Raw genomic sequence first — 56866 nt, 5'->3', positions numbered from 1 at the left:
GCGGCGACCAGCGCGGCGGCACCCCCGCTGGAACCGCCCACGCCGCGCGTGAGGTCCCAGGGGTTGCGCGTCGGCCCGTACCGGAGTGACTCGGTGGAGAAGCTGATCACCAGCTCCGGCACGGTCGTGAGGCCGAGGGTGACCAGGCCGGCGGCACGGAAGCGGGTCATCAGGTCGGTGTCGAAGGGCGAGACGGCGTTCTGGACGGCGCGGCTGCCGATGAAGAACGGCACGCCCTCGGCCATCGGCCCGCTGTCCTTGATCAGAAAGGGCACTCCGGCGAACGGCCCGTCCGGCGCGTGGTCGAGCGCGGGCTCGAACAGCGGCAGCGCGAGCCCGTTGACGTGCGCGTTCACGGCTTCGAGCGCGCGTCGCGCGGCGGTCTCCACCTCGGCGGCGGTGACCTCGCCCGCCCGGATCAGGTCACGCAGTCCGACGGCGTCGTGGCTCGCGTACTCGTGCAGGTCCACCGGACGTCCTCGTCATCGGTTCCGACCGCGACGGGCTCCGCGCGATCTGACCGGATGCTCGCAGCGGGCCTTGGCCGATGTCGACCGATTTTTCCCGCTCCGGCGGACCCATCCGTCCCACCGGACACATCAATGACAGTTTCAGTGACCACAATTGACAATTAGCGTCCGTGCTGAACGGAAATCTGTCTTGCCGGGCCGAGTCACGATTATTAGCCTAATCGATAGAGAGGGCGGCACGAACGAGGGGCTCGGCGTGCCGCCGTACGGGGGCAGCACGGCAAGGGGGGCCATTAAATGGACATTCATCGCACCGGTTAGTTCTCTCCAGCTCGGACCGCGCCGACATCGCCGATCAATGGCGACGGCCAATTCACCACGTCCTGATCTGGAGAAGACCATGAACGCACTACACGGTTCGACGTCCCGCCGGTTCGCCGGCCGGGCGATCGCCGGAGCGCCGGGGGGCGACTTCGGGCGCATGTTCCCCGGCCTGGCCGCACGCCGGCCCACCGGCCTGAAGATGGCCAGAGAGCTCGGGCTCCCAGGCGGCACGATGGACGGCGGGCAGACCACCGCGGAGCAGGAGAGCACGCACCTCCACGCCGGGTTCACCTTCTTCGGCCAGTTCGTCGACCACGACCTGACGCTGGAGCCCACCTCGGCCCTCGACCGCGTGAGCGAGACGAACGTCCTGCCCGACGTCCGCCCGCCGCGAATGGACATGGACAACCTCTACGGCGGCGGACCGACGGTCAATCCCCACCTGTACGACCGGACGTCCTTCGACACGAAACTCCTGACCTCACCGGACGGCGTCGACCTGAACCGGACCGCAGGCGGCATGGCGCTCATCGGAGATCCGCGCAACGACGAAAATCTCCTGCTCGCCCAGCTTCATCTCGCATTCGTCAAATTCCACAACCGCGTCGTCGACGGGCTTCGTACCGATGCCATCACCGACGCCCTGGGGCAGCGTGTTCCCGCCAAGCCGCCCGACGAGCCCGACACGGAACAGGACGGCGCGACGCTGGAGCAGTTACTCGACGTCGACAATTACCACAGAGAGGTGTTCGCCGCCGCGCGGCAGCTCGTCCGCTGGCACTACCAGTGGATCATCGTGCACGAGTTCCTGCCCATGGTCGCCGATCCGGCCGTCGTGGAAGACGTGCTGGCCTACGGTGCGCGCTTCTTCCGCCCGGGCGTCCGGCCGTTCATCCCCATCGAGTTCGCCGCCGCGGCGTTCCGCTTCGGCCATCCCACCGTCCGGTCCGCCTATCGGGTCAACAGAGGGTTCAGCGGCCGGATCTTCCCCGACGACCCGGAGGCGCCGGCCACTCCGCGTACCGACCTGCGGGGTGGCCCGGTCGACGCCGAACACGCCGTGGACTGGTCCTTCCTGTTCCCCACCGACCCGGGCCGGCCGGCGCAGTTCGCCCGGAAGATCGTGGCCACGCTGAACACCCAGCTTCTCGACCTGCCGGTCAGCGCGGTGCCCGGGGCCAAGGACGGCGCGCTCGCCCGGCCGGTCGCCTCGCTCGCGGTCTGCAACCTCCTGCGCAGCGAGGCCCTGGGCCTGCCCTCGGGGCAGGACGTGGCCCGCACGATCGGCGAGGTCCCGCTGACCGACGAGGATCTGGAGACGGTCGGGCCGATCTACCTCTGGTACTACATCCTCAAGGAGGCCGAGGTCGTCGCCGGCGGCTCGCGTCTCGGACCGGTCGGCAGCCGTGTCGTCGCCGAGGTGCTCGTCGGCCTGCTCGACGCCGACTCCACGTCCTTCCGCGCCACCTACTCACGCTGGCAGCCGACGCTCGGCCCCCGGCCGGGGCGGTTCGGCATCGTCGACCTGCTCCGCTTCGCCGGCATCGCGCCGCCGACCGGCGGACTCAGCCGGTGAGGGTCTCCACGGCCCGTACGACGTGATCGGTCTCGGCCAGCGTGGGCAGCACGATGTCCGCGCCCGAGCTCCGGAGTTCGGCCTCGGTGGCGTTGCCGGTGGCGACGGCGATCGTGCGTGCGCTGGCGATCTGCGCGGCGCGGACGTCGTTCGGTGAGTCGGCGATGAGCACCGTGGCCGCCTCGGCGATCTTGGTGCCGTACTTCTTGCCCGTACGGGTGCGCGCGAGCTCGACCAGCGCCGCCTTCGGATAGGTCTCCGAGCCGTAGCCGCCGACGGTGAGGTCGACGTACTTGTCCAGGCCGAGGGCGGTCAGTTTGGCGACCGCGTTGCGTTCGATCGAGCCGGTCAGCACCGACTGGACGACCTCGCGCAGCCGGCCGACCGCGGCGAGCGCCTCACGCGCCCCCGGAAGCACCCGGCCGTCCTTGCGGATCGACTTGCGGCGTGCGGCGAACGCGTCTCCCAGCGCCGTTATGAACTCCGCCAGATGGTCCTCGGTCGTCACGACGTCGTTGAACGCGAGGGTCTCGAAGATGATCTCTGACTCGGTACGGCCCGCGGTCGGGGCGAGGCGGACCAGCGGCCGCCCGGTCACGCGCTGGAACGCCTCGGCGTACGCCTCCCGCGTCACCCGGCCGACGTCGACCAGGGTGTGATCGACGTTCCAGAGCACGAGACGGGGCATAGCAGGCTCCTGCCGGGCGATTGGGGTTCGACGGTCAATCGTCGGGCTTGCCCCCCATTGCGCGCAAATTAGCTGTTCAACGGCAGGGTGGCTCTCGCCGGGCCATGGTCGGCGAGAGCCACCCTGGTCGGATGAGGCTCAGGAGCCCATGTGGGGATAGCGGTGGTCGGTCGGCGGGACGAGGGTCTCCTTGATCGAGCGGGCGCTGACCCAGCGGGTCAGGTTGAGGACCGAGCCCGCCTTGTCGTTCGTGCCGCTGGCCCGCGCGCCGCCGAAGGGTTGCTGGCCGACGACCGCCCCGGTCGGCTTGTCGTTGACGTAGAAGTTCCCCGCGGCGAACCTCAGCTTGTCCGAGGCCGCGGCGATCGCCTGCCGGTCGCGGGCCACGATCGAGCCGGTCAGGCCGTACGGCGCCGCGCTCTCCATCTGGGTGAGCATCGCGTCGTAGTCGCCGTCGTCGTAGACGTGCACGCCGAGGATCGGGCCGAAGTACTCCTTGGTGAAGATCTCATCCGTCGGGTCCGCGCTCTCCAGGATGGTCGGCTGGACGAAGTAGCCCTCGGAGTCGTCCACACCGCCGCCCACGTGCACCGTGACGCCGTCGTAGGACGCGGCCCGCTCCAGGGCCTCCTTGTGCTTGGCGAACGCCCGGTCATCGATCACCGCGCCCATGAACGCCGACAGGTCCTCCGCGACGTTGCCCATGGTCAGGGACTCGACCGTGCCGAGCAGCTCGTCGCGCATGCCGGTCCACAGCGAACGCGGGACGTAGGCCCGCGAGGCCGCCGAGCACTTCTGGCCCTGGTACTCGAACGCGCCGCGTACGAGGATCGTGGCGAGCGCCTTCGGGTCGGCCGACGGGTGGGCGACGACGAAGTCCTTGCCGCCGGTCTCGCCGACCAGCCGCGGGTAGCCGTGGTAGCCGGCGATGTTCTCGCCGACCGTACGCCACAGGTGCTGGAAGGTGGCGGTCGAGCCGGTGAAGTGGATGCCCGCCAGGTCCGGCTGGTGGAGCGCGACGTCCGAGACGGCCCGCCCGTTGCCGGTCACCAGGTTGATCACGCCCGGCGGGAGGCCGGCCTCCTCCAGCAGCCGCATCGTGAAGTGCGCGGCGAACGTCTGCGTCGGCGACGGCTTCCACACGACGACGTTGCCCATCAGCGCGGCCGCGGTCGGCAGGTTCGCGGCGATCGCCGTGAAGTTGAACGGCGTGATCGCGACGACGAAGCCCTCCAGCGGGCGGTACTCCATCCGGTTCCACACGCCCGGGGACGAGGCCGGCTGCAGGTGGACCAGCTCGCGGGCGAAGGAGACGTTGAACCGCCAGAAGTCGATCAGCTCGCAGGCGGCGTCGATCTCGGCCTGCTGCACCGACTTGGACTGGCCGAGAATGGTGGCGGCGTTGAGGGTGTTCCGCCAGGGCCCGGCGAGCAGCTCGGCGGCCCGCAGGAAGATCGCGGCGCGGTCGTCGAAGGACATCGCCCGCCAGCCGGGGGCCGCCGCGCGCGCCGCCTCGATCGCCGCGCCGACGTCGTCGCCGGTGGCGTCGTGCATCACGCCGAGGACATGGCGGTGGTTGTGGGGCTCGACGGCGTCGATCGGCTCTCCGCCGCCGAGCCGCTGCTCGCCGCCGATGGTCATCGTCAGGTCGATCCGCTCGCCGGCGAGCTCCTTGATCTTCGCCTCGAGCGAAGTCCGGTCCTGACTACCGGGGGCGTACGCCCTGACCGGCTCGTTCACCGGTGCCGGTACGTTCGTCACAGCGTCCATGAAAAAACTCCCCAGCGGTGTTCATTGACGTCGTCGTCATCAGCATGGTCGCACGTGATGCCTTACCCGACAAAACACCCATTGATCCAGGTCAGATGTGAACTGTGACCTCGGAGAGGCGTTCGACCACGGGGACGCCGAACCGGTCGAGGTCGGCGCGTGACTGCAGGCCACCGGTGTAAAGGACCGCACGCGCGCCGACGTGACGCGCGGCCGCCGCGTCGTCGACGCTGTCGCCGACCATGACGACGTCCATCGCCTTGACGCCGAGCGCCGCCAGGTGCCGTACGAGGAACTCCGCCTTCTCGCCGCCCGCCTCTTCGGGCAGCAGCCCGTCGACCCGGCGGAAGACCGGATGCAGGCCGAGCTCGCGTACGGCGACGGAGAGGCGGTCGTGGCGCCACATCGACAGCACGGACTGCGTGTGCCCCTCTTCGGCGATCACGTCGATCGCGGCCCGCGCGCCGGCGGCGAGCCCGCAGCGCGCCATGAGCCGGTGGTAGGAGTCGTGGAACGCGACGTCGAGCCGCTCCCACTCCCCCTCGACGAGCGCCCGGCCGAGGATCCGCTCGTAGGAGGCCCAGATCGGGCGGCTGTAGACCGAGCGGTAGTGGTCGAGCTCCATCGGCGGCAAGCCGTAGGAACGGAAGACGTCGTTCGTTGCCTCGAGGATGGCATCGCGGTCGTCGAACAGCGTGCCGTTCCAGTCCCAGACGATATGCATGACGCCAAAGAGCATAGGCCGTGTCGTGTCACGGGACCCGGAACGCCCGCCGGTACGCGCCCGGCGTCGTCCCCACCTGGGCGCGGAAGTGACGGCGCAGGTTGACCGCGGAGGTGAGGCCGACGCGCGCGGCGACCGCCTCCACGGGCAGGTCGGTCTCCTCCAGCAGCGTGCGCGCCTCGGTGATCCGCAGGGCCAGCAGCCACGCGCCCGGGCTCGTGCCGAGCCGGTCCGCGAAGCGGCGGGCGAGCGTACGGGGCGAGACGCTGAGGTAGGCGGCGAGGTCGCTCACCGACAACGGCGTCCCGAGGCGCGCGCCGGCCCATTCGAGGAGGCCGTCCAGCGGGCCGGGGGGCGGCGGGGCCTCGCGGTGCGGCGGCATCACCATGTGCCGCGCGAGGAGGCCCGCGTACGCGGCGCCGTGGTCCCGCCGGACGAGGTGCAGGCAGAGGTCGATGCCCGCGCCCGCGCCGGCGCTGGTGGCGACGTCGCCGTGGTCCACGTACGGCCGCTCCGGCTCGACGCGCACTCGGGGGAACTCTCGGCGCAGCTGCGCGGCGCGACCCCAGTGGGTGGTGGCCGACCGGCCGTCCAGCAGGCCCGTACGGGCCAGTGCGAACACTCCTGAGCAGATGGTGACGAGCCGCGCCCCCCGGGAGTGCGCCCGCAGCAGCGCGCGGTGCACGCGGGCTGAGAGCGGCGCCTCCACCGGCGCCCAGCCGGGGATGAGGACCGTGTCGGCGGACGCGAGCGCCGAAAGGCCCAGCGGCACCGACATCGTGTACCCCGCCGACGTCTCCACCGGGCCGGGCGTCTCGGTGCAGACCCGCAGCTCGTAGTGCTGCGGCACCCCGGCCCGTACGGTGCCGAAGACCTCGGCGGCACAGCCGAGCTCGAACGTCGACTGCACCGGCCGTACGAGGGCCACCACACGATGCATGGCAGGAAAATACCCCTCGGTGTCGCGGTCGCCGCTGTCGGCCCGCGGCCCGTACGCGGCACCGTGGGTGGCGTGCATCCCGAGATCCTCGCCCAGGAGGGCTACGCGTCCGCCTCCGTCGCCGAAGCCCCGGTACGGGAGGTGTTCCCCGGCATCCGGCTGCGCCCGCTGTGGACCGGCCCGTACGGCGCGAGCGCCAACGTGCTGGAGATGGACCCCGGCACCTCCTGGCCACGCCGCGACGTCCACGAGCCCGGCCCGGAGGAGGTCTACGTGGTCCAGGGCACCTTCAATGACGGCGCCCGCGACTATCCGGCGGGGACGTTCCTGCACGCCCCGGCCGGCTCGTGGCACGTCCCCGCGACCACCACCGGCTGCACCCTGTTCCTCTTCTACCCAGACGGCTAGGGCCGCTCCAGCGCCACGCTCAGCACCGTCAGGAAGGCCGCGCCGACCAGGGCGAGCATCGTCCAGGCCAGGCGCCGGAGCGTCCGCTGGTGGCCCGGCAGCTCTTCGGGCAGCGCGAACACCCGCGCCGGCCAGTGCCGCCAGGACACGTGCGTGAACAGGGCGCCGGCGAGGAGATACAGCACGAGGGCGATGCCGTCGCCGAGCCGGGGCCGCGAGACCAGGAGCGCGAGGTCGGTCACGACCAGCGCCCCGATCAACGCCACCACGGGCCGGCGGTTTCCGTTCGCCAGCGTCAGGAGGAACTCCTCGCGCCGCTCAGGATCTGGGAAGAAGCGCTCGACCCTGGGCTGGACCACCACGAGGCTGTAGACCATCGACCCCAGCCAGACGGCCGCGATCGTCAGGTGGGCGACGACGAGCACGTCCTCCGAAGACACGGCGGCCTAGCCGAACAGGTGAGGTAGCTCCTGGGTGGCGTACCACATGAGTTCGTGGCCGGCCGCGCCGTCGACGGTGAAGCGGGCGTCGTCGTCGCCCGCGTCGGCGGCCGTGATGGCGGCTCGCGCCGCGCGTACGTCGGTCTCGGCCTCCGCGTCGTCCACGTGGCCGGACACGATGCGTTCGAAGGAGATCGCGCGGGTGACGCGCACCAGGGCGCGGTCCTCGCCGTCCACCACGTCACCGCTCTCGTAGGCGATCGCGTCGTCCGGGACCTCGGCGACGATCACGACCCGGCGCGACGCGGCGTCCGGATCGGACGACAGCAGGCGCAGGGAGTCTTTGGCCGCGTCCGCCATCGCGGCGTACTCCAGCTCCTCCAGGTCGGCCGAGGCGTACCACTCGCGGAGCGCCGGAGTGACGGCATAGCCGGTCAGCGGAGCCGGCTCGAGCTTGCGGTCGCGCAGGATCTCGGCGAGTCCGCTGAGCGTGGACGGAAGGTAGACGCGCATATCGTTGATGAGTCTGCCAGGACGCGGTGAGGAATGCGCGGACTACCGGAGCGACACCCCGGTGAGCTCCTCCAGACGCGAGACCGTGACGTCGACGTCGGTGTGGTGCACCCCGACGATGCCGAGCCGCTCCGCCGCGTTGGTGTTGTGCTCGATGTCGTCGATGAACGCGCACTCCTCCGACGGCAGTCCGAGCAGGTCCAGCGCGTGCCGGAAGATCGCCGGGTCGGGCTTGCGCAGCCCCACCTCACCGGAGATCACCACCTGGTCGAAGAGCTCGGCGAACAGCTCGCGCGGGTAGGTGTTGCCCCAGGAGTTGGACAGCAGGCAGGTGCGCACGCCCGCCGCCCGCGCCTTGCGCAGGACCTCATACATCGGCTCGACCGGCTCGAAGGCGGCGAACATGCGGGTCAGCAGGCCCTCGGCCACCACCTGCTCGCCGGTACGGGTGCGCAGGCGCTCGGCGAGCGTCCGCTCGAACTCCGCCGCCGGAAGGCTGCCGTCCTCCAGGCCGTGCACCGGGCTGACGGGGCCGTCGCCGGCGTACGCGTCGATGAACCACTCGCGCATGACGACCTTGTAGCCGTCGACGTCGATGTCCTCGGCCACGATCCAGGCCCCGACGGCCTCGCGGAGCGGCGTGGTCAGCACGCCGCCCCAGTCAATGATCAGTCCGCGTACGGTCACGGGCTCGATGGTAGGCGTAGCACCGAAACCGGGCATAGCGGGTCCTCAGAGACCGTGGCGCTCGGCGCGTCGACGGCGCTGCTCCACCGGGTCGGGCACCGGCGCCGACGTCACGAGGCGGCGCGTGTACTCCTCTTGCGAGGAGAACAGCACCTCGTCGCGCGGGCCCACCTCGACGAGCCGTCCCTCGTTCATCACCGCCACCCGGTCGGAGACCTTGCCCACGACGGCCAGGTCGTGGGTGATGAACAGGCAGGCGAAACCGAGGCGTTCCTGCAGCTCCAGGAACATGTCCAGCACGGCCGCCTGCACTGAGACGTCCAGCGCGCTGGTGGGTTCGTCGGCGATGACGAGCTGCGGGTCGAGCGCGAGGGCGCGGGCGATGCCGACGCGCTGGCGCTGACCACCGGACAGTTCGTGCGGGTGCCGCCGCCGTACCGCCGGGTCCAGTTCGACGCTCTCCAGCAGGGCCACGACCCGGTCCGTACGGTCGCCGGCGCCGCTGATGACCAGGGGCTCGGCCACGCAGTCGCCGACGGTCATCCGGGGATCGAGTGACGACGCGGGGTCCTGGAAGACGATGCCGCACCGGCGCCGCAGCCGCCGCAGGGCGCGACCCTTCGCGCCGGACAGCGGCTCGCCCAGCAGGCGTACGGTCCCGGAGGTGGGCTTCAGGAGGCCGATCGCGGCCCGGCCCACGGTGGATTTGCCGGACCCGGACTCGCCGACCAGCCCCAGGACCTCGCCCTGGGCGATGGTGAGCGACAGGTCCTCGACCGCGCGTACGCCTCCGCGGAACTCCACGGTGACGTGCTCCAGTGACAGCGCCTCCGGTGCCGACGCGTCGCGTGCGCGCTGCTCGCCGGGGGCCAGGCGCGGGACGGCGGCCAGCAGGCGCTTGGTGTAGTCGGCCTCCGGCCGGGCGAACAGGTCCTCGACCAGGGCCTGCTCGACGACCTTCCCCTCGTACATCACGACCACGCGGTCGGCGATGTCGGCGACGACGCCCATGTTGTGGGTGATCACGAGCATCGCCATGCCGAACCGTTCGCGCAGGTCACGCAGCAGGTCCAGGATCTCCGCCTGTACGGTCACGTCGAGCGCGGTCGTGGCCTCGTCGGCGATGAGGATCTTCGGCTCGCAGGCGATGGCCATCGCGATCACGACGCGCTGCCGGAGTCCGCCGGACAGCTCGTGCGGGAACTGCCCGAGCCGCCGCCGCGCGTCCCGTATGCCCACCATCTCCAGGAGTTCGGCGGCGCGGTCGAGCGCCTGTTTCCTGGACAGGTCGGCGATGTGCAGGCGCAGCGCCTCGGCGACCTGCCAGCCGACGGTGAACGCCGGGTTCAGGGCGGTCATCGGCTCCTGGAAGACCATGGCGACCTCGGCGCCGCGCACCGCCCGCAGCCGGGGTCCGTCGAGCGTGGTGACGTCGAGACCGCCGACCCGCACCTTTCCGCTGACGTTCGCGGTCGGCGGCAGCAGGCCGAGCGTGGACAGGGACGTGACGCTCTTGCCCGAGCCGGACTCGCCGACGACGGCGACGATCTCCCCGGGGTTCACCGTGATGCTGACGCCGTCGACGGCGCGTACGGTCTCGTGGCGGCTGGTGAACGAGACGCTCAGGTCCTCGATCGCGAGCGTGGGTCCCGGCTCGGTCATCGGCCCTCCAGACGCACTTCGAAGGAGTCGCGCAGGCCGTCGCCGATCGCGTTGAACGCGCACACGACCAGGACGATCGCGACGCCGGCCGGGAAGATCAGCCACCAGTAGCCGTCGTAGGTGTAGGAGATGCCCTTGCTGAGCATCCCGCCCCAGTCGGTCTTGGGCGGCGGCACGCCGAGGCCGAGGAAGCTCACGTAGGCGATCAGCAGGATGGCGTCGGCCACCTGGAAGGTCGCGTTCACCACGACGGTCCCGATGGCGTTCGGGATGATGTGCCGGAACACCGCGCGGCGGTGGCCGCCGCCCATCGCCTTCATCGCCTGGACGTAGTCGCGGCTGCGCAGCGACAGCGCCTCGGCGCGTACGAGCCGGGCGGGCACGAGCCACGAGACGCACCCGATGATCAGGATCTGCACCGTCACCGTGGGCCGCAGGATCGTCGCGGTCACCAGCAGCAGGAACAGCGCGGGGATCGCGATGCCCGCATCCACCACGCGCATCATGATCGCGTCCAGCCAGCCGCCGGCGTAGCCCGAGATCGCGCCCCAGACCGTGCCGATCAGCGTGGCGAGGAGGCCGGCCGCCACCCCGATCTCCAGGGACGTCTGGCCCCCGACCATCAGACGTCCCAGGACGTCGTGGCCGACGTCGTCGGTGCCCAGCAGGTGTCCCCCACTGCCGGGCGAAAGGTTGGCGGCCGGCAGGTTCGTGTGCGTCTGGTCCGTGTGGTGGATCAGCGGGCCGAGGAAGCAGAACAGCAGCAGCGCGGCGAGGATCACCAGCCCGGTCACGGCGAGTCGGTTGGCCAAGAACAGGGACGCCATGCGCCGGTAGGACCCGGCGACCCGTACGGGAGGCGGCTCCGCGACGACCGGTGCGGACAGACTCATGAGTCCTCCTTCGCCGGGGAGGTGGCCTGGAACGCTGTGTTGCCGATTCGCTCGCTCATGTGATCGTTCCTCTCACCCGCGGGTCGATGAGCGCCTGCACGATGTCGGCGAGCAGCGACCCGATGACGGTGGCCAGCGCGATGACGAGCACCGCGCCGAGCAGGATCGGATAGTCCGAGGTCTGGGCGGCGTTCCAGAACAGCAGCCCCATGCCGGGGTAGTTGAACACCGACTCGATCACCAGCGCCCCGGAGAACAGCACCGGCAGGTAGTAGCCGAGCATCGCGACGATCGGCGTCAGGGAGTTGCGCATGATGTGCAGCCACACCACGCGCCGCTCCGAGGCGCCCTTGGCGCGTGCGGTCCGTACGTAGTCCTCGGCGAGGTTGTCCAGCACGGCCGAGCGCATGTAGCGGCTGAACGCCGCCACCGTGGCGATCGCCCCGGCGAGCACGGGCAGGATGAGCGCGCGCGAGTCGGCGAACAGCCCGGCGATCGACTGGGTCTGCGGCGCCTGGGGCGGCAGCAGCTGCGTCTTCTGGGTGAAGACGATGACCAGGATGAGCGCCAGGAAGAAGACCGGGGTGGCGTACCCGACGAACACCACGGTCGTGACGGCGTAGTCGGCCAGGCCCTTGCGCCGCCGGGCCTGCCAGACGCCCAGCGGGATCGCGACCACGAGCGCCACCAGCGTCGACAACCCGGTCAGCACCAGCGTCTTGGGGATCCGCTGGCCGATCAGCGAGGCGACCGACTGGTTGAGCGTGTACGACCGGCCGAGGTCGCCGTGGAACAGCTCGTCGATGTAGGCCCAGTACTGCTGGACCAGCGACTTGTCGAAGCCGTGCTCTCGGTTGAACTCCGCGATCGCCTGCGGGCTGGCCTTCGGCCCGAGGATGCCGTGCGCCGGCCCGCCCGGCGCGGAGTGCAGCAGCAGGAAGACGATCACGGTCACGAAGAAGACGACCACGACCGCCTGGCCGATCCGCTTGAGCAGGAAGCGCGTCAACGGGATGCCTCCGACCGGTGGGTGGAGGCCCGGGACGGCGGTCCGCCGTCCCGGGCCGGTCTCATTTCGCCAGGTACCAGCGCTGGGGCTGGATGTTGGCGAGGGGGTCCTGGATCACGCCGCGCAGGCTGTTCCTGATCGCGGAGACCTGGTACGCCGGGTTCGGCATCCAGATCACCGGCAGGTTCTTGGTGACGTACGCGTCGTAGTCCTGCATCGCGGCCGTGTCCGTCGAGCTGGTCGACTTCTTGATCAGGTCGTCGGCCGCCGGGTCCACGTAGCTGCCCAGGTTGGTGCTGCCGGTGCTGCTGAAGATCTGCTCACCGCTCGGGTACGCCGGGAAGTACCAGCTTCCCGCCGTGCCGAAGAAGGAGAGCTGCCAGGAGCAGGACGACTGGCTCGGCTTGCACTGCGCCGTGTGGTCGAGCACCGAGTTCAGCGGCTCCGCCTTGATCGACAGGCCGATACCGATCTTGGACAGGGAGGACTGGACCTCCTGCATCATGTTGTCGGTCTCGGTGCTGCCGCTCTGGCTGTTGATCGTGAGCTTCAGCTGCGTGCCCGCCTTGATGCCCGCGCCGCACTGGGTCGCGCCGCTGCCCGCCTGGGCGCACGAGGCGACGCCGTTCACGATGGTCCAGCCGTGCGAGGTCAGCAGGGTCTTGGCCTTGTTGAGGTCGAATGGGTACGGGTTGGTCTGCTGCGCCGGCGAGAGGTATTTCGAGACCGGCGTCTGCGGGACGGGGCCGTAGCCGGGCGCCGCCTCGTTGTGCCAGAGGACGCGGGAGATGGTCGTCTGGTCGATCGACATCTGCACGGCCTGCCGTACGTAGAGCTGCTTGAAGACCGCGCCCATGGCCGGGTTGTTGAAGTTGTACGGGACGTAGGGGATCGCCCAGCCGTTCCAGGGCTTCACCTGGTAGCCGGCGTTCTCGATCGACTTGCTCTGCGAGACCGCCAGGGCCGGCAGGTAGCCGTAGTCGACGCCGCCGGAGCGCAGGACGTTCAGCTCGGCGTCGGATGAGGTGAACGGCTTGAAGGTGACCGTGTCCAGATGGGCGGTGTCGGTCCCGGTGTACTTCGGGTTCTTGGCGAGCGTCACCTGGCCGGTCGTGGTGAACTCCTTGACCGTGAACGGGCCGTCGGCGGCCTTCCACAGCGGGCTGCTCGCGTACTCCGACAGCTTGCCGGCCTCACCGGTGAGGTACTTGAAGACCTTCTTGGCGCCGTCGGTCGTGCGGTCGTAGTCGCCGGGCTTGCCGCCCGCGCTCTCGACGTCCCAGACCGCCTGCGGGATCGGCGTGACGTAGGTCAGCTGGTTCGCGGTGAACCAGTCCGGGTTGTAGGCCTTGGTGAGGTCGAGCTTGAACTCCGTGTCGCTGACCGCCCGGAACTTGGCGACGTTGTCCGGCAGGTCACCGGCGTTGTAGTTGCCCCACTGCGCCTTGTTGGCCTTGGCCAGGTTGAACCAGAACTCCACGTCGCGGCTGGTGACCTTCTGGCCGCTCGCCCAGCTGAGGTCGTTCAGCTTGATGTCGACCGTCTTGCCGCCGTTGGAGTAGACCGGCGGCTTGGCGGCGCTCGCCTTCTGGTCCAGCGCGACCGTGCCGCTCGAACCGTCGTAGGAGTAGAGCGGGACGAAGACCTCCTGCCGGATCGCGCCGTTGAAGGAGGCCAGGTGGCCCGGCGTGCCGATCGGGAAGATCCAGTTCGGCGTGGCGTTGGGCGGCATCGCGAAGGTGACGGAGCCTCCCTGCTGGGGAGTGCCGCCCTTCGCCGCCGAGCCTTGGTCGCCGGAGGAACAGCCGGCGGCCAGCAGCGTCACGGCCGCGCCGCACACCGCCAGTGCCAGAGATCTCTTCATCGGTGCTCCAGGTGGGGGACAACGTTTCGGCAGGATGTTGGCGGCGACGATACATGCCTAAATCAAACGAAGACAAGGCATTCCCGAATCAAGTCCTTGGTTTCGGTCGCGGCAAAGTAGCTGATTACGGGCGTGTTACGCGCCCTACCTGTGGACGACGCCCCATCTGCTTGCTATCGTCCAGCCAAGTTCGCGGCTTAACGTTCGTATCCGAAGTAAGTATGGTGACTTCGTTCGGCCGACCGTGATCCGCTAGATCGCTAGGGTTTGTCCGCCCACCAGCCAGTGAAGGAGCCACCATGTCGGCCGCGCAGATCATGGGGCTCGTGGCCTCCGGACAGGCGACCTCACGCGCCGACCTGTCGCGGCTGCTCGGCTGGGCGCCCTCGACCGTCTCCTCCCACGTCCAGGAGCTGCTCGACGCGGGCCTGCTGGAGGAGTCCGGCGAAGGCCGGTCGCGTGGCGGCCGGCGGCCCCGTCTGCTGAGCGTCCGCGCCGGTGACGGTGTGCTCCTGGGCGCCGACCTCGGCGGCCACCACGCCAGGATCGCCGTCATGGACCGGTCCGGACGGCCGGAGACGGCCCAAGACCTGGACATCGACGTCACGGCCGGCCCCGAGCCGATCCTGGGCCAGATCAGCGAGGCCCTCCTCTCCCTCAGCGCCGGACGGCCGGTGCTCGGCATGGGCATCGGACTGCCCGGCCCGGTGGACCTGAGCGGCGTGGTGGTCGGCTCGTCCCGGATGCTCGGCTGGAACGGCTTCTCCGTACGGCGCTGGCTGGCCGGGCGGTTCGAGGCCCCGCTCGTCGTGGACAACGACGCCAACCTGATGGCGATGGGCGAGGCGGTCGTACGGGGCCCCTCGATGCGCGACTTCGTCTTCGTCAAGGCCGGCACCGGGCTCGGCGCGGCCCTCGTCAACGACGGCCGCCTGCACCGCGGCGCCCGCGGCATCGCCGGCGACGTCAGCCACAACCCCGTACCGGCCGGCGGCGACCGGGCCTGCAACTGCGGCAACTTCGGCTGCCTGGAGACCATCGCCAGCGGCGCGGCCCTGGTCGCCGCCGTACGGGCCGAGGGCGTCGACGTCACGACCACCGCGGACCTCGTACGCCTCGCGGGCGACGGCGACCCGACCGTCAACACGACCGTGCGCTTCGCCGGACGCCAGCTCGGCGAGGTGCTCGTCACCATCGTCAACTTCTTCAATCCGCAGGCGGTGATCCTCAGCGGCGCGCTCGCGACGTGCGACCTCTTCGTGGCCGCCGCGCGTGGTGCGCTGTACGAGCGCTGCCTGCCGCTCACCACCCAGGCACTCCAGATCGGCGAAAGCGTCGCCGGACCCGACGCCGGGCTGCTCGGCATCGGCCGTCTCCTCATCGACCAGGGCCTGGCCGCACCCGCGAGGAACCCGTGAAACCGCTCCGCATCGGCATCGCCGGAATCGCCATCGAGTCGAGCACGTTCTCACCGCACCGCACCCGGCTGCCGGACTTCACCGTGACCCGGGGCGACGCGCTGCTCGCCCGCTACTCCTGGATCGGCGCGCCGTGGTGCGCCGATGTGGAGTGGGTACCGCTGCTGCACGCCGTGTCGCTGCCCGGCGGCGCGGTCGAGCCCTCGGTGTACGACGCGCTCGAGGCCGAGATCGTGGAACGTGCCAAGGCGGCCGGGCCGCTCGACGGCCTGTTCTTCGACATCCACGGCGCGATGAGCGTCGTCGGCCGTACGGACGCCGAGGCGGGCCTGGCCCTGGCCGTACGCTCCGCGGTCGGCCCGGACACCCTGATCTCCACCTCGATGGACCTGCACGGCAACGTCTCGCGCTCGCTCGCCGAGACCGTCGACCTGATCACCTGCTACCGGATGGCGCCGCACGAGGACGCCTGGGAGTCGCGGGAGCGGGCGGCGTACAACCTGGTGGAGCGGCTCCGCGACGGCGGACGGCCGCTCAAGGCGTGGGTGCAGGTGCCGGTGCTCCTGCCCGGCGAGAAGACGAGCACGCGCATCGAACCGGCCAGGAGCCTGTACGGCCGGATCCCCCGCGTCGAGGGGCTGCCGGGCGTGCTGGACGCGGCGATCTGGGTGGGTTACGCCTGGGCGGACGAGCCCCGCTGCCGCGCCGCCGTGGTCGTGACCGGCGACGACGAGGACGTCATCACCGCTCAGGCGCGGGAGCTGGCCTCGGTGTACTGGCGGTCCCGTACGGACTTCGCGTTCGTCGCGCCCACCGGGACGCTGGATGAGTGCCTCTCCACCGCTCTCGCGAGTCCGTCGCGGCCGTTCCTGATCAGCGACTCCGGGGACAACCCGACCGCGGGCGGTGCCGGTGACGTGTCCTGGACGCTCGGCCGGCTCCTCGGCGTGGAGGACCTGCGGCTGGGGCGGGTGAACGCGATCTACGCGAGCGTCGTGGACCCGGCCGCCGTGACGGAGGCGTTCGCCGCGGGCACGGGCGCCGAGCTGCTGCTTCACGTCGGCGGCCGGATCGACCCCGGCCCGTCCGGGCCGGTCGCCCTCGCCGGTACGGTGCACGCGCTGCACGCCGGGGACGCGGTCGGCGGCGACATCGCGGTGATCAGGACCGGTGGGCTGCACGTGATCCTGACGTCGCGGCGCAAGCCGTACCACCTGATCGCCGACTTCACCGGCCTCGGCCTCTCGCCCGCCACGGCCGACATCGTCATCGTAAAGATCGGTTACCTCGAACCCGAGCTGTACGACCTGGCCGCCGACTGGCGGCTCGCACTCACCCCGGGCGGCGTCGACCAGGACCTGCTCCGGCTGGGCCACCACGGCGTACGGCGCCCGCTGTTCCCCTTCGACACCGACATGCCCGAACCGGACCTTACGCCGGAACTGCTATGAGGAGACCGACGTGCGTTATGAGATCTGCCTGGAATCCGCCGATGACGTCGCGGCCGCGGCCGAGGCCGGCGCCGACCGGGTCGAGCTCTGCGCCGGCCTGTTCGAGGGCGGCATCACCCCCAGCGCCGGCATGATCGAACAGGCGGTCGCCGTGGCGGCGGGCCGTCTCCGCGTTCATGTGATCATCCGGCCGCGCGGCGGCGACTTCATCTACACCCCGTCCGAGGTCGCGGTGATGCTGCGGGACATCGAGACGGCCAAGCTGGCCGGCGCGGACGGTGTGGTCATCGGCGCGCTGACCGAGGACGCCGAGATCGACACGGCGCTCTGCTCCCGCCTGGTCGTGGCGGCCCGCCCGCTGAGCGTGACCTTCCACCGGGCCTTCGACGTGACCCGCTCGCCGGAAGAGGCGTTCGAGGACGTGGTGTCCCTGGGCGTGGACCGCCTGCTGACGTCGGGCGCGGCGCCGAGCGCGCTGGAGGGCGCCGAGTTGATCGCCCGCCTGGTCAAGAAGGCCGGCGACCGCATCATCGTGCTGCCCGCGGGCGGCATCAACGAGCGCACCGCCGCGCGGGTCGCCGCGCAGACCGGCGCGCAGGAGCTGCACTTCACCGCGAGCGAGGGCGTACGGTCCAAGACCCGCTTCCAGCCGGCGGGCATCTACATGGGCGGCGCCCTCTACCCGCCGGAGACCACCCGCTCGGTGACCACCCCGGCGCGCGTCCGCGCCATCATGGACGCGTCCGGCTGATCGGTCGTTCGTGATCCTTGCTCGTCCCCGGCCACCACACCGGTGCCCCGGGCGACAGGTCGACCACTGGAGCGGCTGGCCCTTTGCCGGCCGGCCCCGGCCGCCCGGCGGATCACTCCGCCGGGCGGCTCATCGGGGCCGTCGGGGGGGCACGGGCGTTCGCGGGTCTACGGGCGCGTGGCGTCCCGCATGCCCAGGCGGCGCGCCTTGGCGTGCAGGGCCCGCGGGCCGTCCTCGCGCGCGACGTCCTCCCGCAGCGCCTGCCTGCGCTCGTCGAGCCGCTGGTTCTCCCGCTGCAGCTCGCTTCGCGTGAACGCCTGCTGGGCGAGCGCGGTGTTCAGCAGGAGCAGGCCGACCAGCGCACCGCCGAGCAGGCCCACGACCAGCAGGGCGAACGGCAGCTGCGGCGCGGTCGTACGAGGAGTGGTCGCGCGAGGGGCGGGGCGCCGTACGGTGCCGGTCGGCGGAGCCGTACGCCGCCGCTCCGCGCCGGTGGTCTCAGCCGCCCGGGTACGCACCTCCGGCGGCGACGTCATGGTCTTCATCGCCTTCCCCTGCTTCCGATCCGCTGTGTCCGCGGGTCGTCGCCACCGGCGTGATCACGCCGAGGAGAAATGCGGCACCGCGTCCGCCGTCACCCCCTGTCCGGGGGCGTAGAACTGAAGACCGACATAGACGTGTGTTCTCCTCATGACCGGCGACAATGCACGGAGCGTAACGATCTTCCAGTGACCTACGCCACTGAATTTCCACCCGCTACGGGCGCGGCGGGTTCGTGACGGCCGACCCGGCGTCCCGGCTGAGGGCTTTGGTCCTAGGTCTTTCCACCGATGCGCGGTCTCCCGGCGCCCCCTACGGTGGCGGGTATGGAGATCTTCACCGAGCGGGAGCTGGCCTACCTGCGAGAGCAGCGACTGGGCCGGCTGGCCACCGTCCAGCCGGGCGGCGTCGTACAGAACAACCCGGTCGGCTTCGGGTACAACGCCGAGCTGGGCACCATCGACATCGGCGGTCACGACATGTCGGCCAGCAAGAAGTTCCGCAACGTGGCGGCCGGTTCGCAGGTCGCCTTCGTCGTGGACGACATCGCCTCGCTCGACCCGTGGACGGTCCGCTGCCTGGAGATCCGCGGCGACGCCGAGGCCCTGACCGAGCCGGAAGACTCGGCCGGGAACCTCGGCGGCCCCATCATCCGAGTACACCCACGCCGCGTCATGAGCTTCGGCATCGACCCGGCCCCCAGCCGCCGCACCATAGGCGACCAGCAGGTCTGAGCGACCGCACTGGATGAACCCGACGCGGGCGGCCCGTCGTAAGTACGGTGACGGACCTCGCAGCTCCGCAGGGCCGTCCGGGCGGCTCGTGAGCTCAGCGGCCCTGCCTTCCCACCAGGCGGAGCCGAGAGGCCGGCTGCCCGTGACACCCCTCCCCGAGCGTCTGCGCGAGCCGACCGCCGGGTGGCGAACCTCCACCCACAGCACGGCCGCACTCGTTCCCGCCTGTCTCCAGGTCGCCACCGGATGGCGCGGCGAGGACGGTTTCGTCATCGACCGGTCCGCCGGAGCGGCTCCGCCGCCGGCCGGCCCGGCCGCCACCGATGAATCGGCGATTTATCTGCAATTCACCGACAGTGACGACCTGCTGGAAGACGGAGGCTTCGTCGTCGAGTTCGGAAGCCCAGAATGGGAAGGCTCCGCGCTCGATCCGCAGATCTCAGAGGAGACCGCGGATGATCAGGTACGGCCGCTCCCAATACCACCTCTCGGGGCCGAGTTCGATCCCATCGAGTCAGCCTTTGAGACGCAGTACAACGGCGAGCACGGACATTTCGCAATCGCCGATTTCCGGCTCCCCGCCGATACACCGTCAGAATCCGGCGGTGGCCGGTGGGCAGGGATCAACCGGTCGATTCCTGGCATCACATCACGACCGGCGATCAGCCAAGACACCTGGACGGCTGACGACGATGACACAGCGGCTTACGACGACCGCGACAGGTATGTCCAAGAACACTATCCACACCTGCACGAACTGAACCCGACCGGTAGCAATATAAACTGCAACCAGGCCCTCATCGCTGTCGACTACATGTTGGACGGCAGTAGGACCATCAGAGTGCCTCCCACCGTACGCAGTGCTTACTATGGCCTATTTCGGCTCAAGGACAAACACCAGGGCAGATCTGTCGACGTCGCCAACTACGACGACGTCATTGCGGCCGTCAGCAACGTTTCCGGGAGTCGCGGCGCGGTCTACGTCAGTTTTCCCGACGACTTCGCCCATGTGTTCAATGTCGTGGACACTCCTGACGGAGTCGTGTTCCTCGACGGTCAGTCCGGGACGCTGGCGGAGCTACGTCGGAACGTGGACAGGATCGGGTTGTTGCTCTATCACCCGAACTATCCGCTCGACCCCGCGCCCCAGTCGTGAAGCCTCCGGGATCCGGGGTCCGCGCCGCCGCTTCGACCGGCCGGCGCGGGTCCCCGGGAGGCTACGGGAGGTAGTACATCGGGTTCGGCAGTTTGAAGGTCCGGCCGGCGTAGCCGCCGTTCAGGTCGCTGTACTGGTCGCCGAAGTCGGCGGCGATGTCGTACCCGAGTGATTCGATGTGCTTGCGCGTACCGGACTTGTAGTCGGTCGTCGTGCACGTGTAGGTCGGCGCCGAGCACGGCAGGTAGGCCGTCGGCTCCTTCGTGTTGAGATACAGGTGGGAGGGGTCGGCGGAGGACGTGTAGCCGACGGCGCCCAGGTTGCGTACGGTGGCGGCCCGCTGCGTCTCCGGGCGGCCGGTGATCCAGAACACCGTGACGCCGTGGTCGGCGGCCCAGTTCGCGACGGCCGGCATGCCGAAGACGGCGGCCATGTTCTTGTTCTGGATGTAGGCGTCGTTGGAGGCGGGCGAGTAGACGAAACCGACCTCCAGCTCGTAGTTGTAGGTCAGGAGCGAGGTGTCGTCCACGTCCAGCACGATGGCCGGCTTCCGGCCCGGTCTCGTGTGCCGTACGGCCTCGCGCAGGTAGGCCCCGGCCTTGGCCTCGATCCCGGCGACCTGCTTGGCGTAGTTGCTGCTCGCCGAGGCGTAGTGCTCGCCGGAGGCGTCCACGGTGTCGCCGTAGTACGCCTTGATCTCGTTGACGACGTCCGTGAGGTTGGGGATCTCCCTGTCGCTTCGCGGCGCCGATCCGGTGGCGTTCGCCGCGCCCACGGCGCAGAGGGTCGCGGCGGCGACGGCGGTCGCGGTCAGGAGGCGGATGCGAGTACGGGGCACGGTCGGCTCCTTCAACGGGGCAGGCGGGCGGCGAGGGAGTACAGCCGCGTGATCTGCGTGGGGCTCTCGTTGTCGTCGCTGACCAGCAGCAGTCCCAGGCGGCCGTCGCGCGTGCGGCCTGTCACGGTGATGCCCTCGATGTTGTCCAGCAGGGGGTTGGGCTGCGGCTGCTTGGTGGTGGCGCCGAGAGACGGGCAGGCGCCGATGTCGGCGATCAGGGTCTTGCGGGCGAGCCTGACGCCGGGCTGCCCGGTCAGGTCCTCGACACGGCTGACGTCGGTGGCGCGGCTCAGGTCGGCGAGGTAGACCCGTACGGTGTTGCCGACGTTCGGGGTGTACCCGCGCTCCAGCACCAGCAGCCGCCCGTCACCCGTGGCCGTGATGTCGGAGATGTTCAGACCCGTGTCGGCGCTGTACGCGTACTGCGCTCCGAGGCGGAACTCCCCCCACGTACGGTGCCACGTCTGCAGGCGGCGTACGTCGGCGTTGTCGCCGGTCAGGGCGCCTTCCATCGAGGCGACGAGCGTACGGTCGCCGGGTTGCAGGGTCATGCCCTCGAAGGTCAGGTTGTGCGTGGCGCGGCCGGCCGGGGCGACCAGGAGCGACGCCGGCACCGGGAGCCGGTCGATGACCTTGCCGCTCCGGGTGAAGCGCAGGATCGAGGGCTGGGTCTCGTCCGTCACCAGGCGGGTCCCGTCGCGATCGACGGCCACCGCCTCGGAGTCGAGCGACTGCCCGTTCTCGTCGACGAGGGTCTGTACGGCCAGCGGCTTCTTGGTGCGGGCGTCCAGGGTGAACAGGTACGACTCATCCGCCACGGCCAGAAGGTGGCCGTTGGTGTCGTACGTCAGGCCGGACAGTTCCGCGACGTTGACACCGCCGAGGGTGGTCTTGTCCAGGGAGTCCGAGAAGCCGGTGATGTTCGCCCACGGGGAGCAGGCGGTCGTGGTGCTCGCCTCTGCCGAGGGGACGGCAATGGACAAAAGGGACGTCGCAAGCAGAACGGATGCGGCGGCCGATGGTGCACGGAAACGCATTGCCGGGAAACCTCTCTTTATCGATCAACCGAATGTTAAATGATCAAGGTGGACCACATCCGGCGGGTCGTGGGTTTCGGACACGTAAACTCTTTTCGGTCCTTCCTCAACCGCCGTGCACCTCGCTTGGCTGGGGATGCACGTCCCGGGTGGCCCCGCCTCTGTTCCGTAGCGGCACCTGCGTGGCGAGGATCCGGCGCATGACGCCGTAGCTGCGATCGAACCGCTGCGCGACCTGACGGATGGTCCACCCCTGGCCATACAGCCGCGCCGCGTCCCGTGCCAGCCGTTCCTCCTCCTGACTGGGCTCTCCGGCGGCCAGCAGGGGGAGAATCCCGGCGCGCCGGTAGCGGCGATGCCCACCGGGCGTGAGCACGGGGGTCAACCGGCCTTCGCGCGCCCATCGGGCGACCGTCGTCGTACGGACACCGAAGATCTCCGCTACCTCTCGTGGCCGGAGCAGGTCGTCGGGGTCTGGCGCGGGCATGAGGGGATCTCCTTCTCAGGTTCGACGTCGCGATCGCACACGGCCCAGATGGTCTTGCCGCCCTGCTCTTCCAGCCGCCATCCCCAGTCCTTGGAGCACGCCTCGACCAGGAGCAGGCCACGGCCGTCCACCCGATCGACGGAACGCCGCCGGCGGTCCGGGGTGGCCTCGCCGGGGTCCCAGACCTCGATCAGGGCGGTATCACCCTTCCGGGAAATGGTGAGGTGGAAGACGTCGCCCATTTTTACGGCGTTCGCCACGAGCTCGGCCACGACGATCAGTACGTCATCGATGACTCTCCAGTCGGCGAGCGCTATCCGTGTCAGTACGCGCGCCTGCTCGGCCGCGATCGGATGCGGCGGGAGCGGCAATCGGTACGTCGAATCGGGGTTGCGTGTATGCACCGGAGCCCTCCACGGATTAATCAGCGCTTTACCGGCAACCAGTTAAACGCCGTCCACCGTGCAGATCACGGTGACGACCGAGGGCAAGAACGGACGCGGATGCATCCCCGTAAGACCCCTGCGCTGACGGGAACCTGGCGCGCCCCTACTTGGTCGCTTTAGGGGCGGACAGCAGTTCGCGATAGGCGGTCACCGACGGAGCGGCGCGCTGTCCGGAGGGCACGTTTTCCATGACCAGATCCGCCAGCCGAGTAATTCCCGCCGTGCGCTGTTCAGCCCGACACGCGGCATACGCCGAGCTCGCGTGCTTGATTCCCTCGGTGACGTCTCCAGTTCGGACACGGCTGAACGCCTGAATGAGTCTGATTTGCGTGGTGCTTCGCCGATCGGCGTTCCCGTAGAGATCGAGCGCCCTCTCCGAGGACGCGTCCAGTTCCGCCTGCGAGCCGGAGTACGCGTACACCCACGCCTCGGTGTACCTCAGGCAGTCCTCACCCCAGGCCAACGTCGAATTGGTCTCCCGCGTGACCTCGGCCGGCAGCCGGACGAAGACCTCTTCGGCCTGGCGTATCTCCGCCGCCGCCTCGTCCGGTCGCCCCACGGTCGCGAGTGTCTGAGCACGAAGCGACCGCAGCGTGGCGAGTCCCGCGCACGGGTGGTGCGGCAACCGTCCCAGCACCGCGTCCGACTGGCGAAGAAGCACCGGAACAGGCCGCTGCTGGTAAAGGCCGTGAATCAGATGTTCACCGCTCACCCACAGGCTCAGCTCGACGTCCCCTGATGTGTCGGCGGCGTGCTGAGCGGTCGACCACCAAGGACGCGCCTCACGAGCCTGGCCGAGAAGCGACAGCGTCTTCGCCATCATCCCCGACAGGCCGCCCGTGACCCGGCACCATCGCGTGTACTCCGGATGGCCTTCCTTGATCCGCATCGACTGGACGGACACGAGGTCCGCGGCCAGTTCACCTAACAAACGCTGCGGCGGAGTCGTCAGGTAGGTGAATCCGTACTCCACGAGCGTCTCCTCCCAGTCGTCCAGCTGGGCGGCAACGCCCCGTCCGAGCCCCGCCTCGGCATTGGCCTGGATCGCCTGCAGCGCCTGGGCCATCGGCGACATCGCGGCACCGCCGAGAACCGCCAGGGCCTGGATCATCCGCCGTCGCTCCACGTCGTCCTCCTCGGCCGACCAGAAAACGTCGCGGCCTCCAGTGTCCATCCCGCAGTGTGATCCGACCAGAAGCCGTTCCAAGGTCATATCGAACACACGACAGAACAGCACCTGGTAACGCTCACTGACCCCGTACCTATCGCTCTCCCAATTGCGATACATACGCATCAGGTCGGTCAGCCGTGGGACGCTTTCCCGTTCTCGCCCGGCAGGAGCGGCCTCGCGTAGCGCCTCGGCCATGTCCCGTACGGTCATCAACCGCCTCTTGCGCTCCTGCCGCAAGGTGACACCGAGACGAGGCTTGGCGGCCGGCATGACGCATACACCTCACCAAATGATCGCGAATGAGATCCCCGTTACCGGGGGTTCATTCGCGATTATCACCAGTAACCACACTGGCACGCATGCATTTCCTGATGCGCGAGTGAAATGCCCCTATTGCCGGGCCGTACATTCGAGGATGAGGTGTCCGCGTGGGGTGCTGTGGACGTCGGCGACGTCGAGCCCGGCCTTGGCGGCGAGGGCGGTGTAGTCCTCGACGGTGCGTTCGCGGCCGCCGCTGAGGACGAGCATGCGGAGGTTCATCTCGGCGAAGGCGGCCGAGTCGTCGCCGGGGCCGCCGTTCGTCTCGATCACCAGGACCCGTCCGTCCCGCCCGGCCGCCTCGGCGCAGCGGCGCAGGATCACCACGGCCTCGTCGTCGTCCCAGTCGTGCACCACCCGCCCGAGCACGTACGCGTCGCGCCCCTTGGGCAGCGGATCGAAGAAGCTCTGCCCGGCGAACTCACACCGCTCGGCCAGGCCGTGCTCGGCGAGGTAGCGCCGGCCTCGGTCCACGGTGTCCGGCAGGTCCACGAGAGTGGCCCGCATCTCGGGGTTGGCGCGCAGCACCTCGGCGACCAGAGTGCCGGCGCCACCGCCGACGTCGACCACGTGCCGTACGCCGGACCAGTCATGGCTTCGGCCCGCGTCGAGGACGTAGTCGGCCCCGCGGGCCATCTGCGCGTCGAACGACGCGCTCATCTGCGGGTTCGCGGCGAGATAGGGCCAGAACGAGGTCCCGAAGACCGTCTCCCACGCCGGCTGCCCCGTACGGACGGTGTGCAGCAGCCCGGTGAACGCGAGGTCCATCTGCCCGCCGAACCCGCCCAGGTCGAGCGCCGCCCGCATCCCGGCGGGGTGGTCGGACGCCAGCAGCCCGGCGAGCTCGTTGAGCGCGAACCTTCCCGGCTCCGGCTCGGCGAAGACGCCCTGGCAGACCAGGTGCCGCAGCAGCCGCCCCAGCGCGTCCGCGTCAGTGCCGGATCGCCGCGCCAGCTCCTCGACGGGCACCGCGCCGCCGGCCATCGGATCGGCCAGCCTGAGCGAGGCCGCGACCCGTACGGCCATCGGTGTGACCAGGTCCATCACCGGCGCCAGCGCCGCCCATGCGGCTGCCTGACCGGTCCGCTCGTCATCGTCGTTCACAGCACCCTCCTCGCGGGACCAAGGCTTGTTCAGCCGAAAGCTACAGTCGGCCGGCCGGCTTGGCCTTGGACGAATCGGCACCCGGGCAGACCCGCCTCGCCCGATCGAGCCGGGCCGGTCAGTCCGGCGGCACGACGTCGATGACGACATTGCCGATCTTCTGCCCGGTCTCGACGTACCGGTAGGCCTCGACGATCTCGTCCAATGAGTACCGTCGGTCGATGAGCGGCCGGAATCGCCCGGACTCGATCAAATCCCGTAAGTGACGCACCATCTCCTGGTCCTGACGCGGGAACGGGAACCTCACCTTCCTGCCGCCGGGCAACCGCGTGACGAGCGGCAGGATGAGGTTCTGCCACCAGGGCCCCAGGTCAGAGGACAGGTACACCCCGCCGGGCTTCAACAGGCGCCTGCAGCGGCCGAACGTGCTCTTGCCGACCGCGTCCAGGACCGCGTCGTAGGTCTGCTCGTCCTCGGTGAAATCCTGGGCCGTACGGTCGATGACCCTGTCGGCGCCGAGGCTCCGCACCCGTTCGAGGTTGGCCGTGTCACCCACCGCGGTCACCGTGACGCCGCGACTCTTCAGCAACTGCACCGCCGCCGACCCGATCGCGCCGGTCGCACCATGGACGAGGACCTCCTGGCCGGCCCGGATCCCCGCGACCCTGATGAACGCGAGCGCGTAGTGCGAACCCTCGGTACCGGGAGCGGCTTCTGCGAAGGTCGCCCCCGCCGGCATGGTCGCGATCGCACCGTCTTCGGGAACCGAGAGATATTCGGCATGCGTCCCGAACGCCCCCTCGTTGTACCCGAACACCCTGTCACCGACCGCGAAAGACGTGACACCGCCGCCGATCTCCTCCACCACCCCCGCGAACTCGGTCCCCAGGACCGTCCGCCGTGGCTTGGAGAGCCCGGTGAGCGCCCGCACGAAGAAAGGCCGAGCCGCCCGATAGGCACAGTCCGTCCGGTTAACCGTCGTCGCATGCACCCTGACCAGGACGTCTGTGTCCCCCACCGAGGGATTGTCCACCTCGGCGATCCGAACCACCTCAGGCGGACCGTACCCGGTGTACACCGCTGCCTTCATGAACCGCACCCTACGGCCGGTGGCGCCGGAGCGCCGCTCACCGATACCGGCGCCGGTACCCGCAGGAGAACTCCTTCGTTAACATCACCGGCGGATGCGGATCGCGCGTTCTGGGAGGGGATCTCGATGGCCGACGCCGACGATGTGTGCCGGTTGGCGCTCGCTCTGCCTCACGTGGTGGAGATCGAAAGTGATGGCTTCGACTTCCGGGTGGCCGGCAAGGGATTCATCTGGTCCTATCCCGAGCGCACGCCGGGGAAGCCGCGCCAGATCCGGACCGACATCGCGGTGCTCTACGTCGGCGACGAGGCCGAAAAACAGGCTCTCCTCCTCGGCGAGCCCGACATCTTCTTCACCACTCCTGGCTACGACGGCCTGCCCCTCGTCATGCTGCGCCTGGCGGAGGTGAAGGCCGAACGCCTACAGGAACTCGTGACCGACGCCTGGCGGATGCGTGTGCCGGACGCGCTCATAAGCGACCTCGAAGACGACCCATCCGGCACCTGAGAAACGCCCGGGCTATTTCGTCATACCGGCCGTCAGGCCCGCGACGATCTGCTTCGTCGCCAGCAAGAACAGCAGGACCAAGGGGATCGTCGTGATGACCAGGCCTGCGTACAGCTGGGCGTGGGCGGCCTCGAACTCCGCCACAAAACGGGTCAGCCCCACCGGCAGCGTGTACTTGTCGTCCTCCACCAGCACCAGCGGGAAGAAGAAGTCGTTCCACAGCGGAATGAACTGGAACAGCGCCACCGTCGTCAGCGCCGGCCGGACCATCGGGACCATGATCTGGGCGAAGATGCGCAGCTCCCCCGCCCCGTCGATACGCGCCGCCTCCTCCAGCTCCATCGGCAGAGCGCGGAAGAACGCCGTCAGGACGAAGATCGCGAACGGCACCCCGCTCGCCGCGTACACGCAGATCAGCCCGATGCGCGAGTCGATCAGGCCGATGGAGTTCAGCAGGTAGAAGACCGGCACGATGCCCAAGCGGATCGGCAGCATCAAGCCTGCCAGGAAGTACGCCGTCAGCAGGCCGCGGCCGCGGAAGCTGAAGCGTGCCAGCGGGTACGCGGCCAGGACCGCCACGCCCGTGCCCAGCACCACCGAGCCCACCGTCACCACGATGGAGTTCACGAAATAGGAGCTGAAGCCGCCCTCGGACCACGCCTTGGCGTAGTTCTCGAAAGCGGGGTGCAGTGGCAGGCCGATCGGCTTGTCCGCCAGCTGCTGCTCCGTGCGCAGCGAGCCCAGTGCCATGAGGATGAGCGGCGCCAGGGCCGCCGCGGCGTACACCCACAGCAGGATCGTCGAGGCGAGCACGCCGCGGCGCGGCATGCGGCGGCGCCGGCGTGGTGGACGCAGTACGGCCGGGGCCTGTTCCAACACGGTCATTTCAGCCGTGCCTCCATCCGGCGGAAGAAGCGGGTCGCCGCGATGGACACCCCGAAGATCAGCACGAACATGCAGACGGCCAGGGCCGAGGACTGGCCGATCGCGTTGGCGTCCGGGTTCTCGAAGGCGGTCCGGTAGAACAGGAGCCCGAGCACGTCGGTGGAGTAGGTCGGGTTGCCCTTGGACCCCTGCAACGCGTAGATCAGGTCCAGGATGTTGAAGTTGCCGATGAAGGTCAGCACCGTGACGATGCCCAGCACCGGCGTGAGCAGCGGGAACGTCACCCGGCGGAACGACTGCCAGGCCGAGGCCCCGTCGACTCGCGCCGCCTCGTGGTACTCCTCCGGGATGCCGGCGAGCGCGGCCGCGAACAGCAGCATCGGGAAGCCCACCCACTGCCAGGCGTTGACGACGATCGCCACCGGCAGCGCCAGGTGCGGGTCGCCGCGCCAGGGCTGGGCGAGGGAGCCGAGGCCGATCCCGCGCAGGGCCGCGTTGACCGCGCCGAACTGCGGGTTGAGCATCATCGACCACAGGTAACCGGCGACGATCGGGCTGACCAGGTGCGGCAGGATGTACGCCGTCTGCAGGAACCTCTTGCCGCGCCGCGACCGGTGCAGCAGCACCGCGAACAGCAGCCCGGCGGTGGTCTGGATCACCATCGTGCCGATGAAGAAGAACGTGTTGTGCGCGAGCGCGCGCCAGACCTGCTCGCTCAGCGGGTACTTCGAGATCAGGTCGTGGAAGTTGGACAGGCCCGCGAAGCCGTCCTGCCGCGTGCCGGTCCACGTGAAGAAGCTGTACTGCAGCGCCGAGACCAGCGGGTAGACGATGAAGATCGAGTACAGCAGCAGGGCCGGCAGGAGGAAGAAGAGCAGCAACGGCCAGCGGCGCCGATCCCGGCGGCGGAGGATCGCCCCGCCGCCGGGACTGACGTTCTCGCCAGGTGCGGTCGTCATCAGCCGCCGCTGGGCTTGAACCACGCCGAGATGCCCTTCTGTACGAGCTTGCCCGCGTCAGCGGCGGAGGTGCCGCCCAGCATCTTCTGCAGGGCCTCGCCATCCTGGTCGCGGCCGAGCGGGTTCCCGTAGCCGAAGTCGACGACCATCATGTACGTCGCGCCGTTGGTCTTGAAGTTCTGGTACGCCTGCGCGAGGAGCGGGTCGCCGGGGGTGGTGCCGGGCACGGCCGAGATCTGCTTGAGCGTGCTCGCGAACGACTGGCCGAACTCCGGCGTCGCCATCCACTTGACCAGCTCGGTCGCCTCCGCCTTGTGCTCGGAGTGCGCGTTGATGCCGTACGAGCCGTCGACGAAGCCCGAGGTCACCGGGTGGTCGATCTTGGACCCGGGAGCCGGCGGGGCGTCGAAGAAGCCGATTTGCAGGTCCGGGTTGGACTGGGTGAACGGCCCGACCTCATACGATCCGCCCGGGTACATCGCGGCCTTGCCACTGGTGAACAGCGTCTGCGCGTCCGGGTAGTCGACCGCGGCGACCTTGTCCGGGTAGTACGGCTTGAGCTTGGCCGTCACGTCGAGCGAGGCGGTGAAGTCCGGGTCGGTGAAGTTCTTGGTGCCCGCGACCGCGGCCTTGGCGAAGTCGTCGCCGCCGAAGCGGGTCGCGCCGAAGATCTGGTGGTCGATGGCGAGGACCCACGGCTGCAGGCCGCTCGTCGACAGCGGGGTGATCTTGGCCTGCTTGAGCTTGTCGCAGAGGGCCGTGAACTCCGCCCAGGTCTTCGGCGGCTGGAGGCCCTGGTCCGCGAAGATCTTCTTGTTGTAGAGCACCTGGAGGGTCTGCATGGCGTACGGGACGCCGTACAGCTTGCCGTCCTGCTTGCCCTTGGCCGCCTGCAGGACCGTCGGGTCCCACTTGCTCACGTCGACCTGACCGTCGAGCGGCACCAGGTTGCCCGCCGAGATGAGCGATTGGATCGGTCCGTACGGCTTGAGCTGGACGACGTCGGGGCCGCCCTGGGACTTCTTCAGCTCGGTCGGGAGCACCGTGGCGTACTCGGTGTTCTTGATCGGCTTGAAGTTGATCTTGATCTTCGAGTGGCTCTTCTCGAACGGCGCGAAGATCTTCTTGTACCCCGCCGTGTCCTCCGGACGCCAGGAGAGCACAGTGAGCGTGACCTTGCCATCGCTGCTCTTCGTACTCGGGGCACACGCCGGAGCTGCGACCACGACGCTGAGCGCCGCTATGACCGTGCAGAACTTACGCATAAAGAGGTGGACCCTTTCTCTTACCCCCGGGTATCAGGCATCTCCGCGGATCGTGCGCATCGCCTCACGGACGGAGCCACCCGAGACGGCCAGCGCTTCGGCGGCACGTCCCGGAGTGACATCGCACAACAGGGAGACAAGGGCGGTGCGCGTATCGCCGGCCGCGTCGGCCAAGGCGTTCTCGCACGTCTCCGCGTCCAGGCCGGTCGCCTCGACCAGGATCTTGACGAGGCGTCCGCGGAGTTTGGAGTTGAGCGCGCTCATGCTGACCATGAGGTTGGAGTAGGTGCGGCCGAGCCGCACCATCGTCGCCGTGGACATCGCGTTGAGCACGAGCTTGGCCGCGGTACCGGCCTTCATCCGCGTCGATCCCGACACGGCCTCCGGCCCGGTGTCCACGGCGATGTGGACCTCGACCTCCGCGCCGGCCGCCGCGGCCGGGTTGGAGCTGATCAGTACCGTGTGCGCGCCGGCCGCCGCGGCGGCGCGCAGAGCGCCCACCACATAGGGCGTACGGCCGCTCGCGGTGATGCCGACGGCGAGGTCACCTCGATTGACCTCACTCGCGTCGCGGGCGCCGAGCGCGGCGTCGTCCTCGACGTTCTCCTTCGCACCGGAGAAGGCACCGAGGCCGCCGGCGTGGTGGGCGACCACCAGATCGGGCTCGATGCCGTACGTCGGCGGGAGCTCGGCCGCGTCGAGCACGGCGAGCCGTCCGGAGGTGCCCGCGCCGAAGTAGTGCACGCGGCCGCCGTTACGCAGCGCCTCGACCTCGAGGTCCACCGCCTTGGCGACCTGCGGAAGTGCCTCGGCCACCGCGCCGGGGACGCGGGCGTCCTCGGCGTTGATGAGGCGCAACATGTCCAGCGTGGGCAGCACGTCGATCTCGGTGGTGCGGGGGTTGCGTACCTCGGTGGGTACGCCCCTCAGCACCGCCAGGGGCATGCTGTCGTTCACCTGCGCCTCCGCTCGGGACGCACTCGGCGGACTCTGACCGCCTCGAGTGTCGCCTCCAGATGCTCATTGATCCCGGTCGTACGCTGCGCGATGCCGACGAACACGCAGTCGATCACGGTGAGCTGGGCCAGCCGGCTCGCCGTCGCTCCGGATCGGAACGTGGTCTCCCTGGCCGCCGTGGTCAGGACCAGGTCGGCGGCATCGGCGATCGGAGAGCGAGGGAAGTTGGTGAGCGCCACCGTGGTGGCACCGCGGCGCTTGGCCACGCTGAGGGCGTCGATCGTCTCCACCGTCGACCCCGTGTGGGAGATCCCGACGGCGACGTCGGAGGACTGCAGGACCGCTGCGCTGGTGAGCATGATGTGGGCGTCGGACCACGCGTAGGAGGTCCGGCCGATCCGGTGCATCTTCTGCTGGAAGTCCGAGGCCACGTAGGCGCTCGCGCCGACACCGTAGACATCGACTCTGCGGGCCGCCGCGATGGCCGTGACGACCTGGTCGAGCACCTGGATGTCGAGCTGGTTGGCGGTCTCCTCGACCGCGCGGGCGTCGGCGAAGGCGATCTTCTCGACGACCTGTTCCAGCGTATCGTCCGCGCTGATGTCGCTGCCGACCGTCCGGCCGCCGGTCACTCCCTGTGCTCGTCCTGCCTCCGTCGCCAGGGTGAGCCGGAGCTCCGGATAGCCGGAGAAACCGATCGCCCGGCAGAACCGGATGACCGTGGTCTCGGAGGTGCCGCACGCCTGCGCGAGCTCGGTGATCGTGGAGTTGGCCACCGCCTCGGGACTGTCGATGACCCGCTGGGCCACCCGCGCCTCCGCAGGTGGCAGCGATGGCAGCAGTGAACGGACGCGTACGACTGTGCTGAGCGGAGATGCGCCTGCGGCGTCGGCCCCCAGCCCGGTTTCGGGCCCGACCTTCCTCATGGCGGAAAGTTTCTTACGAAAACGATGTGATGTCAACGGGTGATGTTCTACGGTCACTATGTGCGCTCTAACCCGATCGGTCCCTACGTGGTCGGCGTCGACGCCGGTGGCACCCGTACGCGCGCCGCGATCATCACCCTGGACGGCACGGTCGTGGGGTACGGCGCCGGTCCGGGCGCCAACCCCAACTCCGGCGGCGGCACCTCCGACGAGCTGACCCACGCCCTGACCACCGCCCTCACGGCGGCGATCGAGGACCTCGACCCGGCGTTGGTCGCGGGCGGCGTCTTCGGCATCGCCGGGGCGGGCTCGGCCAACCGCCCGCGCGCCGTCGCCTCCGCGGGAGCCGCCTGGCAGGCGGCGGGCATCGCCGGCGAGCCCGAAGTGATCACCGATATCCCGGTGGCATTCGCCGCCGGGAGCACCGAGCCGGTCGGCATCGTGGTCTTCGCGGGCACCGGCGCCGGCGCGGCCGTGATCAACGCCGGGGAGATCGAGCGCCGCGCCGACGCGAACGGCTACCTCATCGGAGACGAGGGATCGGCCGTCTGGATCGGGCGTGAGGCCGTACGCGCCGTGATGCGCGCCTGCGACGGCCGCGGCCGGGCGACCATCCTGGCCGATACCGTGCCGCGGGCCCTGCTGGGAGAGGCCGCCACGCCGCTCCTGGCCGGCCTGACCCCGGGCATCGCCGCGCCGAGCGGGACGCCGACCGCGAGCCTCGCGTGGTGCGGCACCGACCTCGCCCAGGCGATCATCAAGAAGGTCTACGCCGGGCAGCCCGCCGCGATCGGCGGGGTCGCCCCGCTCGTGAGCGCGGCGGCCGAGGCGGGCGATCCCGTGGCCCTGGAGATCATCGAGGGGGCGGTCCGGCACCTCCTGGAGGACGCCGACGCCGTACGTCCCGCGCTGGACGGGCGGGAGGCGTTCGGCGTGGTGGTCGCCGGGTCCCTGCTGGAGAGCGGGCCGGTGGCCGACGGCGTACGCGCCGGTCTGTACGTACGGTTCGGCGTCGAGCCCGTGTCCGCGGGCGACGGGGCACTCGGGGCCGCACGGCTCGCCGTACACCGTCTCGAACGCTGAGGGCGGGTGCGGAACGGCGGGTTCACCGTCGTCCCGCACCCGACCGGTCACTTCCCGAAGCTCAGACCGTAGCCGTACGGGTAGAGCGTCTGGTCCGGGTGGCCGGCCACCGGGATCATGACCGGCAGCTTGCCCTTCGGCTTGATCTCACCGAACAGCACCTTGGTGAGCGACTCCAGCGACGCGGGCGTGTAGCCGTACGTCACCAGGTAGTTCTTGACGTCGGTGAAGTACCCGATGTCGTACGCGTCGCGCACCGACGCCACGATCACCGGCTTGCCCGTCGCCACCAGCGCCTTGACGAGGTTCTGCTGGGCCGTGCTGTTCCACGCGGCGTTGGTGGTGACCACGGTGACGTCGTTGTTCTGGGCCTGGGCCACCGACTGGTTGATCGTCGCCTGCGAGGGGGTGGTGCCCGTCTGGTACACCGAGGTGACCGCCCCGCGCTTGGCGATGTCGGCCGCGAGCGTCTGCGTGGTCACGACGCCGTAACCGGTGACGAAGATCTTCTGGCCGGTCTTCTTCAGCGGCAGGGCGTCGTTCTTGACCAGCGTGGTCGTCTTGTCGGTGATGCGCTGCTCCGCCGCCAGGTGCGCGGGCGTGCCGACGCGCGAGGCGACCTTGCTCTCGTCCACGTACGGGTGCTGGAACAGGCCGTGGTCGAGCTTCTGCGCCAGAATCCGGTACACCGACTGGTCGATGCGCGCCTCGCTGATCTCGCCGCTCTTGACCGCGTTGATCAGGGAGTCGCGCTGCAGGGCGTACAGGCCCTTGCCGGTGTCGTCCGCCGGAGGCTTCTCCAGCTGGTCCACGCCGGCCTTGACCGCCAGGACGGGGATCCGGTCGTCGCCGTACTTGGCGCGGAGTCCCGCCATGCCGAGGGCGTCGGTGACGATGACGCCCTTGTAGTGCAGCTGGTCGCGAAGGATGCCGGTGAGGATCGGCTTGGAGAGCGTCGCCGGGTCCATCGACGGGTCCAGAGCGGGCACGATGATGTGCGCCGTCATGATCGAGTCGACGCCGTGCGCGATGTCGGCCTTGAACGGCGGGAGGTCGAGCTTCTCCCACTGCTCCTTGGTGTGGTTGATGATCGGCACACCGGTGTGGCTGTCGGTGTCGGTGTCACCGTGGCCCGGGAAGTGCTTGGCCGTGGCGATGATGCCCGCGGCCTGGTAGCCGTCGACCTCGGCGGGTGCGATCTGGGCCACCAGCGACGGGTCCGACCCGGGAGAGCGGACGCCGATCACCGGGTTCGCCGGGTTGACGTTCACGTCGGAGTCGGGGGCGTAGTCCTGCGTGATCCCGATCGCCTTGAGCTCCTGGCCGGTGATCTTCGACGTGGTGTACGCGTCCTGCGGCGAACGGGCCGCGCCGAGCGCCTGGGCGCCCGGGAACTGCGTGAACGGCGCGGGGACCCGCGTGACGATGGAGCCCTGCTCCTGGTCCGTCGTGATCGTCGCCGGGATCGGCACGCGCGTGTGCATGGCCGCCTGCTGGATCCCGTTGGACAGGTGGGCGACCTGCTGCGGGCTGACGAGGTTGGGCGGGTCGGCGGCGTAGTAGATGATGCCGCCAGGGTGGTACTTGGCGATCAGTTGCTGGGGGTTGTCCACCCCCCACAGTTTCTGGTTGGCGGCGACGGCCGTGGGATCGGTCGTGTCCGCGCTCGTGCCGTAGACCTGCAGCACGAACATCTGGGCGACCTTCTCCTCAAGCGTCATTCTGTTGAGGATCTTCAGGACTCTTCGGTCCTTGCCGGGCTGGTGCCCGGCCTGTACGGCGTTCGCGGTGCCTGAGCCTAGGCCGGCCATGGCCACGATCGACGCCGCACCTACTGCAATGAGCCGTCGGCGACGGGACATCGGTAACTCCTTCCGCCCCCGAGATGCGCGAAAGAAAATGACTGGCCCTGGCCAGCACCTGAAACTTAGTCACGCGTGAGGACGGACGTCAACGGCCGAGAGCGGACATCAACTACCGGAACGGACGTCCGCGGCCACCTTGGCCGCCGCCGCCCGATGCTCCTTCGAGCCGATGACGTGCGAAGCCTTGGCCGCGTCGACGTACGGGTGGAACATTCCGCGCTCTTTCTTCATGCGGATGATCCTTGTCACGGCGTCGTCAAGACGGCCGCGCGAGATGCGGCCGGACTTCACCGCGGCGAGCACGGCGTTGTAGGCGCGGCCGAGGTCGCGCGGCATGAGCAACATGTCGGCACCGGCCACCACCGCGCGTACCGCCGCCTCCTCGGGGCCGAACTTGATCGTCGCCCCGGTCATCTGCAGCGAATCGGTGATCGTCACGCCCTTGAAGCCGAGCTTGTCGCGCAGCAGCCCGGTCAGCACGGTCTTGGACATCGTGGCCGGGAGCCGGGACTTGTCCAGGCCGGGGACCACGATGTGCGCGGTCATGATGACGTCGGCGTGGTGCGCGATGGCCGTCTTGAACGGCGGCGCGTCGACGCTCTCCCACCGGGCCTTGGAGTGGTTGATGATCGGCAGCCCGGTGTGGCTGTCGGTCGCCGTGTCGCCGTGGCCGGGGAAGTGCTTGGCCACGACCGCGACGCCGGTGGCGCGGTAGGCGTCGATCGCCACGCCGACCAGGTGGGCGACCTTCTTCGGGTCGGCGCCGAAGGACCGTACGCCGATGACCGGGTTGTTGGGGTTGATGTTGACATCGGCGTCGGGCGCGTTGTCCTGGTTGATGCCGACCGCGCGGAGCTCCTCGCCGGTGACCTTGGCCGCGAGGCGTACGTCCTCGTCAGGGTGCTCGGTCGAGGCGAGCAGCTTGTTGGAGGCGAAACGCGTGATGTACGGCAGGCGGGAGACCGGCCCCTGTTCTTCGTCGGTGCTGATCACGAGCGGGATCCCGCCCTTCTTCAGCGCGGCCTTCTGCAGCCCGTTGGACAGCTCCGCCGTCTGCCGGGGCGTCTTCAGGTTGAGCGGGAAGTAGATCACGCCGCCCAGGTGGTAGCGCTTGACGAGCGCGGCGCCGGGCGCGGCAGTGTCGCCGGTGATGGTCGGCATGAAGAGCTGGCCGACCTTTTCCTGCACGCTCATCTTCTTGACCAGCGCGCTCTCGGGCGACGACGACGCCGACGGGGTATCGGCCGCGGGCGGCGAGGACGACGCGCTCTGGCTCGGCCCGGCGGCGGCGCCGGAGTCGTGACAGGCGGACAGGGCCATCACACCGGCGGCGAGGGCGGAGACGATCTTCCAGCCAGGGATCCGTAGCACTTGCCCGAAGCTATTAACTCCGGGAGAAGAGAGCAAACGCTCAGCTCCGGAACCGGGACGGACCCCCTACAACCCCAGGGCGGAAAGGCCGGGCAGCTCGGCTCGGGCCCTCTCGCGGGCGCCGGCGGCGCTCCGGGCCGTACGGGCGGCGGACGCGGCGCGGCGGCACTGGTCCGCCGTGTGGGCCGCGAGGGCCGTGCGTACGGCGGGCAGGGCGGGCGGGCTCATCGACAGGGACGTGATGCCGAGGCCGGTCAGCACGCACGCCAGCGCGGGGTCGCCCGCCGCCTCGCCGCACACCCCGCAGGGCCGGCCGCCCTCGGCGGCGAGGGCGACCAGGTCGAGCAGCGCCGGCTGCCAGGGGTCCTGCAGCCCGCCCAGCGCGCCCACCTGCCGGTCGGCGGCGAAGGCGTACTGGGCCAGGTCGTTGGTGCCGACGCTGAAGAAGTCGGCCTCCGCCGCGAGGTCGCGGGCCCGCAGCGCCGCGGCCGGAATCTCGATCATGACGCCCGCGTGCGCGATGCCGGCCGCGTGGCACGCCTCGGCGAAGAAGGCGGCCTCCTCGGCGTCGGCGACCATCGGCGCCATGGCCCGCAGCTCGACCGGGAGGTCACGTGCCGCGCGGGCGAGGGCGCGGAGCTGGGCCTGGAGCACCTCGGGGTGGCGGCGGGACATGCGCAGGCCGCGTTCGCCCAGCGCGGGGTTGGGCTCCTCCGCCGCCGCTAGGAAGGCCAGCGGCTTGTCGGCGCCCGCGTCCAGCGTGCGCACGACGACGTACGGGAAGGCCGCGAGGACCGCGCGGTAGGCGGCCTCCTGCTCGTCCTCGCCGGGCGGCGTCGTACGGTCCAGGAACAGGAACTCGGTGCGGAACAGGCCCACGCCCTCGGCGCCGTTCGCGAGGGCCGCGGGCACGTCCTGCGGTCCGCCGACGTTGGCCAGCAGCGGCACCGCGTGCCCGTCGCTCGTCGCACCCGGCCCGGTGGCGGTGAAGGCGCTCTTCGCGGACTCCGTACGCGCCCGTGCGACCTCCTCCTCCGGCGGGTCCGGGCGTACCTCTCCCGAGGCCCCGTCGACCAGGACGACCGTGCCCTCGGCGAGGGCCGTGCAGCCGGGGCAGGCGACGACGGCGGGCACGCCCATCGCACGGGCCAGGATCGCGGTGTGGCTGGTCGGGCCGCCCTCCTCGGTGACGAAGCCGACGACCTTCGCGGGGTCCAGCAGCGCCGTGTCGGCCGGGGCGAGGTCGGGGGCGACGAGCACGAACGGCTCGGCGGAGTCCGGAACACCCGGCATCGGCACGCCCAGCAGCACCGCGACGGCGCGGTCGCGGATGTCGTCCAGGTCGGCCACCCGCGCGGCGATGTAGTCGCCGGCCCCGGCCAGCAGCTCGCGGAACACCCCGAACGCCTCATACACCGCGCGCGCCGCCGAGGAACCGCCGGCGACCTTCTGCCCGGCCAGCTCGGCGAGCCCGGGGTCGCGGGCCATCAGGGCCTGGGCGACCAACACGTCCTTCGCCTCGCCGCCGGCCTTCTCGCCGCGCTCTTCGAGGTCGGCGGCGACCGCTTCGAGGGCGTCGAGGGCGCGCCGGGTCTCGGCCCCGGCGTCGCCCTGATGACGCTGCCCGGCGGGCGGCTCGGGCACCGCGCCCGCGATGGCGCGGACCGGGCCGACCCCGATGCCGGGGCTGACGCCGCGGCCGCTCAGGCGGTCAGGCACCGCTCGCGGTCACCGTGGCGGCGAGCTCGTCCAGCGCGCTGTCCGCGCCGTCGCCCTCCGCGATGATCACGATCTCCTCGCCGTGGCGCACGTCGAGCCCGATCACGGACAGAATGCTCTTGGCGTTGACCGGATCGGCGTCCGGGCGGCCCACGGCCACGTCCATCGGCGCCTTCGTGGCCGCCTGGACGAACAGTGCGGCGGGACGGGCGTGCAGCCCCGCCTCGGTCTCCACCGTGACACGGCGCTCGGCCATCAGAAACTCCCCATCATTGATCCGTCTGCGTCACCTTGCCGAGACCGCGCGGCACGTCGGGATCGATCCCGAGCCGACGGGCCAGCGCCTCGGTGAGGAGCTGGCCCGGCACGATCAGGGCAAGCGGCGCGACCCATTCCGGCAGGTCCGGACCTGGAAGCGCGCGCGTGGACGCCTCGGCCAGCATACGACCGCCGCCGACGCCGTACGCCTTCGCGCCCGCCGCCCTGACCCGCTCGGCCAGCGCGACCGTGCCGGGAAGCGTGGGCCCGTCACCCGCCGCGACCAGGATCGCGGGGGTGTCGTCGTCCACGACGGCGATCGGGCCGTGCAGCAGGTCGGCGTACGAGAGGCCCATGGCGTGGAGGTAGCAGGCCTCCTTGAGCTTGATCGCGAGCTCCAGCGCGGTGCCGTACGCGATGCCGCGGCCGGACACGACCGCCCCCGGCACCCGCGCGAGCTCGTTCACGATCTCCGGCAGGGCGTCGCCGGACTCGGTCTCGGCGATCAGCCGGTCGATCTCCTCGGGGGCGCGGCGCAGATCGGCGATGTCGACCTCGGCGCCCAGGCCGATGCCCAGCACGGCGAGCGCCGCGAGCTGGGTGGTGTAGGTCTTGGTGGCGGGTACGGCCAGCTCCTCGCCGGCCTTGGTGACCAGCGCGAGCTGGGCGGCCTCGGCGAGCGGCGAGCCCTCGCCGTTGGTCACCGCGACCGTACGAGCGCCGCAGCCGGCCGCCCAGTCGAGGGTCTCGACGATCTCCGCGGTCTTGCCCGACTGGCTGATCGCCACGGCGAGCACGCCGGACAGGTCGATCTTCTTCTTGTACGTGGTCGCGATCGAGGGCGAGGCGAGGTTGGCCAGGCGCCCGGCATGGGTCTGGATCAGGTAGCTGCCGTAGACGGCCGCGTTGTCGGAGGAACCGCGCGCGATGAACAGCACCTGCCGGGTCTCCCGGCCCAGGATGCCGACCTCGGCCACGCGGGGCAGCAGCGCGTCGAGGGTCGCCCGCAGGGCCGTGGCCTGCTCGCCGATCTCGGTCCGCATGTGCGTCATGGGGTTCTCCTCCGCCGTGGTCGCAACGGCTTTCGCGTCCGTTCGCGCCTGCTGGACCGGCGTCTCCGCGCGTAATCGCGTCGTTACGCCTTCGTAGTCCTGACCTGCATTGACACGCTAACTGGACGTGTGGTCTAGTCCGGACTAGACCAGTATGAACCATACTTCACTCCCCGACTCCGCTGCCAGAGGTACCCCATGGGCAAGATCGATCCGACCAGCCCCGTACCCAAGTACTTCCAGCTCAGGGAGATCCTCCTCGACCTGATCGAGGACGCCGAACTACCGGTCGACGCCCCGATCCCCTCCGAGCGCGAGCTGTGCCAGCGATTCGGCCTGTCGCGGATGACGGTGCGCCAGGCGGTGGACCACCTCGTCACCGAGGGCCGGTTGTACCGCGTGCCGGGCAAGGGCACGTTCGTCGCCCGCCCCAAGATCGAGATGCCGCTGCGCCTCGTCTCCTTCACCGAGGACATGCGCGCCCGCGGCCTCGAACCGGGCGCCCGCGACCTCGACCGCCGTACGACCCCGGCCAACGCCCACCTCGCCCGGATCTTCGACGTCCCGCCGGGCACGGGCGTGCACGTGATCGAGCGCCTGCGCACCGCGGACGGCGAGCCGATGGCGGTCGAGCGCTCCCACATCCCGGCGGCCGTCGCGCCCGGCCTGCTGGACACGCCCCTGAGCGACGCGTCCCTGTACGACGTGCTGGAGACCCGCTTCGGAGTGGTGTTCGACGCCGGCGAGCAGACCATCGAGGCCGGCATCGCCGACGCCGCCGACGCCCGCCTGCTCGACCTGGCACGCGGCAGCGCCGTACTCCTCCTGCAGCGGCGGTCGTTCGTCAACGGCGCCTGCGTCGAGCTCGCGGTCTCGACCTACCGGGCCGACCGGTACCAGCTGCACAGCGCCCTGGAGATCCCCCGACGCAACCGGATTTCGTCGAAGTCGTGACGTGTCCTCATCCGGTCACGTCGTATCACTCCGCGCTCTTCGCACTCTTGGTGGCTGCCGCCGCGTGGCGGCCGTCACTTCAGGAGGTTGCGAAATGCGCAAACGAACACGTCGTACGGGACCGATCCGCCTCATCCCGTACGGGGGCCATGCCGCTCTGGGGATCGCCGTGCACGGGTCACTGGCGGTCGCCCTGGACTCCGGGCCTCCACCGGGGCGGGCTCCCCGGCCGGTGCTCGGCGTCGTACGGTCCCGCCCGGACCTGCGGACCGAGGCCCGGCTGATCGCCCGGCTGGTGCTGGAGGTCCTCACCGGCCTGCGGCCGTACCACCACCTGGCCGGCCGTACGACGCCGACGCTGTTCGAGCGATTGGAGTCGCTGGCCGCCCGGCTGGCGGGCCGGGCGACGCCGCGCCTGGGCACCGTACGGGTCTGTGAGCCGGCGCGGGGCGTCGCCGAGGTCGCGGCCGTGGCGACGATCGGCGCCCACGTCCAGGCGCTGGCCCTGCGGCTGGAGTACGACCGCCGCTGGCGCTGCGCCGCGATCGAGACGACCGTGCCGCCCGGCTGAAGGTCGCGGGGGCCGTCCCTCTGCGTCTTGCGGGACGGCCCCCGCCTTTCAGCGTTGCCCGGGCCGGTCGACCACGCGGGAGTCCAGATCGGCCGTGTCGTTGACGATCTGCCCGGCGTGCTCCCAGACCTTCCCGTGGTCGTACTGGTCCTTGGTGACGGTCACCCGTGTGCCCAGGTAGCGGTACGTCGTGGCGTCCAGGATGAACTCGATGCGGTTCTCCTGGGAGGAGGAGGTCCGGGACACCGCGATGCCGGGACGCCCGGCGAGGTCCTTCACTCCTGGGACGACCGTGACGCCGGGGATCTTGGCGAGGGCGCGGTAGAGCGCCGCGTTCGTCTTGGGCGGGATGAGTTTGTCGCCATCGAGAATGTCCCCGATCCGCCCGAAGGTTCTCCTGTCGTGCCCGGGATCCTTCTCGTCGTGCCGGACCTTCGCGAGCAGGCCGTCCGGGTCGGTCGGCAACCTGGCCACGTAACCGTAGAGCGCGCGGGGCGAGTTCTCCCACAGGGCCGGGCCCCATACCGCCCCGCCCGGATAGCCGCGACGAAGCTTCTGGCCCGGGCGGAGCACCTGCTGCATCTGGAGCGGGGAGCCCTGAGTGGAGGTCGCGATCTCCCCGCCGTCGAACCGCCACCACTGCTCCACCTTGACCTTGCCGCGCAGGGTCCCGATCGTATTGCCGGGCGCGATGGCCCAGTTGCGGAGCTCGGGGGCGTAGACCCACTGGTCCGGCCTCGGCCGCGGGACCCTCTCCCGCTCGATCGTCCTGGCCGCCAGCTCGAGCGTCTGCGCGGTCGAGCCGCCCCCGGGCAGCGGTCTCGACGGCGCGGACCCGCCGGCCCGCACGACGATGACGGCGGTCGTGGCACCGACCGCCACCGCGCCCGCGACCGCGACCCGCCAGGCGACGCGTCGGCGTAGCGTGCGGGTGCGGGCCGGGGTGTCGAACTCGGCCCGCAGGCGGGCCAAGGCCCGTGCCCTCACCGCGGGGTCGTCCGGCGGGACCACCGGGCGGACGTGACGGACGAGAGTGATGTCCTGGTCGTTCATTGCGGTTCCTCCTTCAGACGCATGGGGTCGACGCCGCCGAACGCACGGCGGAGCTTCTTGCGAATGCGGTGCAGCCGCGACTTGACGGTGCCCACGGGCACGCCGAGCGCCTCGCTCGCCTCCTCGTATGTGAGGTCCGCCCAGGCGATCAGTAACAGCAGGTCACGGTCGGCCGCCGAGAGGCTCGCCAGCACGGCCTCGATCCGCGGGCCGAGCAGCTCGGCGGTCACCCGCGCGTCACTACCGTCCGCGAAGTCGGGCCTCACGCCATCGGCGGGGGTGCGGGCGAGTAGTTGATGGCGGCGTCGCTCGGCTCTTCGATGCTGGCCGATGAGGTTGGTCGCGATGCCGTACAGCCACGGCCGGGCGTCCGTACGGGTCAGGTCGTACCGTCCGCGACCGCGGAAGGCGACCGTGAAGGTCTCGGCGCCGACGTCCTCCGCCGCCTCGGGCCCGAGCCGCCACGCGACGTAGCGGTGGATCTCGTCCCAGTGCCGGTGGAAGACCTCGGCGAACCGCTCCGGGTCGGTGAGCGACGCGCCGATGCTCTGGCTGTCGTGCTCGGTGTGTTGATAGATCATCACCAACCGGTTCTCCTCGTCCGCGCGGTGCGCGTGGGTTCATCCGGTACTTGGTGCGATCGGGGGGTGGCTGTTCCCCCTCTTTTCGTTATGCCGCCGCTTTGCTGAGCCGGCGGCGGCGCCAGAACCATTCGACGGGTGACGAGAGCAGGAGGAGGAGCAGGGGCCAGTAGTTGACCGTGGGTACGGCCAGCGTGAAGACGAGGGCGGCGACGAGGAGCACGGTCGCGGTAACGGAGCCGATGCCGAAGTCGGGCCCCACGGGGTTCTCCTCGGACGCCACCTCGGGATCGAACTTGATGATGAGGTTCATGGCCGTCTGGAGCGCGTTGGCGACGAGGACCGTGCCGATGTAGAGGGCGGCGGTGAACCTGCTGCTGTGGAAGACCCCGATCATCTCGGTCGGGAAGGGCAGGGTGACGATCGCCAGCAGCCAGGCGCTGTTACAGAGCATCAGAGGCGTCGAGTAGGCGCCTACGTGCTCGTACGTGCGATGGTGCGCCAGCCAGAGCCTGATGATCACCACGAAGCTGAGGAGGTAGGTCCAGACCTCCGGCTGGTGCTTGGTGATCACCTCGACCGCGCTGTGGTGCTCTCGCGCGACCTCGGGAGCGACGTCCACGAGCGGAAGCACGAGCAGGGTGACGGCGATCGCCACGACAGCGTCGGTGAAGAAGACCAACCGCTGCGGATCTTTCTGAACTGCCACCGGAACAAACTAGCGGTTGGACGGACAAACAAGCCCGTCAACCCCGGACTCCGCCGGGGAGCCACCGGGGAGCCGTCTGATGCCGTTCATCCGGCAAGGTCACCGCGCCTGTACGTCTGCCCGATGATCCCCGGCCACGGTTTTGAGGGACCTTCCTCGCCGCTCGTACGCCCGCCCGACGACCTCGGGCCGGGTTTTGGGAATCTTCCTCGCCCCCCATACGCCCGCCCGACAGTCTCAGGCCGGGGTCTTAGGAAACTTCCTCGCCGTCCGCACGCCCGCCGACAATCCCGGGCCCGGGTATGGGGAAACTTCCTCACCACCCGCACGTCTGCCCGATAATCCCGGACCATGGGATTTTGGGGGACCTTCCTCGTGGCCTGTAGCGATCGGCCGCTCCCGGAGCTGGATGGTGTGCGTGAACTGGCCGACCACATCGTCTGGCACGGCACGGGCTCGGACGGCTGGCAGACCGTTCAGCTGCACCGCGCGCCGGAGGGCTGGCGCCCGCCGATGACCGGCGCGGACGGCAGAGAACACCTGCTGGAGTCGCTGCTCGCGCAGACCGGCCGGCCCGTACTGGCGGCCGTCGTGCTGGCCAGTGACGGCGCCCAGCTGATCGGCTACAGCCCGCGGTCCGGCCGTTGGAGCGGCTGGCTGATGCTGGAGGTGCTGATCGACTACCTCGATTCGAAGTACACCGAGCGCCTCGAAGGCGATGAGGAAGAGGATCTCCCCGAGGACCTCGATGCGTACTGGCAGAACGTCTACCGGGAAGCCTGCCGGCCGCTCTACGAGCTCGTGCCGCCCGCCGGCATCGCCGCGCCGCACGCCGTGGCGTGGGCGGCCGAGGCCGGTCATGCACCGGACGTGGAGGCGGTCGAGGCGATCCTGGACGGCGGCGACGTCTTCATCGAGAGCCAGTTCTTCAAGCTCATGACGGCGCTGGGGCTGCCCGCCATGACCCATGCCGGCACGGGCTGACAGGCCGCCTCTAACGGTTCGAAGACATGGCGCGTCACCTCATAACGAGTCGGAACGTTGCCTGCTCCGCCACCCAGTGTCCACGACCGGCAACGGCCGGTGGAAGCAGGGCGAGACACCTGTGGACAACTCCAAGGGCCTCGCCCACCGCCGGCCACCGGCGCGCCGAGCCCGGCACCGCACCGCACCGCACCGCACCGCACCGCACCGCACCGGCGGCCACGACACCGTACGAGCCGCTGGAACGCCAGGATTCCGTACGAACCGGATCTCCGGCGAGCCCGAGCGCGTGCCCGGCGTCCCGGCGAACCCAAACCCCCACCCGACACCCCGGCTATGGACGATGGCACCGCCGCCTCTGCCAGAACCCGGCCGTGTGCGAAGGCCGCGACGCGTGCGGCCGTCGCGTACGAGCCCCCGTAAAAACGGAACGGCCCCAGGCGCGTGGCCTGGGGTCGTCCGTGGTGCGATCAGTGGCTGCTGCGCGGGTCTCCGTGGCAGCGCTTGTACTTCTTGCCCGAGCCGCAGGGGCACGGGTCGTTGCGCGAGACGTTCGCGAAGGTGTCGTCGACCTCTTCCTCGTGCGTCTCGACGCCGCCCTCGCCGTCGACCGTCGGAGCGCTGTAGCTCAAGGTCTGCGGCTTGGACTCGTCCAGCCCCTTGGCGACGATTTCCGGGGCCTCGTCGGCGGAGTCGGCGACCGCGACCGGAGCCGCGCCGACGCCCGCCACCGCGGACTGCTGCTCCTCGTCGGCGATCTCCACCTCGAGGTTGAACAGGTAGCCGACCGACTCCTCCTTGATGCCCTCGAGCATCGCGGTGAACATGTCGTAGCCCTCGCGCTGGTATTCGACCAGCGGGTCGCGCTGGGCCATGGCGCGCAGGCCGATGCCCTCCTGGAGGTAGTCCATCTCGTAAAGATGCTCGCGCCACTTGCGGTCGAGGACCGACAGGATGACGCGGCGCTCCAGCTCGCGCAGGACCTCCGCGCCCAGCTCCTCCTCGCGCTTGACGTAGGCGGCCTGGGCGTCGGCGGTGATCTGCTCGGTGAGCAGGTCGGCGGTCAGGCCCTCGCGGCCGCCCGCCTCCTCGACCAGGTCGTCGGAGTTGAGCGAGATCGGGTAGAGCTGCTTGAACGCCTTCCAGAGCTTGTCGAGGTCCCACTCCTCCGGGAAGCCCTCGGCGGTGGCCGCCGTGACGTAACCCGCGACGACCTCGTCGAGCATCCGCTCGATCTGCTCGTGCAGGTCGGCGCCCTCGAGGACCCGGCGGCGCTCGGCGTAGATCACCTTGCGCTGGCGGTTGAGGACCTCGTCGTACTTCAGGACGTTCTTGCGGATCTCGAAGTTCTGCTGCTCCACCTGGTGCTGCGCGGACCGGATGGCGTTGGAGACGATCTTCGACTCGATCGGCACGTCGTCCGGGATGTTGAGGCGGGTCATGATCGCCTCGACGCGGGCGGAGTTGAACAGCCGCATCAGGTCGTCTTCGAGCGAGAGGTAGAAGCGCGACTCGCCCGGGTCGCCCTGACGGCCGGAACGGCCGCGCAGCTGGTTGTCGATGCGCCGCGACTCGTGGCGCTCGGTGGCCAGGACGTACAGACCGCCGGCCTCGACGACCTCGACGTGCTCTTCCTTGACCGCCTGTTTGGCCTTCTCGATCGCCTCGGGCCAGGCCTTCTCGTACTCCTCGGGAGTCTCGAGCGGCGACAGGCCCTGGGAGTGCAGCGCCTGGTCGGCGATGTGGTCGGGGTTGCCACCGAGCGTGATGTCGGTGCCTCGACCGGCCATGTTGGTCGCCACCGTGACGCCGCCCTTACGGCCGGCCTCGGCGACGATCATGGCCTCTCGCTCGTGCTGCTTGGCGTTCAGCACCTCGTGCGGAATGCCGCGGCGCTTGAGCATCCGCGAGAGCTTCTCGGACTTTTCCACCGAGGTGGTGCCGACCAGGACCGGCTGGCCCTTGTCGTGCCGTTCCTTGATGTCCTCGACCACGGCCTCGAACTTGGCCTGCTCGGTCTTGTAGACGACGTCGGAGACGTCCTCGCGGATCATCGGCTTGTTGGTCGGGATCGGGATGACCCCGAGCTTGTAGATCTTGTTGAACTCGGCGGCCTCGGTCTGCGCCGTACCGGTCATGCCGCCGAGCTTGTCGTACAGGCGGAAGAAGTTCTGGAGGGTGATCGTGGCGAGCGTCTGGTTCTCGTCCTTGATCGTCACGCCCTCTTTGGCCTCAATGGCCTGATGCATGCCCTCGTTGTAGCGGCGTCCGTGCAGGACACGGCCGGTGAACTCGTCGACGATCAGGACCTCGCCCGCGTTGACGATGTAGTCCTTGTCCTTGCGGTAGAGCTCCTTGGCCTTCAGCGCGTTGTTGAGGAAGCTCACCAGCGGCGTGTTGACCGAGTCGTACAGGTTGTCGATGCCGAGCCAGTCCTCGACCTTCTCGACCCCGGTCTCCAGGATGCCGACCGTGCGCTTCTTCTCGTCGACCTGGTAGTCGCCGTCCTCGCCCTCGGGACCGTCGGCGGCGCGCTTGAGCCGCGGCACGATCTTGGCGAACTCGGTGTACCACTTGGAGTTCTGCTCGGCGGGGCCGGAGATGATCAGCGGGGTACGCGCCTCGTCGATGAGGATCGAGTCGACCTCGTCGACGATCGCGAAGTGGTGACCGCGCTGGACGCACTCGTCCAGGCTCCAGGCCATGTTGTCGCGCAGGTAGTCGAAGCCGAACTCGTTGTTCGTGCCGTACGTGATGTCGGCCTGGTACGCCTTGCGCCGCTCCTCCGGCGTCATGTCGGCCAGGATCACGCCGACCTCGAGGCCGAGGAACTGGTGCACACGGCCCATCCACTCGGCGTCACGCTTGGCGAGGTAGTCGTTGACCGTGACGACGTGGACGCCCTCGCCGGCCAGCGCGTTGAGGTAGGCCGGGAGCACACAGGTCAGGGTCTTGCCCTCACCGGTGCGCATCTCCGCGATGTTGCCCATGTGGAGCGTCGCGCCACCCATGACCTGCACGTCGAAGTGCCGCTGGCCCAGCGTGCGTTTGGCCGCCTCGCGGGCCGTGGCGAACGCCTCGGGAAGCAGATCGTCGAGGCTCTCGCCATCGGCGAGGCGCTCCTTGTAAGTTTCAGTGAGCGCACGCAGGTCGGCGTCGCTCATGTCGACGAAGTCTTCCTCAATGGAGTTGACCTGGTCGGCGATCCGCTTGAGCTTACGCAGAACTTTGCCTTCGCCGGCGCGAAGGATCTTGTCGATGACTACTGGCACTCTCGGGAGCTCCTCGAAGCATTCGTGGTATCGCCGGGGGTCGTGTCCGACGGCGCATACACGACCCGTACGGTGTCATCGTAGGCGAGTACAACCGTACAGCGGGACTACCGTCACTATCACGAGACCCGGGTCGCCCGCGACCGCGCCGGGGTTTGCCATCATCGTGCCAAACCATCGTGTACAAAATGGAACAGCGGACGTGTGACTCGTCCGCATGACTTATGCGCGGATTCCGCGGGAGGGACGCCATGGCCCAGAACTCACACGCCGGCCGCGCCAGCTCATGGCTGGCGGTCATCGTGATCTGGATCGGGTTCGGTGTCGGAGGTGCCTCGCTGGTACCCGGGCCGAAGTGGTGGATGTTCTGGGTGGGCGTCGGCATCGTCGTGGTCGGCGGTGTGATCGGCGCGGCCGTGCACATCTTCGACGACGTCATCATGGACGGGCCTCGCGAGGTCCCCGAGGAGCGGCACCACTCGGAGCTGGCCGGCGGACGGGGCGAGGCCAACGGCCCCGGGATCGCCACCGACCCGGCCACGACCAGGCCGCACGGCTGAGTTTTCTGTCACCGGCCCCCCCTACCATCAGGCCATGTCTCCCCCAGAGCTGACCTCCGAGCAGGCACGCAGGATCCAACTTCGCGCCCAGGGTCTTCTCGGGCGTGTCGTCACGCCTCATACGGGCGGTGGCCTGCGGGGCGACCCCGGCGCACGGCGGGCGCTCGGCGCGCTGCGGCACGTTGGAGCGGTCCAGCTCGACACGATCTCGGTCCTCGCCCGCTCACACGAGCTGGTGGCGTACGCGCGGCTCGGTGCGGTCGGCCGATCCAGCGTCGAGCACGCCTACTGGAACGGCACGGCCGCGTTCGAATACTGGTCGCACGCCGCGTGTGTGCTGCCGATCGAGGACTGGCCGCTCTACGCCTTCCGGAGGCGGGCCTACCTCGAACGCGGCCACCACTGGCACCACACGCCAGAACAGGCGGCCAAGGACGTCCTCGCGCGGCTACGGGCCGAGGGGCCGCTGACCGCCACCGGCCTGGGCGGCGCGAAGAAGGGCGGCGAGTGGTTCGACCGTACGGACCACAAGATCGCCGCGGAGTTCCTGCTGGCGACGGGTGAGGTGGTCTGCACGCGCCGTACGGGATGGCGGCGCGTCTACGACCTGGCCGAGCGCGCCATTCCCGACGAGCTTCGCGCACCGGACCTGTCCGACGAGGAGTGCATCACGACGCTGGTGGCCCGCGCCGGACGCGCGCTGGGCGTGGCGACACGAGCCGATCTGGCCGACTACGTACGGGTCCGGGGCGATCAGGTGGCCGCGGTGGTCGGAGCGACCGGCCTGGTGCCGGTGACGGTCGCCGGCCGGGACGCCGCGTGGGCGCACCCGTCGGCGCTCGCCGAGGCTCCGCGCGGGCGGCACCGTACGACGCTGCTGTCCCCGTTCGACTCGCTCGTGTGGGACCGCAAGCGCACACAGCGGATGTTCGGCTTCGACCACCGGCTGGAGGCGTACGTCCCCAAGCCCAAGCGCGTGCACGGTTACTTCACGATGCCGCTGCTGGCGGGCGGACGGCTGATCGGCCGGGTCGACCCGGCGCGCGAGGGCCGTACGCTCATCGCCCGGAAAGCGTCCTTCGAGCCGTTCGCGGTCTCCACCGCGGCCAAGGCGGAGCGCGCCATCGACCACTTGGCCGACGCGCTACGTGAGGCGGCGCAGTGGGTCGGGTGCGACGCGGTCCGCGTCGACCGCCTCGACCCGCCCGCGCTCGCCGCGCCGCTGGGCGCCGCGCTCAGCTGATCTCGAGCAGCTTTTCGCGCACCGCGTAGACCACGGCCTCCATGCGCGAGTGCAGCTGGAGTTTCTCCAGGATGTTGCGAATGTGGTTCTTGACGGTGTTCTCGGAGATGAAGAGCTCTTTGGCGATCTCTCGGTTGCCGAGGCCCCGCGCGACGAGGCGGAGGACCTCCATCTCACGGTCGGTCAGCTTGGGTGCGGGCACCTGCTGCTGCCGCTCGTCACCGCGCTTGGCCATGACCGCGAACTCGGTGATGAGCTTGGAGGCCATGGAGGGGCTGATGAACGACTGACCGTCGTGCACCGCGCGTACGACGTCGGCGACCTCGTCGATCGAGACGTCCTTCAGGAGATATCCGGTGGCGCCGGCCTTGATCGCTTCGAAGAGGTCCTCCTCCTCGTCGCTGATGGTCAGCATTACGATCTTGACGCTCGGCACCTGGTCCTTGATGGACGTGCACGCCTCGATGCCTCCACGGCGCGGCATGCGAATGTCCATGAGCACGACGTCGGGGACGAGGTCGCCCACCTGCTCGACGGCCTCCTGGCCGTCGCCGCACTGGCCGACCACCTCGACGCCGTCCTCGTCGTCCAGCACCATCTCCAGGCCACGACGGAAAAGCGCATGGTCGTCGACGATGAGGACGCGGATGGGATCACCCGCCGCGGGGTCACGGGTCTGCGGAGCCTCGCTCAACTCCTCCTCCAAACGGTGCGCCGGCCCATGGGGATCCTGGGCGTGTCGCGGGGGTGCTCAGGTACGCCCCAACGCGGGGCGTACCTGAGACCAGAGTGGTCGAGGTGATGGCGCGGCGCAAGCGCAGCGTCACTCCTCGATAAGACGGATCACCCCATAATCCCAGCCTCGCCGCCGGTATACGACGCTCGGAAGCCGGCTCTCCTTGTCACGGAAGAGATAGAAGTCGTGGCCGACCAGTTCCATCTCGAATAGAGCCTGGTCAAGTGTCATGGGTTCGGCCTTGTGGGCCTTCTCCCGCAAAATCACCGGACCGTCGCCTTCCATCGCGATCGGCACGATGTCGCCCGCGTCGGGCGTGGTATTGACGTTTTCATCCCATTTGCCGGGCGGCTCTGTTGCCGTTACCGGCGGCTCGACGGCCGGGATGTCCCCTATGTCCGGTGCGAGGGCTGATGCGAGCCGTTCGCGTCCGTGGTTGCCATGGTGCACCTTGCGGCGGTCGCCCATGCGGCGCAGCCGTGACTCGAGCTTGCCGAGAGCGACGTCGAGCGCGGCATAGCGGTCGTCCGCCGCCGCCTCGGCCCTGATCACGGGGCCGCGAGAGACGATGGTGAGCTCGATACGCTCACGTGTGTCGGCCTGCCGGGGATTGTGCTCCTCCGAAACCTCCACGTCGACCCGGATGACCTTGGGATCCAGCTTTTCGACCTTGGCGAGTTTGGTGTCCACATGACGCCGGAACCGATCGCCCACGTCCGTGTGGCGTCCCTTCACGATGATGTCCACGGGGACCCCCCTCCTCCCGGTATTTAAGAGCACCCGGCACGGGGCGGCCGGGTTCAACACTCCCTGTTCCACCACTCTGTTGCCACGAATCACGGGAAAACACCCGCCCGGCCGACCTGGTCTTCGTCCCCACATCCGCCTGCTGAGAGGCTCGCGGCGCTTTCGCCACTACTGCTCTTCTCTCGGCCCGGGAGACATCTGATCCCCCGGCGAGGCAGGACTTACTTCTAAGCCGCACCGTGATCGGTCGACGAGAAGTCGCCTTACGTGGGCCGTTTAGCCTGCGGCTGGCATCGGCTTGCCGGGCCGGTTGAGACTCGGCGCAACCACGGACCCGGGCGGGTGTCATGCCAGGAACGCTAACCCCTTACGACTCGAATGTCAGGTGGGGGGACCGGTTAAGACCACGGAGGGTCATTGAGGGGGGCGACTTCGGCCCTCATATCGGTGTGGCGGACGGGCGGTTGCGGGGGTGGTGTGGGGGTGGGGTGCGCTGGTCGGCCGGTGCGGTGGGGCGGGGCTGGCGGTTTTCGGATTGTTCGCTGAGTGGCACCTTGGGTGCTTTGCGTGGTTTTTGGGGCTGTTGGGGGTGGTGTGAGTGGGCCGAAACTTGTCACTTTGCGTGGTTGAATCGATCGATCTCGGGAGGGGATGGCTCTTCGGCGTGTCGGGGGTCGTGGGGGGTGTCTTGCTCAAGCGGCCCTTACTCGGCGGCGCGGACGGCTGTAATCAGCGCTTCTGTGTTGGGGGGTGTCGTACGGCGTGTTCTCGACGCGGCAGGGACTCGAGCCGGTCACGGCGGTGCGGTCCCCTTCGCCGCGGAGTTCGCCACCGCGTTCCCCGACGCGGCGATCACCGTCACCGCGATCCCCGCCACCACGATTCCCGACGCGCACGATCCCCGGCGGCGGCTGCCGCGCGCACACCTCGGTGGGGATCGCGGGCGGGCCGGCGCCAGCCGCCGCGCTGCCGGAGCTCCTCCCACGTCCGCGACCGGTCTGGACAGCGCTCGCAAGCCTGAGGCCCGATCTAGTGGGCAAATGAGCAGGAACCCGGGGCGGGACTGCGTCAGGCGCCCTACGGCGCTCTCTTGCGGCCCTCCTCCGAGGAATCGACTCGGAGAAGGGCCGTCCGAGACAACGTCGCACGCGAAGGCCGGGGCCGAACGCTAGTGGTAGCAATGGCGGAGGCCGAGGCGCTCCACTCTCCGTAGCCGACGTATATCCGCATAGGCGCGCCCATGTGGGGTGCCGTACGGCGTGCTCGCGGCAGGCTGTCTCCCTGCGGGTACCGACTCGCCCCGCCGCGCCCCCGGGTCCTCACGATCCAGCTCAGCGTCGCACGACCAAGACCGGTCAGCGGCGGGAGGGTGGTCCGACCACTATCTGCGTGGGTGGGACCTTGGTGGAGCTGATGGCCTGGTTCGCGTGGGCGACCGTCGTGGCGTCACGTCAATGACATGTCGGACAGCCACGAGCCGTCCAGGTCGATGGCGAACCTGCCCTGCGGGGCGCTCGATCCGCACTGGAGCGACAACGTCGGCGGCCAGGAGCGGCCCGTGCAGAGGACCGCGAGCCGGAGCCGGGGAGTGCGTCATGCACCGGGTTATCCACAGGCTGTGGATGGGCCTGGTGTCCATCGGCGCGGCCCGGCAAGCTCCCTGACATGGGCGTTCTCACCGCAGCACTCGACCTCGTACTCCCCCGACCCTGCGCTGGCTGCGGCGCGGTCGAAGGTCTCTTATGTCCAACCTGCGCACCGCAACTGACCGCTCCCGCCCGCCTGAGCCTGCCCTCTCCCGTGCCACCCGGCCTGCCACCGACATGGGCCACAGCGTCGTACGCGGGTGAGGTCCGGCAATTGATCATCGCGCACAAGGAGCGCGGCCTGGCGGGTCTGGCGCGCCCTCTAGGGGCCGCTCTGGCCAACGCTGCGTTCGCCGCAGCGGATTCGGCGGGGGTGGGCTCGCCGGTGCTCCTCGTCCCCGTCCCGTCCTCGAGAGCGTCCGTACGCCGCCGAAGCCGCGACCCCACCCTGATCATCACCCGCGAGGCCGCCCGCGCCGCTCGCTCCCTGGCCCGCGCCGCCCCCGCCGACCGGCCTGCCAGAGACGCCGAGAACCGGCTTCGCCCGACGGCCACCCTGCGAGCCACCGGTCCGCAGGCGACCAGTCCCCGGTCAACCAATCCCCGGGTAGCCACCCCATGGGAAACCAGTCCGCGGTCAACCAGCCCCGAGGCGACCAATCCGAGGGAGCCCGATCCCCAGGCAACCAGTCCTCAGACAACCACCCCACGGACGACCGATCCGAAAGCCACCGGCATGCGGGCTACCGGCATGCGGGCTCCTGATCTGCGGGTTACTGACCTGCGAGCGACCGGCACACGGTCTACCGGCACACGGTCTACCGGCCTGCGAATCGCCTCATGCGTACCCGCGCTGAGACATCGCCGCCGCGTCGCGGATCAGTCCGGCCTCACCGCCACCGCCCGGATGGCCAACCTCACCGGCGCGATGGAGGCGTGCCTGGATCTCCGCGGAGTATGCGTGATCTTGGTCGACGACGTGATCACAACCGGAGCCACCCTGGCCGAGGCGGCACGAGCGTTGCGCGCCGCCGGAGCCGAGGTACCGGCCGCCGCGGTCATAGCCGCCACCGAACGCCACGGCAGTACCAACGACTCGGGCGGAGGTTCCTAGGCGCGGGCTCGGGTCAGCCCGGGTAAGCGGGGTCGGAGGTGCGATTGAAGCACTTCCACTCGCCGTACTTGTCGCTCAGCCGGCAGACATTGTCCAAAGACTGGGGGTTCGACACATGTTGCGTCACTAGCAGGGGCGCGCCCGGATAGGCGGCGATGGCCTTCATGTCGCCGCCCGGGCCCACCATCGGCTGGATGGCCGCGCCGCTGACCGGCACGTCGTACAACAGCGGCGACGGATTCCCCTCCGTCACGCCCACGACGGCCAGGTGGTCAGCGTCGCGCCAGGCCAGGTCGACGGCGCCTCGCAGGTCCGAGCTGATCGCGATGAAGCCTTCCGCCTGCAGGCCGCCGGTCGGGGCTCGGTCGACGCGGCCCAGCTGGACCTGCGAGATGTTCCCCATCTGGACGATCGCGGCCGCGCGGGTGCCGTCTCGGGAAATGCGCAGAGCCTTCACCGGGTACGGCGCCAGCGTCCAGCCGTCGACGGCGAGCTGTTTCGTGCCTCCCTGGATCTCCCACAGCCGGGAGCCGGAGGAGTTCGACTCGACCGCCCACACGTTGCCGCGCGAGTCCCACGAGGGCGTGCTGAACCGGCCGCCCTTGAGCTTCGCGTGCAGTACGAACCGCGTGGCGCCGTTCGTCAGGTCGGTCACCGTCACCGTGTCGCCGTGCGACCCGACGGCCGCCACCTGACGTGTGTCATAGGAGATCGCAGGATGAGACACCCGCAGTTTGGGCAGCAGCACCGACGGCATCGTGTCGAGCCGGGCCAGCCGGCCGTCGGCCGTACGGGCATAGCCCCGTGGCACGTCGCCGTCGCCGTCCGGGTCGTACGCGCTCCAGGCACCCGCCGACTGCACCGTGCCGTTCACGCCTGGTACCTGCACCGGTTTGCCGTCTACCTCCAGCTTCAGCTGGTCCACCTCGCGCAACTGGCGCAGGGTCCACATGAGCTGGATCGACATCGTGCGCAGATCGCCCGAACGCGCCTGCCGGCTGAGGTCGACCGTGGCGACACCGCCGGAGATGTCCAGCCTCCGCAGCTGCGTACCCGACGGGAAGCCCGTACGGACCGCGGCGCCGCGCAGCCATGTCGTCGGGCCACCGAGCAGCTGCTTCACAAGCTGCTCGGACAGCCACGTACGGCTCACGAGCGGAATGAACACCGGGTTCGGCACGAGAACCTGAGCGTCGGGGGCGAAGAAGTACAGGTCGAACGTCCGGAAGGCCCGGTCGACGTCGTTCCGGCTGAGCAGGAGTTCCTGGGGCAGCTGGCTGATCCGCCACTGCTTCTGGGCGTTGCGCTGCAGCTCGTACGTCTGCTTGAAGTGATGCGGGTCGGCAAGATACTGCCCGTCCGCGCCGATCCGCCCGAGCTGGTACACCTCGTCGGTCACCGACGCCCGGTCGCCGTCGAGCTGTACCGCCGACTGCTCAACCCGGTCATAGACCACCGTCGCGACACCCGGCCGCCAGCAGCCCCCGCACGCGAGGTACTCACGGGCCACCTTGTGTTCACCGTTCGGCCCGTCGAAGCTGCCCGAGGCGGCCTGGAAGGCCGTTATGATCTTTCCAGGATCCCAGTCAGGACCCGGCCCGACCGGAATGACGCGGACGTACGGGTCGTCGATGGGCTGCTGATGCCCGGTCACCCGTCCGCCGACCACCTGACTGCCGGACGGGACGCTCGCGCACCCGGTGAGCACGGTCGCGACGAGAATAAACGGAAGCGTTCGCCTCATCCGACCGCCCCCAGCTCCGCAGCCCGAGCCCGCCCGCCACACGGCAGCCGCATCCGACGCCCCGCTCGTCCGTCCCGACAACGATCCACGATCCGCACACGCCGTTCAGCGCGCACGGCCCCACCACGACCCACGGCCCGCGTATCGCGGCCCGCTCGCCGAACCCCATCACACTCCGCGCCCCACATATCAGGCGTCGCTCGGACGGGCCGAGCGCAAGCCGCGAAACGCACATCGTCGGCCACTTGCACGGCCTCAACGCGAACCGCAGAACGCAACCAGGCCGCGTCCGCAGCCCCTCGCGGCTCCGGTAGCAGGCCAAGGCGCGGGCGGATCATGCGTCGGCTTCCAGTTTCAGTTCCGCGTACGGGGCGCGGCGGAGTTCGACCTCCGGCGGCACCAGGGGCAGCGGGGAGCCGCGTAGCTCCGCGCCCGCCACCCGCGGCAGCGACAGCCGGAACTGGGAGCCCTGGTCAGGCTCGCCCCACGCCTGGAGCCAGCCACCGTGCAGCCGTGCGTCCTCCTTCGAGATCGACAGGCCCAGGCCCGTGCCCCCCGTCGTACGGGCACGCGCCGGGTCGGCTCGCCAGAAGCGGTCGAAGACCATGTGCGCCTCGCCGGGACGGAGGCCGCAGCCGTGGTCGCGTACCGCGATGGCGACCGCGTCGCGGTCGGCGGCCACGCTGACCACGATGTCCCGGCCCTCGCCGTGCTCCACCGCGTTCACCAGGAGGTTTCGCAGGATGCGTTCGACCCGGCGGCGGTCGACCTCCGCCATCGTCGCCTCGCCCGGGAGCTGTTGCACGATCTTGCTGCCCTTGCGTTCGGCCAGGTCCTCGGTGTCGCCGACCGCGCGCAGCACGAGTTCGCGGACGTCGATGGACTCCGCGTCCAAGGTGGCGGCGCCGGCGTCGTAACGGCTGATCTCCAAGAGGTCCGCCAGCAGGCCCTCGAAACGCTCGAGCTGGCTCTGCAGCAGCTCCGCCGAACGAGAGGTCAGCGGGTCGAAGTCCTCACGCGCCTCATAGAGGACGTCCGCCGCGATGCGGATCGTCGTCAGCGGGGTGCGCAACTCGTGGGAGACGTCCGAGACGAACTGCCGCTGCACCTTCGACAGCTCCTCCAGCTGGACGATCTTCTCCTGGAGGTTGGCGGCCATGTCATTGAACGACGTGGCGAGACGCGCCAGGTCGTCCTCCCCGCGTACCTTCATGCGTTCTTCGAGGCGGCCCGCGGCCAGGCGCTCGGCCGATTGGGCCGCCAGCCGGACCGGAATCACCACCTGGCGCGTCACGAGAGAGGCGATCGCGGCGAGCAGGAGCACGAGCGCGCCGCCGACGCCGAACAGGGTCCGCTGGACCACCGTCAGGCTCTGCTTCTCCTGGGTCAGCGGGAACAGGTAGTAGAGCTGGTAGCCGTTGACCTTGGTGCCGACGATCAGCCCGGCCGCCGACGTGCCGTCGTCATAGGACAGCCGGCCGTACGTGCGGTACGGCGTGCTGGCGAGCGAGCGCTCCACCTGCTGGGTCAGGCGCTCCGGGACGCTGTCCAGTTTGATGGCGTTGCTGCTGAAACCGGCGATGCCCGGATCGTTCTCGTCCCTGATGATGACCTCGTACAGGCCGGCCGGGCCGCTGCGCCGGGCCAGCGTGGTCA

Annotated in this window: 53 protein-coding genes and 1 pseudogene (2 of these 54 cut by a window edge); 15 read left to right on the top strand and 39 right to left on the bottom strand. The window is 69.7% G+C overall.

Annotation, left to right across the window (positions count from 1 at the left end; genetic code table 11):
- On the bottom strand, positions 1 to 470 hold the beginning of the coding sequence (locus QWU11_RS23665; protein WP_290116559.1) for an amidase family protein. It extends 970 nt beyond the left edge of the window; the window shows 470 of its 1440 coding nt (coding positions 1-470); the start codon lies at positions 468 to 470; its stop codon lies off the left edge, out of view.
- A 400-nt stretch (positions 471 to 870) separates the two neighbouring features.
- Between QWU11_RS23665 and QWU11_RS23660 the strand changes: the two genes are divergently transcribed.
- A complete protein-coding gene (locus tag QWU11_RS23660; protein ID WP_290116558.1) occupies positions 871 to 2370 on the top strand; it encodes a heme peroxidase family protein in 1500 nt (499 codons plus the stop codon).
- Here QWU11_RS23660 and QWU11_RS23655 read toward each other — a convergent pair.
- The 4 genes from QWU11_RS23655 to QWU11_RS23640 all read right to left on the bottom strand — a co-directional run bounded on the left by QWU11_RS23655 (position 2360) and on the right by QWU11_RS23640 (position 6492).
- Complete coding sequence (locus QWU11_RS23655) at positions 2360 to 3058, bottom strand: haloacid dehalogenase-like hydrolase (protein ID WP_290116557.1); 699 nt, start codon at positions 3056 to 3058, stop codon at positions 2360 to 2362. The genes QWU11_RS23660 and QWU11_RS23655 overlap by 11 nt on opposite strands.
- Positions 3059 to 3196: 138 nt before the next feature.
- Entirely contained in the window at positions 3197 to 4828 is a 1632-nt protein-coding gene (pruA, locus tag QWU11_RS23650; protein WP_290116556.1) for an L-glutamate gamma-semialdehyde dehydrogenase, read from the bottom strand.
- 91 nt (positions 4829 to 4919) lie between these two features.
- A complete protein-coding gene (locus tag QWU11_RS23645) occupies positions 4920 to 5552 on the bottom strand; it encodes an HAD hydrolase-like protein (protein WP_290116555.1) in 633 nt (210 codons plus the stop codon).
- A gap of 28 nt (positions 5553 to 5580) precedes the next feature.
- Positions 5581 to 6492 (bottom strand): helix-turn-helix domain-containing protein, encoded by a 912-nt coding sequence (locus tag QWU11_RS23640; protein ID WP_290116649.1) that lies wholly within the window; start codon positions 6490 to 6492, stop codon positions 5581 to 5583.
- A gap of 72 nt (positions 6493 to 6564) precedes the next feature.
- On the opposite strand from QWU11_RS23640, the gene QWU11_RS23635 reads away from it, so the two are divergent.
- Entirely contained in the window at positions 6565 to 6900 is a 336-nt protein-coding gene (locus QWU11_RS23635) for a cupin domain-containing protein (RefSeq protein WP_290116554.1), read from the top strand.
- Here QWU11_RS23635 and QWU11_RS23630 read toward each other — a convergent pair.
- The 7 genes from QWU11_RS23630 to QWU11_RS23600 form a co-directional block, all read right to left on the bottom strand.
- Positions 6897 to 7340 carry a hypothetical protein gene (locus QWU11_RS23630; protein ID WP_290116553.1) on the bottom strand — a complete coding sequence of 148 codons (444 nt, stop codon included), beginning with the start codon at positions 7338 to 7340 and terminating at the stop codon, positions 6897 to 6899. The two genes, QWU11_RS23635 and QWU11_RS23630, sit on opposite strands and share 4 nt — an antisense overlap.
- A 6-nt stretch (positions 7341 to 7346) precedes the next feature.
- Positions 7347 to 7853 (bottom strand): hypothetical protein, encoded by a 507-nt coding sequence (locus tag QWU11_RS23625; protein WP_290116552.1) that lies wholly within the window; start codon positions 7851 to 7853, stop codon positions 7347 to 7349.
- 42 nt (positions 7854 to 7895) lie between these two features.
- Entirely contained in the window at positions 7896 to 8540 is a 645-nt protein-coding gene (locus QWU11_RS23620; RefSeq protein ID WP_354670888.1) for an HAD family phosphatase, read from the bottom strand.
- A gap of 45 nt (positions 8541 to 8585) precedes the next feature.
- Positions 8586 to 10202, bottom strand: a complete 1617-nt coding sequence (locus QWU11_RS23615) for an ABC transporter ATP-binding protein (RefSeq protein ID WP_290116550.1) — start codon at positions 10200 to 10202, stop codon at positions 8586 to 8588.
- Positions 10199 to 11095, bottom strand: a complete 897-nt coding sequence (locus QWU11_RS23610) for an ABC transporter permease (RefSeq protein WP_290116549.1) — start codon at positions 11093 to 11095, stop codon at positions 10199 to 10201. The genes QWU11_RS23615 and QWU11_RS23610 overlap by 4 nt, the downstream gene beginning before the upstream one ends.
- Positions 11096 to 11150: 55 nt before the next feature.
- The gene (locus tag QWU11_RS23605; RefSeq protein WP_290116548.1) at positions 11151 to 12104 is read right to left on the bottom strand and encodes an ABC transporter permease; all 954 of its coding nucleotides are present in this window, start codon (positions 12102 to 12104) and stop codon (positions 11151 to 11153) included.
- A 61-nt stretch (positions 12105 to 12165) separates the two neighbouring features.
- Positions 12166 to 13968, bottom strand: coding sequence for a peptide ABC transporter substrate-binding protein (locus QWU11_RS23600; protein ID WP_290116547.1), 1803 nt, complete (start codon positions 13966 to 13968; stop codon positions 12166 to 12168).
- 299 nt (positions 13969 to 14267) lie between these two features.
- Here QWU11_RS23600 and QWU11_RS23595 point away from each other — a divergent pair, with 299 nt between their 5' ends.
- Genes QWU11_RS23595 through QWU11_RS23585 form a run of 3 tightly spaced genes read left to right on the top strand, consistent with a single transcriptional unit; the run spans position 14268 to position 17588 of the window.
- Positions 14268 to 15386, top strand: a complete 1119-nt coding sequence (locus QWU11_RS23595; protein WP_290116546.1) for an ROK family transcriptional regulator — start codon at positions 14268 to 14270, stop codon at positions 15384 to 15386.
- Complete coding sequence (locus QWU11_RS23590) at positions 15383 to 16837, top strand: M81 family metallopeptidase (RefSeq protein WP_290116545.1); 1455 nt, start codon at positions 15383 to 15385, stop codon at positions 16835 to 16837. The genes QWU11_RS23595 and QWU11_RS23590 overlap by 4 nt, the downstream gene beginning before the upstream one ends.
- 10 nt (positions 16838 to 16847) lie before the next feature.
- Positions 16848 to 17588, top strand: a complete 741-nt coding sequence (locus tag QWU11_RS23585; protein WP_290116544.1) for a copper homeostasis protein CutC — start codon at positions 16848 to 16850, stop codon at positions 17586 to 17588.
- Positions 17589 to 17755: 167 nt separating this feature from the next.
- Here the strand turns inward: QWU11_RS23585 and QWU11_RS23580 are convergent, their stop codons facing one another.
- Entirely contained in the window at positions 17756 to 18133 is a 378-nt protein-coding gene (locus tag QWU11_RS23580) for a hypothetical protein (protein WP_290116543.1), read from the bottom strand.
- Between the two features lie 321 nt (positions 18134 to 18454).
- On the opposite strand from QWU11_RS23580, the gene QWU11_RS23575 reads away from it, so the two are divergent.
- Together QWU11_RS23575 and QWU11_RS23570 are read left to right on the top strand one after the other, a co-directional pair.
- On the top strand, positions 18455 to 18862 hold the full coding sequence (locus QWU11_RS23575) for a PPOX class F420-dependent oxidoreductase (protein WP_290116542.1): 408 nt from the start codon (positions 18455 to 18457) through the stop codon (positions 18860 to 18862).
- A gap of 142 nt (positions 18863 to 19004) precedes the next feature.
- Positions 19005 to 20018: a toxin glutamine deamidase domain-containing protein gene (locus QWU11_RS23570; RefSeq protein ID WP_290116541.1), complete on the top strand. Its 1014-nt coding sequence runs from the start codon at positions 19005 to 19007 to the stop codon at positions 20016 to 20018.
- A 61-nt stretch (positions 20019 to 20079) separates the two neighbouring features.
- Here QWU11_RS23570 and QWU11_RS23565 read toward each other — a convergent pair whose 3' ends face one another.
- The 8 genes and pseudogenes from QWU11_RS23565 to QWU11_RS23530 form a co-directional block, all read right to left on the bottom strand.
- The gene (locus tag QWU11_RS23565; RefSeq protein WP_290116540.1) at positions 20080 to 20856 is read right to left on the bottom strand and encodes an HAD family acid phosphatase; all 777 of its coding nucleotides are present in this window, start codon (positions 20854 to 20856) and stop codon (positions 20080 to 20082) included.
- 11 nt (positions 20857 to 20867) lie between these two features.
- Positions 20868 to 21839, bottom strand: a complete 972-nt coding sequence (locus QWU11_RS23560) for an esterase-like activity of phytase family protein (RefSeq protein ID WP_290116539.1) — start codon at positions 21837 to 21839, stop codon at positions 20868 to 20870.
- A 160-nt stretch (positions 21840 to 21999) separates the two neighbouring features.
- On the bottom strand, positions 22000 to 22215 hold the full coding sequence (locus tag QWU11_RS23555; RefSeq protein ID WP_354670891.1) for a helix-turn-helix domain-containing protein: 216 nt from the start codon (positions 22213 to 22215) through the stop codon (positions 22000 to 22002).
- A pseudogene (locus QWU11_RS23550) lies at positions 22213 to 22380 on the bottom strand (helix-turn-helix domain-containing protein); the annotation flags it as partial. The gene QWU11_RS23555 and the pseudogene QWU11_RS23550, both read right to left, overlap by 3 nt.
- On the bottom strand, positions 22335 to 22784 hold the full coding sequence (locus QWU11_RS23545) for an ATP-binding protein (protein WP_290116538.1): 450 nt from the start codon (positions 22782 to 22784) through the stop codon (positions 22335 to 22337). The pseudogene QWU11_RS23550 and the gene QWU11_RS23545, both read right to left, overlap by 46 nt.
- 145 nt (positions 22785 to 22929) lie before the next feature.
- Positions 22930 to 24267, bottom strand: coding sequence for a hypothetical protein (locus QWU11_RS23540; RefSeq protein WP_290116537.1), 1338 nt, complete (start codon positions 24265 to 24267; stop codon positions 22930 to 22932).
- 120 nt (positions 24268 to 24387) lie between these two features.
- Positions 24388 to 25419 carry a methyltransferase gene (locus QWU11_RS23535; protein ID WP_290116536.1) on the bottom strand — a complete coding sequence of 344 codons (1032 nt, stop codon included), beginning with the start codon at positions 25417 to 25419 and terminating at the stop codon, positions 24388 to 24390.
- A gap of 118 nt (positions 25420 to 25537) precedes the next feature.
- Entirely contained in the window at positions 25538 to 26509 is a 972-nt protein-coding gene (locus QWU11_RS23530; protein WP_290116535.1) for an NAD(P)-dependent alcohol dehydrogenase, read from the bottom strand.
- 126 nt (positions 26510 to 26635) lie between these two features.
- Between QWU11_RS23530 and QWU11_RS23525 the strand changes: the two genes are divergently transcribed.
- A complete protein-coding gene (locus QWU11_RS23525; protein WP_290116534.1) occupies positions 26636 to 27016 on the top strand; it encodes an MmcQ/YjbR family DNA-binding protein in 381 nt (126 codons plus the stop codon).
- Positions 27017 to 27028: 12 nt separating this feature from the next.
- On the opposite strand, the gene QWU11_RS23520 is transcribed toward QWU11_RS23525, so the two are convergent.
- The 5 genes from QWU11_RS23520 to QWU11_RS23500 all read right to left on the bottom strand — a co-directional run bounded on the left by QWU11_RS23520 (position 27029) and on the right by QWU11_RS23500 (position 32008).
- Positions 27029 to 27901 carry a carbohydrate ABC transporter permease gene (locus tag QWU11_RS23520; protein WP_290116533.1) on the bottom strand — a complete coding sequence of 291 codons (873 nt, stop codon included), beginning with the start codon at positions 27899 to 27901 and terminating at the stop codon, positions 27029 to 27031.
- Positions 27898 to 28860: a sugar ABC transporter permease gene (locus QWU11_RS23515; RefSeq protein ID WP_290116532.1), complete on the bottom strand. Its 963-nt coding sequence runs from the start codon at positions 28858 to 28860 to the stop codon at positions 27898 to 27900. The genes QWU11_RS23520 and QWU11_RS23515 overlap by 4 nt, the downstream gene beginning before the upstream one ends.
- Positions 28860 to 30023, bottom strand: a complete 1164-nt coding sequence (locus QWU11_RS23510) for an extracellular solute-binding protein (protein WP_290116531.1) — start codon at positions 30021 to 30023, stop codon at positions 28860 to 28862. Before QWU11_RS23510 ends, QWU11_RS23515 begins: the two co-directional genes overlap by 1 nt.
- Positions 30024 to 30158: 135 nt before the next feature.
- Positions 30159 to 31070: an N-acetylmuramic acid 6-phosphate etherase gene (locus QWU11_RS23505; protein ID WP_290116647.1), complete on the bottom strand. Its 912-nt coding sequence runs from the start codon at positions 31068 to 31070 to the stop codon at positions 30159 to 30161.
- 8 nt (positions 31071 to 31078) lie between these two features.
- Positions 31079 to 32008, bottom strand: a complete 930-nt coding sequence (locus QWU11_RS23500) for a MurR/RpiR family transcriptional regulator (RefSeq protein WP_290116530.1) — start codon at positions 32006 to 32008, stop codon at positions 31079 to 31081.
- Between the two features lie 60 nt (positions 32009 to 32068).
- Between QWU11_RS23500 and QWU11_RS23495 the strand changes: the two genes are divergently transcribed.
- Positions 32069 to 33091 carry a BadF/BadG/BcrA/BcrD ATPase family protein gene (locus QWU11_RS23495; RefSeq protein WP_290116529.1) on the top strand — a complete coding sequence of 341 codons (1023 nt, stop codon included), beginning with the start codon at positions 32069 to 32071 and terminating at the stop codon, positions 33089 to 33091.
- 47 nt (positions 33092 to 33138) lie between these two features.
- On the opposite strand, the gene QWU11_RS23490 is transcribed toward QWU11_RS23495, so the two are convergent.
- The 5 genes from QWU11_RS23490 to QWU11_RS23470 form a co-directional block, all read right to left on the bottom strand.
- The gene (locus QWU11_RS23490; RefSeq protein WP_290116528.1) at positions 33139 to 34812 is read right to left on the bottom strand and encodes a glycoside hydrolase family 3 protein; all 1674 of its coding nucleotides are present in this window, start codon (positions 34810 to 34812) and stop codon (positions 33139 to 33141) included.
- Positions 34813 to 35061: 249 nt separating this feature from the next.
- Positions 35062 to 36327 (bottom strand): glycoside hydrolase family 3 N-terminal domain-containing protein, encoded by a 1266-nt coding sequence (locus QWU11_RS23485; protein WP_290116527.1) that lies wholly within the window; start codon positions 36325 to 36327, stop codon positions 35062 to 35064.
- A gap of 66 nt (positions 36328 to 36393) precedes the next feature.
- Positions 36394 to 38046, bottom strand: a complete 1653-nt coding sequence (gene ptsP / locus QWU11_RS23480) for a phosphoenolpyruvate--protein phosphotransferase (RefSeq protein ID WP_290116526.1) — start codon at positions 38044 to 38046, stop codon at positions 36394 to 36396.
- Positions 38039 to 38302, bottom strand: coding sequence for an HPr family phosphocarrier protein (locus QWU11_RS23475; RefSeq protein WP_290116525.1), 264 nt, complete (start codon positions 38300 to 38302; stop codon positions 38039 to 38041). The genes ptsP and QWU11_RS23475 overlap by 8 nt, the downstream gene beginning before the upstream one ends.
- A 13-nt stretch (positions 38303 to 38315) precedes the next feature.
- Positions 38316 to 39356 (bottom strand): SIS domain-containing protein, encoded by a 1041-nt coding sequence (locus tag QWU11_RS23470; RefSeq protein ID WP_290116524.1) that lies wholly within the window; start codon positions 39354 to 39356, stop codon positions 38316 to 38318.
- Between the two features lie 198 nt (positions 39357 to 39554).
- On the opposite strand from QWU11_RS23470, the gene QWU11_RS23465 reads away from it, so the two are divergent.
- Together QWU11_RS23465 and QWU11_RS23460 are read left to right on the top strand one after the other, a co-directional pair.
- Entirely contained in the window at positions 39555 to 40310 is a 756-nt protein-coding gene (locus tag QWU11_RS23465) for a GntR family transcriptional regulator (protein ID WP_290116523.1), read from the top strand.
- Positions 40311 to 40404: 94 nt separating this feature from the next.
- Entirely contained in the window at positions 40405 to 40881 is a 477-nt protein-coding gene (locus QWU11_RS23460; protein WP_290116522.1) for an Rv3235 family protein, read from the top strand.
- A 48-nt stretch (positions 40882 to 40929) separates the two neighbouring features.
- Here the strand turns inward: QWU11_RS23460 and QWU11_RS23455 are convergent, their stop codons facing one another.
- The 3 genes from QWU11_RS23455 to QWU11_RS23445 form a co-directional block, all read right to left on the bottom strand.
- Complete coding sequence (locus QWU11_RS23455) at positions 40930 to 41934, bottom strand: CU044_5270 family protein (protein WP_290116521.1); 1005 nt, start codon at positions 41932 to 41934, stop codon at positions 40930 to 40932.
- The gene (locus tag QWU11_RS23450; protein WP_290116520.1) at positions 41931 to 42515 is read right to left on the bottom strand and encodes an RNA polymerase sigma factor; all 585 of its coding nucleotides are present in this window, start codon (positions 42513 to 42515) and stop codon (positions 41931 to 41933) included. Before QWU11_RS23450 ends, QWU11_RS23455 begins: the two co-directional genes overlap by 4 nt.
- Before the next feature lie 88 nt (positions 42516 to 42603).
- On the bottom strand, positions 42604 to 43224 hold the full coding sequence (locus QWU11_RS23445) for a TMEM175 family protein (RefSeq protein ID WP_290116519.1): 621 nt from the start codon (positions 43222 to 43224) through the stop codon (positions 42604 to 42606).
- 351 nt (positions 43225 to 43575) lie between these two features.
- Here QWU11_RS23445 and QWU11_RS23440 point away from each other — a divergent pair, with 351 nt between their 5' ends.
- Positions 43576 to 44208, top strand: a complete 633-nt coding sequence (locus QWU11_RS23440; protein ID WP_290116518.1) for a hypothetical protein — start codon at positions 43576 to 43578, stop codon at positions 44206 to 44208.
- Positions 44209 to 44678: 470 nt separating this feature from the next.
- Here the strand turns inward: QWU11_RS23440 and secA are convergent, their stop codons facing one another.
- Positions 44679 to 47480: a preprotein translocase subunit SecA gene (secA, locus tag QWU11_RS23435; protein ID WP_290116517.1), complete on the bottom strand. Its 2802-nt coding sequence runs from the start codon at positions 47478 to 47480 to the stop codon at positions 44679 to 44681.
- Between the two features lie 251 nt (positions 47481 to 47731).
- Between secA and QWU11_RS23430 the strand changes: the two genes are divergently transcribed.
- Entirely contained in the window at positions 47732 to 48040 is a 309-nt protein-coding gene (locus QWU11_RS23430; protein WP_290116516.1) for an HGxxPAAW family protein, read from the top strand.
- 34 nt (positions 48041 to 48074) lie between these two features.
- A complete protein-coding gene (locus QWU11_RS23425) occupies positions 48075 to 49283 on the top strand; it encodes a crosslink repair DNA glycosylase YcaQ family protein (protein WP_290116515.1) in 1209 nt (402 codons plus the stop codon).
- On the opposite strand, the gene QWU11_RS23420 is transcribed toward QWU11_RS23425, so the two are convergent.
- Positions 49276 to 49977: a response regulator transcription factor gene (locus QWU11_RS23420; RefSeq protein WP_290116514.1), complete on the bottom strand. Its 702-nt coding sequence runs from the start codon at positions 49975 to 49977 to the stop codon at positions 49276 to 49278. The genes QWU11_RS23425 and QWU11_RS23420 overlap by 8 nt on opposite strands.
- Before the next feature lie 129 nt (positions 49978 to 50106).
- Positions 50107 to 50766 carry a ribosome-associated translation inhibitor RaiA gene (raiA, locus tag QWU11_RS23415; RefSeq protein ID WP_290116513.1) on the bottom strand — a complete coding sequence of 220 codons (660 nt, stop codon included), beginning with the start codon at positions 50764 to 50766 and terminating at the stop codon, positions 50107 to 50109.
- A gap of 1665 nt (positions 50767 to 52431) precedes the next feature.
- Here raiA and QWU11_RS47400 point away from each other — a divergent pair.
- On the top strand, positions 52432 to 53466 hold the full coding sequence (locus tag QWU11_RS47400) for a phosphoribosyltransferase family protein (RefSeq protein ID WP_354670887.1): 1035 nt from the start codon (positions 52432 to 52434) through the stop codon (positions 53464 to 53466).
- 13 nt (positions 53467 to 53479) lie between these two features.
- Here QWU11_RS47400 and QWU11_RS23405 read toward each other — a convergent pair whose 3' ends face one another.
- Both QWU11_RS23405 and mtrB read right to left on the bottom strand, forming a co-directional pair.
- Positions 53480 to 55210, bottom strand: a complete 1731-nt coding sequence (locus tag QWU11_RS23405; protein WP_290116512.1) for an LpqB family beta-propeller domain-containing protein — start codon at positions 55208 to 55210, stop codon at positions 53480 to 53482.
- Between the two features lie 334 nt (positions 55211 to 55544).
- Positions 55545 to 56866: the 3' portion of an MtrAB system histidine kinase MtrB gene (gene mtrB, locus QWU11_RS23400; RefSeq protein ID WP_290116511.1), read on the bottom strand. 325 nt of this gene lie beyond the right edge of the window; only the last 1322 of its 1647 coding nucleotides appear in the window; its start codon lies off the right edge, out of view; it ends in the stop codon at positions 55545 to 55547.

The organism is Actinomadura sp. DC4, from assembly GCF_030406325.1.
Classification (GTDB): domain Bacteria; phylum Actinomycetota; class Actinomycetes; order Streptosporangiales; family Streptosporangiaceae; genus Actinoallomurus.
This window is presented reverse-complemented; position numbering and strand designations above follow the sequence as displayed.

What these genes read in the sequence shown, in the direction of transcription:
- QWU11_RS23660 (WP_290116558.1), top strand. Translation starts at nt 871, where the DNA reads ATGAACGCACTACACGGTTCGACGTCCCGCCGGTTCGCCGGCCGGGCG.
- QWU11_RS23655 (WP_290116557.1), bottom strand. Translation starts at nt 3,058, where the DNA reads ATGCCCCGTCTCGTGCTCTGGAACGTCGATCACACCCTGGTCGACGTC.
- pruA (WP_290116556.1), bottom strand. Translation starts at nt 4,828, where the DNA reads ATGGACGCTGTGACGAACGTACCGGCACCGGTGAACGAGCCGGTCAGG.
- QWU11_RS23645 (WP_290116555.1), bottom strand. Translation starts at nt 5,552, where the DNA reads ATGCATATCGTCTGGGACTGGAACGGCACGCTGTTCGACGACCGCGAT.
- QWU11_RS23640 (WP_290116649.1), bottom strand. Translation starts at nt 6,492, where the DNA reads ATGCATCGTGTGGTGGCCCTCGTACGGCCGGTGCAGTCGACGTTCGAG.
- QWU11_RS23625 (WP_290116552.1), bottom strand. Translation starts at nt 7,853, where the DNA reads ATGCGCGTCTACCTTCCGTCCACGCTCAGCGGACTCGCCGAGATCCTG.
- QWU11_RS23615 (WP_290116550.1), bottom strand. Translation starts at nt 10,202, where the DNA reads ATGACCGAGCCGGGACCCACGCTCGCGATCGAGGACCTGAGCGTCTCG.
- QWU11_RS23610 (WP_290116549.1), bottom strand. Translation starts at nt 11,095, where the DNA reads ATGAGTCTGTCCGCACCGGTCGTCGCGGAGCCGCCTCCCGTACGGGTC.
- QWU11_RS23600 (WP_290116547.1), bottom strand. Translation starts at nt 13,968, where the DNA reads ATGAAGAGATCTCTGGCACTGGCGGTGTGCGGCGCGGCCGTGACGCTG.
- QWU11_RS23595 (WP_290116546.1), top strand. Translation starts at nt 14,268, where the DNA reads ATGTCGGCCGCGCAGATCATGGGGCTCGTGGCCTCCGGACAGGCGACC.
- QWU11_RS23580 (WP_290116543.1), bottom strand. Translation starts at nt 18,133, where the DNA reads ATGAAGACCATGACGTCGCCGCCGGAGGTGCGTACCCGGGCGGCTGAG.
- QWU11_RS23575 (WP_290116542.1), top strand. Translation starts at nt 18,455, where the DNA reads ATGGAGATCTTCACCGAGCGGGAGCTGGCCTACCTGCGAGAGCAGCGA.
- QWU11_RS23540 (WP_290116537.1), bottom strand. Translation starts at nt 24,267, where the DNA reads ATGCCGGCCGCCAAGCCTCGTCTCGGTGTCACCTTGCGGCAGGAGCGC.
- QWU11_RS23530 (WP_290116535.1), bottom strand. Translation starts at nt 26,509, where the DNA reads ATGAAGGCAGCGGTGTACACCGGGTACGGTCCGCCTGAGGTGGTTCGG.
- QWU11_RS23525 (WP_290116534.1), top strand. Translation starts at nt 26,636, where the DNA reads ATGGCCGACGCCGACGATGTGTGCCGGTTGGCGCTCGCTCTGCCTCAC.
- QWU11_RS23520 (WP_290116533.1), bottom strand. Translation starts at nt 27,901, where the DNA reads ATGACCGTGTTGGAACAGGCCCCGGCCGTACTGCGTCCACCACGCCGG.
- QWU11_RS23515 (WP_290116532.1), bottom strand. Translation starts at nt 28,860, where the DNA reads ATGACGACCGCACCTGGCGAGAACGTCAGTCCCGGCGGCGGGGCGATC.
- QWU11_RS23505 (WP_290116647.1), bottom strand. Translation starts at nt 31,070, where the DNA reads ATGCCCCTGGCGGTGCTGAGGGGCGTACCCACCGAGGTACGCAACCCC.
- QWU11_RS23500 (WP_290116530.1), bottom strand. Translation starts at nt 32,008, where the DNA reads ATGAGGAAGGTCGGGCCCGAAACCGGGCTGGGGGCCGACGCCGCAGGC.
- QWU11_RS23490 (WP_290116528.1), bottom strand. Translation starts at nt 34,812, where the DNA reads ATGACGCTTGAGGAGAAGGTCGCCCAGATGTTCGTGCTGCAGGTCTAC.
- QWU11_RS23475 (WP_290116525.1), bottom strand. Translation starts at nt 38,302, where the DNA reads ATGGCCGAGCGCCGTGTCACGGTGGAGACCGAGGCGGGGCTGCACGCC.
- QWU11_RS23470 (WP_290116524.1), bottom strand. Translation starts at nt 39,356, where the DNA reads ATGACGCACATGCGGACCGAGATCGGCGAGCAGGCCACGGCCCTGCGG.
- QWU11_RS23465 (WP_290116523.1), top strand. Translation starts at nt 39,555, where the DNA reads ATGGGCAAGATCGATCCGACCAGCCCCGTACCCAAGTACTTCCAGCTC.
- QWU11_RS23460 (WP_290116522.1), top strand. Translation starts at nt 40,405, where the DNA reads ATGCGCAAACGAACACGTCGTACGGGACCGATCCGCCTCATCCCGTAC.
- QWU11_RS23455 (WP_290116521.1), bottom strand. Translation starts at nt 41,934, where the DNA reads ATGAACGACCAGGACATCACTCTCGTCCGTCACGTCCGCCCGGTGGTC.
- QWU11_RS23450 (WP_290116520.1), bottom strand. Translation starts at nt 42,515, where the DNA reads ATGATCTATCAACACACCGAGCACGACAGCCAGAGCATCGGCGCGTCG.
- QWU11_RS23440 (WP_290116518.1), top strand. Translation starts at nt 43,576, where the DNA reads ATGGGATTTTGGGGGACCTTCCTCGTGGCCTGTAGCGATCGGCCGCTC.
- QWU11_RS23430 (WP_290116516.1), top strand. Translation starts at nt 47,732, where the DNA reads ATGGCCCAGAACTCACACGCCGGCCGCGCCAGCTCATGGCTGGCGGTC.
- QWU11_RS23425 (WP_290116515.1), top strand. Translation starts at nt 48,075, where the DNA reads ATGTCTCCCCCAGAGCTGACCTCCGAGCAGGCACGCAGGATCCAACTT.
- QWU11_RS47400 (WP_354670887.1), top strand. Translation starts at nt 52,432, where the DNA reads ATGGGCGTTCTCACCGCAGCACTCGACCTCGTACTCCCCCGACCCTGC.
- QWU11_RS23405 (WP_290116512.1), bottom strand. Translation starts at nt 55,210, where the DNA reads ATGAGGCGAACGCTTCCGTTTATTCTCGTCGCGACCGTGCTCACCGGG.